The sequence below is a fragment of the Neobacillus drentensis genome (assembly GCF_036965245.1).
Lineage (GTDB): Bacteria > Bacillota > Bacilli > Bacillales > Cytobacillaceae > Neobacillus > Neobacillus drentensis_G.
Genome location: NZ_JBALPG010000016.1, coordinates 1 through 57,671 on the forward strand (window position 1 = coordinate 1; position 57,671 = coordinate 57,671).

Genomic DNA, 57,671 nt, shown 5'->3' on the forward strand with positions numbered 1-57,671 from the left:
GTGTAAAACTGCTTTCAGTTTTAGCACGCCATTTTAAATATTTATATGGATTAAATGACAATCAAATTAAGGTTTCTCCTTAGTTCAACTAAAGCCCCCGATCTTACAATAAGAAAAAACCGCTGATAATGGTAGCAAATCATTATATGGATTTGCCTTTTGATAGTCCGAATGTTGGGCTTATTCGGACAAGACTAGCAGGATATTGCCATAGGCTGTCCGAATGTGAGGCTTATTCGGACAAGACTAGCACGATTTTGCCTTTGGTTGTCCGAATGTGAGCCTTATTCGGACAGGACAAGTAAGAAATTGTCTTTGGTTGTCCGAATGCGAGGCTTATTCGGACAGGACTAGCAGGATATTGCTTTTAATAGTCCGATTGCATGGCTTATTCGGACAAGACAAGAGGAATTATTCCTTTGTTATAAAAAAAATAGCGTGAGTCAATTCACACGCTATTTTATGTATCTTTTTATACTTATGCACCCGAAAACGGAAGCCTTTAGCAAAATTGCAAGTGCTTCTTTCATGTGTTAGGCTTTTCGATTATAAATCTTAAATTCATAATCGTAAGGATTTTTCTCATTCTTAATCCCTTTTTCTGTAGATGTAAGCACCCATTGAATTTGGTCGAATTCTGGAAAGAAGGTATCCCCAGCAAATGTTTCATGTATGTAGGTAATGTATAGACGATCTACATAAGGAAATGTTTCTTTAAAAATTTCTGCACCGCCGATGACAAACACCTCGTCGTCCCGCTCACGGCAGTACTTTACAAACTGCTCCACTGAGTAAAAAACCGTACATTCTTCACATTTGTAGCCAGGCTGACGGGTAATGACGATATTTTCCCTTCCCGGTAGGACGCGGCCAATCGATTCATGAGTTTTTCTTCCCATAGCTATTGGGTGTCCCATTGTCACTCTTTTAAAAAACTTCAAATCCTCTGGCAAATGCCATGGCAATTGATTATCCTTGCCGATGGCACGATTTTCATCCATTGCAACGATAAATGAAATCATACACTGACAACTCCTTTGATGTGTGGATGTGGATCATATCCTTCTAATGTAAAATCTTCATATTCAAAGGAGTAAATATCCTTAACATTTGGATTAATTTTCAAGATTGGCAAGACCTTTAGCTCTCTTTCCATTTGCAGCGTTACTTGTTCAAGATGGTTTTGATATATATGAACATCTCCAAATGTATGAATAAATTCTCCAGGCTTCAAATCACAAACCTGAGCAATCATCAAGGTTAACAGTGCATAGGAAGCAATATTAAAAGGAACACCTAAAAACACATCAGCCGATCGCTGGTAGAGCTGGCAGGACAGCTTTCCGTTTGCCACATAAAATTGGAACATACAATGGCATGGAGGCAGCGCCATTTTGTCAATCTCGGCTACATTCCAGGCATTAACAAGCAATCTTCGTGAATTTGGATTTGATTTAATTTGTTTTACTAATTCGCTGATTTGATCAACTGTATTCCCATCGACACCAGTCCAAGAACGCCATTGATGTCCATAGACAGGCCCTAATTCCCCCTTCTCATCGGCCCATTCATTCCATATCCGCACCCCATTCTCTTGTAAGTAACGGACATTTGTATCCCCTTTTAAAAACCAAAGCAACTCATAAATAATCGATTTTAGATGCAACTTTTTCGTTGTTAAGAGCGGAAAGCCTTCTTCTAAGTTAAATCTCATTTGATAACCGAAGGTACTGAAGGTACCTGTGCCCGTCCGATCTCCCTTTACATTTCCATTTTTAAGCACATGCTCACATAATTCTAAATATTGCTTCACTTCTTACACTCCTTTATTACCATTCATATCTTTTAATTTTAGTGAAGCTGTTTAATAAATTCAAATGTTTTCGGTGCTTTTCTGTGTAATAGTTCTTTTGTATCATTATTTAAAAAGTACATCGCAAATGTCTCAGCAAAATATTCTTCAGGATATAGGAAGTAACTGTTTCCGGGAAACAATTGCTCATGCTCTTTTTCCCAAACAAGCTGGAATTTCTTCTTAGCGCTGATTTCCCCAAACACATAGCGGTCAATCGAATGTGCCAACTCATGTAGTTCTAAATTAACGGAGCCATGTCCTTTTCCTTTTTCACTTGAGCCAATTTTGGCGAGCACTACTCTGGAACCGCCGATGCCCGGAACATTATCCCACGTTATATTTGCTTGATACCCTCTTGGAACTTGTCCTGCTAATTGTTTAGCTGTAGGATTATCTGTAAGTTTACCAGTAAAAAGTTTTACGCTTATACCATTTTGGTTTATTTTTTCCAAAAGAGAGCTTGGTAAGGAAGCTATTCGTGTGATCATGGCGGCAGCTTCTTTTTGATCAAAAGATTGCTTTGGCAGGACAATAATATTATTTAACTGCTGTATCGACTTGTCATTTTTAATAGATTGGTAGAGAACTGAATTTAAAGGGTAATTTCCCAACATGATGCCACCAAAGGAAGCCTGTGATGTTGTAATGGATGATACAAACAAACTAGCCATTAAAAACGCAACGACCCATTTCCTCATAGAAATTCCCCATTTATTTATATATTTAATAGTATAATAACATGGAAGATATCCAGAAAGATTAGAGCATTTACGGTAATAATGGAAAATAATACATAAAAAAACAGAAGCCGCCGATACGGCAGCTTCTGAAAAAAATTATACTTCTAATCCAAAGTTCCGGCAAAGTGCAGCTAAGCCTCCTGCGAAACCGCTTCCGACAGCGTTGAATTTCCAATCACCATTATGGCGATAAAGCTCGCAAATGACGACAGCCGTCTCAACTGAAAAATCCTCGCCAAGGTCAAACCTTAAGACTTCACGATTCGTTTCTTCATCAACAAGACGAACAAATGCGTTGGAGACTTGACCAAAATTTTGATTTCTAGCTTCTGCATCATGTATCGTTACCGTAATTGCGATCCGATGTACATGGGATGGAACTTTGCTAAAGTCAATTTTGATTTGTTCGTCATCGCCGTCCCCTTCACCCGTCCGATTATCCCCAGTATGTTCGACCGCTCCTGAGGAGTGAACTAAATTGTTATAAAAGATAAAATCGGAATCCTGGATCACTCTGCTGTTTGCATCTGTTAAAAAAGCGGAAGCATCCAAGTCAAAGTCATGACCGCCGTGGTAACGGTTCGTATCCCAGCCGAGGCCTGCAATGACTTTTGTTAATCCGGGATTCGTTTTGGTTAAATCAATTCTTTGTCCTTTTGCTAAGTTAATTCCCAAATAGATCACCTCATTACGAGATTTTTTTATGTAATAAGAAATTGATTTCGACTTTTACAAATGTCCAGCTCCATAAGAATAAGCTTCGGAAACGTTACCTCGCACAAAGGAAAAGTGTTAGCTTTTTCGAGGTGGGCTGGTGTACTTCGTGTTTCTTTTTTAACTAAACGAACGAACCACTTCACTTAAGCTTGCTGAATTGGTACCGCTGCCGATCGCCGCAAACTTCCAATCATTACCATGGCGATAAATTTCACCTGTCACAAGGCATGTTAACCCGCTATAATTATCGGATAAGTTGTAATGGATTAACTCTTGATTGTTACTTGGATTCACAATTCTGATAAATGCATTTTGAATCATACCAAAGTGCTGTTTTCTTTTTATACAATCGTAGATATTAACAACGAAAACAAGCTTTTGGATATTGGACGGTACTCTATTTAAATCAACCATAATTTGCTCGTCATCGCCATCTCCATCACCAGTTAGGTTATCTCCTGAGTGCTGGACACTGCCGTCATTACTTCTTAAGTTTCCAAAATAAATCACATCTTTATTGTTTTGCAGTTTGTCATTAGCACCTAACATAATCACGGAAGCATCACAATCAATGTTAGCTGCACCGCCGCCGCCGAACATGCCGCCGAATAAACCGCCGCCCCCTCCGCTTTTCATTGGATCCCAGCCCAAACCTACCATGATTTTGGATAGTCCAGGGTTACTCTTCGTTAAATCAACTCTTTGTCCTTTTTGCAAATTAATCGCCATTCTAATCACTCCAATTAAGTAATTTTATTAGTATTTCAACTTTATTGTAACTATGATTGTTTCAATTTTTTAAAATTATCTTGCAGCTGTTCTAAACGTTTTGTGCCCTCAATGCGCATCCGTTTATTTTCTTCTTCAATCGCTCTCGTTTCCTGCATTCCTTTGATGATAATATTCCATGATTCTTCAATCGTCTCGATTTTAATGCTTGGACCTCCGGCAAGCCTAGCGATATCAGTGCTTTGCTGCGAGATGTTCTGCGCATTTTTTAACAGCATTTCATTTGTTCTTCGGTCAAGCTCGCTCATGGAATCAGCAACAAGCTTTTGTCTTTTTGCTGCAACTGCTTGAATTAAGCCATTTTTAAAAATTGGGATCGTGGTAACAAAAGCAGAATTGATTTTTCCAATAAGCTTTGTATTCCCTCTTTGCAATAAACGAATTTGCGGCGCTGTCTGCAAGGAAACCATTTTAGCCATTTCTAAATCATAAACTCTCTGCTCCAGCAGTTCAATCGCATTCTTTAACGAGTCCAACTGCATAGATGCAAGCTGATCACCTGAAGCCACACGTTTATCCAGCTGTGGCAGCTGATTATTCTTCAGGTCCTCCACCTTTAATTCACCAGCAACAATATATTTTTCAAGTGTCAAATAGTATTGATAGTTTTGTTCATACATTTGCTCAAGCATATTGGTCGAGTCTACCATTTCATGCTGATATTTTGAAATTTCTACATAAACTTTATCAATTTCGGACCCCATCGTCTGGTACTTTCCGAATAGCTTTTCTACCATTTTCTCGCCTTTTTTAAAGAGCTTTCCGAAAAGGCCCCCTGAAGTCTTTTGAAAGTCCTTCGCATCAAATTTATCCATGATACGGCCAAGATGTTTAAGCAGCTCTCCCGAATCTTCCACTTTCGTCGTCCGCATATTGCTTAATATTTGATCGGAAAAACGTGAAATTTGTACGGCTGGCTCTTTCCCAAACTCCAATATTTGAATTTGGTCTCGTTCATCAATCGTGCGGGCTAAATTTTGAATTTCCGGTTCTTTGCGCAGTGCAAGTTTTATATCTGATACTTTTGTTTCCGTAAGGACATCCTCAGCATTTGCAGGAGTTAAATCGCTGGATGGATTTGGTGTTAGATTCACTGGTTAATCTCCCCTTAAATTTTTTAAGATTCCTTGAAAAAGCCCTTTTTTGAAAAGTGATGGCTCTTTAAATTCTAGATCAAATACAACGTCATCAAGCCAATGTTTATCAAATAATCTTTCTTCAAGATAATTTTCGATATCATTATGTCCGGGAGGATTATAAAGGATGATATCAATTCCAAATTGATTAAGAAGCAGCAGCAATGCCGCATCAGACCTTGAAAGAGGTCCAGTTGCTTCGTTATTGTATATGATTAATTTCGGAACATCCTGGGAATAATCAAACCTCTCCATTAATTGAATGATATTTTTGGGCATAAACATTGCCTGTGTAAACAGAAATATTTTTACATCTTCAGGACCTTCCATCGGCAAAGGCTTTAAACCCGGTTTTTCACAGATTCTCCTAACAGCATTGGCGATGCCTTTTTGCAGGCCTGTTGCTAAAAAAGAATATGGCCAGTAGTGTGATTGCATAATTTTATCAGGAACAATTAAGCCATCCTTACCAATTGCGTTTCGGTAATGAAAGCGAAAATCACTGTTGATTGGAATTGTATATGGAAGCTTTCGTATCAATAAACTATGTTCCAATTGACTAAGATATTGCAGTCGATCCCAGTATTCTTTACGATTTTTACTTACGCCCTGTACTTTGGCGAAAATCGTAGGGATTTTAACTTGTCCGGCCCCGACCTCAAAATCCGGACGAATCATCGCAATTTCTTTACTTAGAATATATAGCTCATCATAGGTCGTTTTCAATGTAATCGAGGAAGGCGTATAATCCCTTAATTGCCATGGTTTATAGAGTCCGGAACCTTCCTGGTTTAAAATAGTCTCAATCTCTTTAGATGCCCGATAAGCAACTGTTGTTTTCCTGCTGCGCTTTTCTGTAGGAAACGGCTCAGCTGGCTGTTTATTTTGGAATTGATGAGTGAATATTGGTTCATCCATCAGTCCCGCTAACAGATCGTTGCCCTCTGGATGGAAAGTGACAATGTCACACCCAAGCTTTATTAAATAATATAAAAAATATTGGTGACTTTTCTTAAAGTCTCCGTACCACAAAAATTTCGGCATCGTTTTTTGCGGGTCGGCATACTCCAATTGTGGCTGTAAATGGTTGATAGACCACTTAACAAGATCCACAAGAATCCGCCTTAGTTCAGGATTTTTTAGCCCTGCAGGCTCAAGCTTTGAAAACAACTCAAGTGTGGCAATCATCGCCTCTCTTAGCTTTCGATGGATTACAGGCATGCTTGACTTCAACAAAAGCTGCTCTCCATCGAGAAATGCTGTGAACCGGTTGATGGACAACTTCTGTTCATTATTTATATTGATCACTCTTTGAATAGATTGGAAGTGAGCGTTATTGATGGTCTTATCAAGTGACTCCTCACTAAGAAGCTGTAGATTCCATTCCTTATTATTGACGTAGTCAAATAACTGGTTATAATATTCATCCGTGTCAATTGGTATTCCGAGAAACTTCCCTAGGATTTGCCCAATTTGAATAGCTCCATTTTCTACAGAATAATTCGGCCGTTCCGGCAGCATTTTTTTTAGCAAGCCGTGCCAATTTTCATATGAGAGCGAGCCTATAGGACGGACGTTCAACTGATTAAATGGTGGATACATTCATAATCCCTTCCCTCTAAAAGCGAAAGCTTTCTTTTACGTTTAGAAAATTATGTAAGGTTTCCTTATCATCATAACACAGTTAATTAATAGGTTCATTTGTTTATACGAAAGTCATGAAAAAATGTTTCAACATATTTGGCCGTTTCCTCATTTTTCACCTTTACCCTTGTCCTTACATACTATTGAATACGACATTAAAGTAGGTGACTCGAATGAGATTTTTATATAAGCGTCCAAAATTCGAACACGTTCGTGAGGAATTAAATACTCTTATAGAAGTGATGGTGTCAGATCTTTTTGTCTATTTGGATTTATTTTTGTTCAGCCTCATCTTTACGATGCTGCTTTCCCCTGCAATAAACTCATTAGTCTTGTCCATACTATTCTTTCTTGCTAGCTATAGTTTATTTTCATGCCTTTACTATTTTCTATTTAGTCGAATCAAGGAAAAAAGTTAGATTTTGAGTGGTATTAGTTTCAGAAACTGATTGAGAATCTCTTCTCCTGCGGTAACACTATTGTTTTTTGTAAGAATATGGTTTTCGGTACCTGACACCCTTGCAAGCTCTTTTGCAAGTTCACCGTGGTTTGGAACGAAACGATGTTGGCAGTTCTTCAGGAAGTCCCAATCGAGAACGGAGTCTCCTGCACCTGCAATCGCTTTTACCCCTTCATGGTTACAAATATATTCAAGTGCACTTCCTTTACTAATCGCCTGCGGTATAAAGTAAAGCTTTCTTCCTTGTAAGGAAATCCTCCAGCCATATTTTGCAGCAAAATCATTAATAGAGTCTTTTTCGGAAGCTGCTGGCAGGCAATTTAATATGTAATAGAAAAACAGATTCTCTGCCTGTTTCTTTACTCCATCAAGACGGAAACCTTCCCGATGCAAACTAGCTAACAATTCAGCTTGGGTAACCGACTCTGTGTGCAAACAATTATGAATATGACTCGACCATTCCTCCAGAGGTACTCCTCGATAGAGAATAGTAGCACCATTTGATGTAATCGCATATTTAATCGGAATCTCCTGCTCAAAAATAACGAATCGATTAAATTGTTCAGTTGTCCTCGTTGTTACCGGTACGAATAAGCTTTGAAGAGAAAGCTCTTTTAACGTAAGATAGGCAGCTTCTGTCATATAACCTACCCAGCGGCCATCCTTTTGTTCAACGGGTTTAAGTGTGGATTCCTTTGGTTCCCCGAGCTCTTCGATTGCTCTGCTGGAATACATCAATGTACGGTCAAGGTCTGAGGCAAAAATCATTTTTGCATCTCCTTCACCGATTTAATCAAGCCGCAGCATAAATACTTCAAATCAGGATAATTCACTACTTCAACACCTTTTTCTTCTGCAAGCATGAGGATATGTTTAACAAAGGGACTTGAAGGGTCACGCATTAAAATCTTCCAAGGAACCCTGCGAAGAAGAACCCTCGTAGTCTCACCCACTCCAGGCTTTATATAATTTGTACTTTCTATCTCATATATTCCTTGAATTTTCTTTACATCCGCCATCCCTAGAAAACCTGTTTCAATTTTCTCAAGTTTTTTTTGTGACGCAGTTGCCGCTGCTTCATCCCATATATTAGCAAACTCACTAGTAATTACATCAATAAATTCATTCGAAACATCCTCAGCAAGCAAATTTCGGTAATATTTAGCACCATGAAAATCATGTTTGCCAATATATGTATCATTTAAAACCGTCCGGCTCACGAGCCCAGAAACAGTAGAGTTTAAACAAGCACTAGGAATTAAAAAGTCCTCTCTTGTACCGAATAAGGTAGTACAGTAACCGGGGTCTGCAAGGACAGCAAGTGTGTCATCGAGCGGAATCCCGAATTTTTGTTCAAAGTCCTTACAGGCCTTTGTTAATTCAATTGAGATAGCCCCTTTGCCTGTCCAGCCATCAACAAATTGAAGGTTACCATCAGGATGCTCACTACAAATATATTGAATCGCATTCTCGTCAATCCCACGATCACGGATGATAGAAATACTATAATGCGGTAAAGAAACGTTGTAACGCATTTTAATATATCTTTTGATTAAAATCCCTACCGGTGTACCTGCTCGTGCTAGTGAAACAAGGATGGCGTTATTCCCTTTTAATTGGTAGATTTGTTCTGCGACAACCCCTACACACAAAGCCACTTTTTGTTTGTATTCGTGCAGTGTTTTCCAGAATAAATCCACATACTCTTTTGGCGGCTGGTACTCAATCGGCAAGGATTCACTATAATGTCCACCCGATTGGATCTTCGATTCCCGATTAATAGCTGAATCTTCCAGCGTTACCTCACTTAAATCCTTTAATAAAAAAAGCACATCGTCATCATGATAGCTTCCGATTATTGCCGGTTTGTTGGCTGCTTTTTGCATGTTATTCACCTCTGACCTTTGAAAAAAAGACAATCTTTATTGATTTTATTGCTGCTTTCCCTAGTTCTTTTAGCATTGGCTCCAGCTTCTCAAGTTCTACTTCTCTTTCGAAAAAGATAAATAATTCATCGTAATGACCTGGTGGAATATTATAAACAAAGTGAGAAACCACATAATCCTCGGGATTTGGAAAGTTCATCCCAAATCTTGCCCCATATCCCTGTTTGTTTTCGATATAGATTGGGCTTCTGGTGGTTGATTGATAAAAAACACCACTACCCATTTCTGAAGCGATTTTCATTGGCAGGTACATAAACTCACCGGTACCAAGACAGAGTGTTTTTTCCCCGCTTCTTTTTTCCTTTAAGAACGCACCAGAGGCAGAAACTCTTTTATGTAGAGAAAAATTTTCAATGCTCTGCAAGCCGAAACGACCAGTTCCTCCAATAAATCCTGCCTTGTTTTCAAGGTTAGCAGAAAAAAAACCGGTGGCGGTAAAAAAGGATGATAGCTGAACTATTTCTACTTCCGGCTCCCAAAGATCGTGCGATTCATTTTTTTCAGATTGTTTCTCAATTTCTTTTATTTGCCGCACCTGTACAGTACCAGATAACAGGCTGACTACATGTATTTTTATCCCGAGCAATTGCTCCAGCTGTGAAAATTTTTGTTTATGTTCGTGTGACCGCCAATCCAAAATACTGACTACTGTATATTCCCTCCTTGGAAATTTAGCATGAATAGATTGGATGATGTTTAAGGCCGTTTTTCCTGTTGTCATTTCATCGTCTACCAGAATGATTTCACGTTCATTTTGAATCATGTTTACTGGAATATAACATCGGTGCGATGTCGCATGGGAATGCTCTTCTTCGAAGGTTATTTCCGGATTTTCATTCATGAGTTCCTCCCTCGTTGTGTGGAAGTACTCAGCAGCTTGAAAACAATCAAAGAAGGCATGTCCGAGAGCAGTAGCCGTTTCAGCAAAACCAATTATTACCGGATTAATGTTAGTAGGAATAAAGGCATGGGCGGTAAAGGAACCACTTCCATGAAATGTGGACAACAGACTTTCCTTTTCTATACAGTCCAAGCCCTTAATAGTTTCTACATATCTAGCAGCTAAAAGGGCTGCTGTTAACAGCCCTTTATTTGGAAAAATTGGCAAATGCTTGCCTAACACTTTACTGACAAACAAAAACGAGCGCTTTTTATTAATACGTGCTGCCATTGTAAAAAGCTCTTCGATTGGTATATCAAAAGGATTTGCTGCTACCTCTATCTCCGTTTCAATGGAATCAAGGATATTAAACGTATACTTCTTTTTTAATAAGGTCAATGTTTGTGAATTGTTCATGTAACACCCCGTAAAGCTGTGATTTTAAAAGAATTTTCTTCGCCCAAAAATAATGGGGCTTAATTTCATTCATTTTATTCGCAAACTTACTCTTCATTACCCCTATTTCCCCAGTAGCCGCTTTTACGATATTGATGGCATCAATGTATTCCTCATAGGAAACTACATTAAGGGCTTGAACAATTTTAATATGTGAAGGATGGATAATTGTCTTTCCTGTTAAACCATTGGCAATATCCATCAGGATCTCACGGAACAATCCATCCATATTTTCGTCAATTAATTTTGCTCTCCATTTCAACCCTTCATCCCCATACCGTTCGCGAAATGGAGTTTGCCGAAGCTGCGGCTTTAACATCCTTTTTTTTGTAGAAAAATATTCCCAAACAGGGCCAGATACTACATATGGACTATCAAACCGTTGAAAGACATTGATAATGTCTGAGATACAATCTCTTAAAACAGCAATCTCATATACCGTTGTGTCCGCACTCCTACGGATCCCATATAAGCCGCAAAAGTCCGTCGCACCTATTCGAACATTCAGAATATGATCCTTATACAGATCGAGAAGCTGCTTAATTTTCATCAACTCTTCCATTCTGGTTTCTTTCTGGATCACACTTGCTGATTCTAAGATTGGCATCGCATAAAATGGATGCTCTTCTGAGTGAATCTTGCGAATCACTTCTAATAATTCTTCGCCATTTTCGGCACTAAACTTTGGCAGAACTACCCCTGTCAGGAGTTTAGTGGCGTCCTCTAATTGTTCAGTCACCCGTTTCAATTGCTCGAGGCTGCGAATCCGGATAAACATGAGCGGTAAATCGCCATAACTTAAAAATCCTTTGTTTACTTCTTCATATAATTTTAACAATTCCGAGATAAGAAGTGCTTCGGCTTTATAAACTTCATTATCGCCAACAGCATCTTCCAAATCAATGACAAGGGAGGTTAAACCTTCGTGTTTCTTAGAAAGAATATCCTGATGGATATTTGGCCGGGTAGCAGGCATATAGAGTGTAGCACCTAAACCATATGACAAAAGCTCACGGTTTGAATACTTCGTAAATGTTTGCGGTTTTTGAAAGAAATACCGCTCAATTTCATCTTTATAAAAATATGTAAAAAACTCCATAAACAGTTTCTCCTCTTTTAAAGTGGTAGGAAATGACTACCTATCGACTAAAAAATAGAGGAGACGGACTCTCGTCAGCTCCCCATTTTTTGTAAACTCTTATAAATTGGTTTCTTTGCTGCCTTCCTTCTTCTTATTCATATAGTGAACAATAAAGGTAGCTGCAAATGTCACTAATAGAATGATAAAGAATGTCACATGTCCCATTTCAATTCCACCTACAGCAAGAAGCATTTTTGCGGCAATGATTAGGATTAATATATAGGCAGTTGTTTCCAGCTCAGGCACACGATCGATTAAGGTCAGGAATACACCTGCGACACCACGCATCATTAACACGCCCAGCATACCGCCGATTAATAAAACCCAAATCTCTTCACTAACACCAAAGGCTGCAAGAACGCTGTCAACAGAGAACGCAACATCCATCAATTCGACGGCTACAACTGTACCCCAGAAGGTTCCAAATAACCGAATCAGCAATCCACTTTGGTTCATTCCTTTAGCTTCTTCTTCATCTTCCTCTTTTCCAGCTGCTTTACGTTTATCAATAAAGTACTTGATAGACAACCAAGCTAGGTATGCTGCACCTAGGATTTTTACCCACCAAAGTTTAATTAATAAAACACCAATTCCGATTGCAATGAAACGGAATACATATGCACCTAATAATCCATAGAATAGAGCTTTTTTCCGCTTTTCAGTCGGTAAGTGTTTAACCATAACCGCCAATACAAGTGCATTATCAGCAGAAAGCAAGCCTTCTAGAATAACCAGGGAACCAATCAGCCCCCAGCTTACCGGGTCTGTTAATACTTCAACCCACATTTCCCAATTGAAAAACTGGGCATAAGTATCCAAAATATGTTGTAAAACCGACATTAATAGTATTCCTCCTAGATTGTCTCCATTTTTTCAATAGGAAAGTATAACTTTCCTTCAGGCATAAGTGCGCTAAGAAAAGCTACGAAGCATTAGCACCACAGTCGAAAAGCTGTCTTTTCGACTAACCCTGCCACTATCTTCGCCATTTGGGGCTTGCCAATCGGCGTGTATTCTTATAAAAAGACCCATTCGAGTGGGTCTTAATATTTTCTATTTATTAAGCAATTGATAAACCAAAGTCCGTTGCTAATGCAGCTAACCCGCCTTGATAACCACTGCCAATCGCACTGAATTTCCATTCCCCATTATGACGATACAATTCGCCGACCACAATCGCTGTTTCAATTGAGAAGTCTTCACCTAGGTCGTAACGAATAAGTTCTTCACCTGTAGCTTCATTAAAGATCCTTGCGTATGCATTTGAAACTTGGCCAAAGTTTTGATTTCTACTATCAGCCTCATGGATGGTAATGGTAAAAGCAATCCGCTGAACGTTTGCTGGAACTGATGTTAGGTTAATTTTTACTTGTTCATCATCACCATCACCATCACCTGTGCGATTGTCTCCGGTATGTACGATAGCACCATTCGCTCCTTGGGGATTATTGTAAAAAACAAAGTCCGTTTCATTCGATACTTTTCCATTCTCCCCTAATAGAAATACGGATGAATCTAAGTCAAAATCATGTCCGCCATCATATTTATTTGTGTCCCAGCCAAGTCCAACAACAACATTTGTCAGCCCTGGATTTGTTTTTGTTAAATCAACTTTTTGACCTTTTGATAAACTAACTGCCATTTTTTCATTCCTCCAATTTTGTTAATAGTCTATTTACGAGCTTCTCGTAAAAAGGTTTCATTTTATTATAATAAATTTTTTCGTTGCCAATTCACAAATCATAACACTAACTCATCCATTTTGGCGGTGTATTTTTATCCCAATAAATCGATCCAAGATCATGATGGCTTTGGAAATTATCATAGCAGGTATGGTAATGAAAATTAAACCAGTATCCTTCTTTTGGTGGATTATCCCTTCTGACATGGAAACGTAAGATATCTTTTCCTGTTTCACGATTTTTTATATTAAATATTTTCTCGGAATGCCCAGCGCTAGGCTGTTCGGTGATCGTTAGATTTTTAACATCTTCCTCTGGAACCTGGGAAGCTGTTTCATCTAGTGCTTTTTCAATATTCGGCAGAATAATTTCACGAAATTCATTTTCAATCACAGGCTTAATTCTTGTGCCAAATTTTTGATAGGACTGAATTTCTGCCTGATTCATTAGCTCTTCCATAAACTGATCTCTGTTAAACTCTGATTCTTCTATAAATCTATTCTTTTGGGTGAAACTATTTTCTGCTGCAGTAGCTTCAAAGGCATCTCGATCTTGAAGATTCTCAGCATTTACCGAGTTCATTAATTGTGTAGGTGTCACAAGGCCGAATGTTAATATTGAAACCATAATAAACAACGATTTTCGAAGCCACTTGTTCATATCAAAATCACACCTTTATTCTATCGATATAATTTAAGTTTCTTACAAAATATTATACTTCTTTTTTAGAAAAAATGGAAAAATCAGTTTGAATTATTTTCAAAATTTTCTTTCACTAAATAATAGAAAATAAAAAAACTGAAAGCATAGCTATCAGTTTTTTTCTATAAAACCAAAATGAAATTTAGCTGTTTTTCGGCGATTGACTTGAAAACAAAATTTTTCGAATCGCTGGCTTTTATAATGATCTTTCATGATTACCCGAAATTTCGCCACCCTCATCGCTTCTTTTATTGTTTCCTCTGTTAAATCGTCATGAATGGCAAATTGGCCTAACCCCTTTATTCCGTTTGATTCAAGGACAGTTTCTTCAAACATCGGATCAAAATAAATGCAGTCTACAGTTTCATCCGGTTGACTTTTCAAGAAATCAAGGGCCGTGGTATGAATAACTGTAATTCTTTTCATTGCCTCATTCATACTAGGAAGTCCTGAATCCCATGCTTTAAGACCTTCCTGTACGACATATGCGAGGTATTTTTGTCCCTCGATTCCGGTTACTTGGCCTTCCTTACCAACAAGGTAGGTTGCGACAATCGCATCAGAAGCGAGGCCTAGGGTGCAATCAAGGAAAGTCATTCCGCTGGACAGCTGGGCTGCATCTACAAAAGGGTCGTGTTCCCTGTTTAATAGTCTTTTAATACGAAACATCGCTGAGTTGGGGTGAAAAAAGAATGGCAGTGGACTGCCTTTTTCAAAGAGCTCCAATCGTTCTTTTCCTACCACAAGACAGTCACTGTTTGTTTTTTCTTGCAGCTGATTAATTGATTTCTTTTTCCGGGGCAGATATGGTACCTCTAAATTTGCTGCTATTTCAACGGCCTTATTGATCATTTGTTGATTTGTTCGGCCGGCAGTTGTAACAAACATGCTATCATCCCATTATCTTTTTTAAAATAGAAAAGGACGTCTGATGACATCCTATTAGCAATGAGCTGCAATTGCTCCCATTAAATTTTGCATAACCGTTTCCATTGACATTCCTTCAATATCGTGGCGGGGAATGAAGTGGACGACTTTTTTATCCTTTAACAGTGCCATCGATGGTGACGATGGTTCAATACCTTCGAAATACTCGCGCATTTTGGCGGTCGCATCTTTATCCTGACCGGCAAAAACTGTTACTAGCTGGTTCGGCTTTTTCTCACTATTTAATACGGCTTGTGTGGCAGCAGGACGTGCAAGCCCGGCGGCACAGCCGCATACGGAATTCACAACGACAAGTGCAGTCCCGTTTGTCTGCTCCATAAAATTCTCAACGTCTTCTGCAGTTGTCAGCTCTACGAAGCCTGATCTTGTTAGCTCCTCGCGCATCGGTAACACCATTTGTTTCATATATTCTTCATAAGCATTTGACATCTTTAATCACTCCATTTCACAACTTTAGAATACTATACGTTTTTAATTTTACAAAATTACTGGTCTGACTTCCTAGCTTCGGTCATTTGCTTCCAAACAGAACCCTTGGCTTCCTCGCCACCTTCAATTCTTTCAATCGCCATTTTGATTTGCATGGACACTTCAAATTCAGGATCGTTTTCAGCTGCTTTTAAAGCAGGAAGTGCCTTTTCATCTCCCACTTCGTATAAAAACATCGCAGCCCGCCAGCGCACTAATTTACTTGAATCCTGTAATGCTTTTGCCATTTCATCAGCTGCTTCCGGAAAGCCTAAATCGGATAAGCAATCGCCTGCGGTTCTCCTGACAGTCACAGTTTTATCCTTTAGTGCCCGATATAAAAACGGCAGTACTTCCATCTCTGTTATCATTCCGAGATAGACAGTCGCCAATCTGCGAATGGAAGGCTTTTCATCTGATAAAGCTTTTTCAAGGACAGGTAAATCCTCTAGTTCCGGATCATCCATTTGCTCGAGAAGCTGGTAGCGTACCTGCCAATCTGAATTATGCAGGTCATCAATTGTAACTTTCTTACGTGTGCGTATCGGTTTTTGAGCGAAAGTAGACTCACTGGTTTGTGCTTTTGTGACTAGTTCTTCAAGGCGATCTTTTGGATAAGCGGCGATTAATTCCTCGACAACTTCCTGGCCAATTTGATCAAAATCACCATAACGGACACCTTTATTCTGCCATTTTCGCAAAAGAATATAATTGTCCTCAGGAAGCTGCGCCCGCTCTCTTGCCTTTAAAAAGTAATCCGGCATGCCAAACCTGCTTTCAGTCGAACTGTCTGTCAGCTTCACTTGGAGTGGAATCTCCCTAAACATTTGGATTTCAACCTTTATTTCACCAAAATGTTCATCCGCCTTATCAGATTGGGTGGCACTGTCAGCTTTTTCTCCAAAAGCCTGGCGGACTTGAGGTAATAATTCCTTCCAATCATATTTCGCGTTCCGTTCCACTGCGAGAAAATCCGCTACGTGGTACACGCCTTTAATCCCTTCAATTTGTAAAATTGACTGAATAATCGGAGGTGCATCAATGGCTGTTTCTTTTTTATAATTATGGCTTTTCCCCATTGGAAGCTCTTGATCTAAATTGATTTTCATAGTATTCGGACTTGGCGTTGGTTCTATATCCTTAATTTTCAACACAATCACCTTATTCTTATGTTTTCTTTTACAAGTTTATCATATAGGTAATGGTTTATTCATTGGATATGCTTTAAGAAAAAGGAGCAAGTTGATTATTCGTTTTCAGCTAGCTCTGCCAGATATGACCAACGCTCGATTAATTGCTCAAGCTTTTCATTTAATGCTGCTTCCTGTTTCATTAAATCCTGTGCCTTTGTAAAATCACTGCCCACTTTCGCCATTTCAGCAGCAACCTCTTCAAGACCAGCCTCAGTCTTGGCAATGACTTCGTCAATTTCGCTCCACTCTTTTTTCTCCATATAGGTCATCTTTTTCTTCTTTTCTTTTTCTAGAGCCTTAAATGGCTGGGACGAATTTGCGGCTGTCTTTTGAGCTTCAAGGACCATTTCTTTTTCAAGATACTCGCTGTAATTCCCATAGAAAGAGTCAATTACCCCTTCCCCTCGTAAAACTAATAGCTGCTCAGTTACTTTATCGAGAAAATATCGGTCATGGGAAACCGTAATAACAACACCAGGGAATTCTTCAAGATAATCCTCTAATACCGTTAATGTTTGAGTGTCAAGATCATTTGTCGGCTCATCAAGTAAGAGGACATTGGGCCCGGTCATCAAAAGCTTTAAAAGGTAGAGACGGCGCTTTTCTCCCCCAGATAGCTTACGAATGGGTGTCCCGTGCGTAAAGCTCGAAAATAGAAAACGTTCTAGCATTTGCGCCGCAGAAATTGTTTTCCCATCCGATGTTTCTACTATCTCAGCAGTCTCCTTAATGTATTCAATCATCCTCTTGTTTTCATCCATGTCTTCGCTTTCTTGGGTGTAATAAGCAATCTTTACTGTTTGGCCTAAGATGAACTCACCTTCATCAAGCGGAATTATCTTTGCTAAAATATTTAATAATGTCGATTTGCCCGCACCATTCCTCCCGATGATTCCAATTCGATCCCCAGGTTTGACGAGTAAATCAAAGCGGTTTAGAATCACTTTTTCAACATATCGCTTAGAAGCATTCTTTAGTTCAAAAACCTGTTTCCCAAGCCTGCTGCCGTTTAATGAAATATCCAATTTTTCGTTGGATGGCTTCCCGCCAGAAAGCTTATCATCAAGCTCTTCAAAGCGTTGAATCCTAGCCTTTTGCTTGGTAGTTCTTGCCTTGGCGCCGCGCCGCATCCATTCCAGCTCTCTTCGGAAAAGATTTTTTCTTTTTTCAAATGTAGCCGCCTCATTTTCCTCTCGAATCGCTTTTGCCTCTAAAAAGGCTGCATAATTTCCTTTGTAGCTGTAAAGATTGCCGCCGTCTAATTCAAACATGCGGTTTGCTACACGATCTAAAAAATAACGGTCATGTGTGACAAGCAAGATAGAGCCACTGTATCTGCTTAAGTAATCTTCCAGCCACTTTACTGAATCAAAATCAAGATGGTTGGTTGGCTCATCTAAGATCAGTAAATCAGGCTCAGCAATTAGTACCTGTGCTAATGCTACCCGCTTTTTTTGTCCCCCTGATAATTCACCAATTTTTTTGGTAAAATCCTCTATGCCTAATTTCATCAAAATCGACTTGGCATTTGTGCTCGCATCCCATGCATTCAAAGCATCCATTTGTTTCTGTAATTGAAAAAGCTCCTCCTGGACTTTCGCCGCATTAGGATTAGCATTAAGCTGCAATAGAGTTTTTTCGTATTCGCGCATCAGCTTCAAAATTGGCGCTTCGCCATGAAAAACTTGTTCCAGAACCGTTTTCAGAGAATCCAGCTCAGGCTGCTGATCCAAAAAAGCGATTGAATAGTCTTTACCTGTGATGATTTTTCCTTCGTCAGGTGCATCCATCCCAGCGATAATTTTCAATAAAGACGATTTGCCAGTTCCATTTATCCCAATTAAGCCAACACGCTCTTTTTCACTAATGGTAAAAGAAATTTCGTTAAAAAGCTGTTTCTCACCATATGTTTTCGAAACACTTTCCACTGTGAGCATTTTCATGAGTCTTGTCCATCCCATTCTTTATAAAATTGTTCTAAAAATACGACCATCATCTGCTGGCGGCTCTCCGCCATTTTTATCGCTGCACTTGTATTTAATAAATCTCTTAATTTCAACAGCTTTTCATAGAAATGATGGATACTTGTTGATTTCCCTTTACGATATTCTTCTACGCTCATTTCATCCCTGACTTTGATTGATGGGTCGTAGATAGGCTGCCCTTTTTTGCAGCCATATGCAAACGCTCTAGCTATTCCAATCGCGCCAATAGCATCTAAACGGTCTGCATCTTGGACAATTTTTGCCTCAATCGTTGCGAGCTCCGTATATTTTCCGCCTTTATATGAAATTGTTTCAATGATTTGAGTTATATGGTTTCTCGTATCATCAGGAAGAACGATTGTTTTGAAAAAGGAATCTAATTTTTCCTTGCCCTTTTCGGCACTTTCATTTAATTTTTCATCTGGTATGTCATGGAGGAGCGCCGCCATTTCAATGACAAACGGGTCGCCTGACATTTCTTCTTTGCAGATATGTAAGGCATTACTCCGGACACGGTCGACATGGAACCAATCATGTCCTGTTGCATCGTCACCTAATTCGTTACGGACAAACTTTTCTGTGTATTCTATGAATTGATTTTTCAATATTACACACCTACTTTCATCCTAGCTATTTTATCATAAAGTGAAACTTCATTCAGTGGGGATTTTTTCATCCCCTCTATATGTAAAATAACCAAACAGGCTTTTAAGTACAGTTGATCCCATACCTACCCTTTTTAGTCCAATCAAAATCTTATTGAATGAGGCTCTAACTGCCCGTTTATGCGAGGTAAAATAAAAAATCCGCGGAATTATTATCAAAATCCACGGAATTTTTATTCGTGTATTATTTCAGTCCATTAAACCAGCTAACTCCTAGTGTCTTTTCTCCTGCATGAACACCGATTACAGCTCCTAGTGGACAGCTTACAATCTTCACTTGCGGGAATAGTTCATTCAGCTGAATTCGCCAATTATCAGCTTGTTCTTCATGTAAACCATAGAGAATATATACTTCTTTAAATTGGTATTTTTCATAGGCTAATCGAAAGTAATCAAGAATTTTTTCTTTAGCCTTTTTCTCTCCTCTTACCTTCTCCTTCACTTCTAGAGCTCCCTTTACAATAGAAATAATCGGTTTCACATTTAACATACTGCCGAGAAAAAATTGCAAGCCGGACATTCTGCCACCTCGATGAAGCTGCTCTAGGCTTCCAACCAGAACGTATGTCTCATTCGTATCCCTTATTTGTTCCAGCTCTTTTATTACCGATTCAAGGCTGTATTCTGCTGCTAATAATTCCATACCCTTTTTTAGTAATGCAGACATTGGATAGGTAAGGATTTGTGAATCAAAGGTTGTTACTGGAATATCGACTAGCTTTGCCGCCTGTTCACTTGAGGATACCGTACCACTTAGTTTTCCTGAAATGAGAACAGTTACAATTTGGTCGTAATCTTTCGCAAGTTGCTCATATAAAGATTGAAATGCACCAACAGATGGCTGTGAAGTCATTGGAGGATTCTTTAACTGTTTTAATCTCTCAAACAATTGTTGAGGGGTTAAGTCAATCCCATCGGAATATTCCATACCATCTAGTAAAACTGTTAATGGAATCGTATATAAATCTGGATGATTTTGCAGTTCAATATCTAGATAGGCTGTACTATCGGTAACCCATGCCGTTTTTACCACTGTCATCTCCCCTTATTTTTAGTACGAGGTCATAATATCTAGTTAGTATAATCGTACCTTTAAATTTGAATATTGTAAATATTTTTACCCATAAATAAAACCAGCTAAATTTTATAGCTGGTTTCATATTAAATGCCTATATTTTTTCACTCAACTGCTTGAGGGTTGTCATCATAAACTCCGTCATTTCTACCAAATCTTCCAGTTGATCTTCTGTTATCAAGCGATCAAATTTTACCTTTAGGACTGTGGAAATTTTATTTTGCAAATCTAAAGGATGATTGACAACAGAAACCGTAATGACTCTAGTTGGTCCCCAAATATCCAAAAGGATATTTTTTGCCATTTGATAATCTATTTTCCTCTCATGTTGAAGGAAAAAGGAAAGTTTTACATAGCATCCTGCTAAATGTTCTGCCTGAAAACTTGGTAATAGCTCTGCTGCTAAATTATCAAGCCTTGATTCCATTTTTATTTGTGCTTCTACGGAACTATTGGGTAATCGAAAAATCACCTCAAACAGACGGGACATTTTAGCCATGTTTAGAAAATCATTTCGATCTGTGATGACAATTTCGCCACTAATGTCCTTATCATATAGGGCACCTTCAATAACCACTTTCATATTATCGAAGGCTGTTGGATCAAACATACATCACTACTCCTCTAGAAAAGTCCAAGCGCCTTTCCATTTTCATCCACATCCATATTTAAAGCGGCAGGTTTTTTAGGCAGGCCAGGCATGGTCATTACTTCGCCTGTTAACGCTACAATAAATCCGGCACCGATGGATGGTTTAAATTCTCTAATGGTAACGGTGAAATCCGTTGGTCTACCTAGCTTGGTCGGGTCATCGGACAAGGAATATTGTGATTTCGCCATACAGACAGCTAAATTAGACCAGCCGAACTTTTCAAAATCAATTAATTGTTTTTTTGCTTTTGATGAAAACTCAACATCCTTCCCACCATAAACTTTTTGGACAATGGTTTGAATCTTCTGCTCAATCGAATCGGATAGGTCGTATAACGGATGGAAATTATTTTCTTCTTTTTCGATGACTGTTAATAGCTTTTCAGCAAGCTCAATGCCGCCAAGGCCGCCCTTTTCCCAAACTTCCGTTAAGGCAACAGGAACATTCTCTCTATCACACCACTCTAATAATGTTTGAACCTCAAGATCCGTGTCGGTGATAAATTTATTAATAGCAACAACAACTGGTAAACCAAAGCTTTTGATTGTTTCAATATGCTTTTGGAGATTAGCAAATCCAAGTGTAAGTGATGGTATATTCTCTTTGGCTAATTCTGTTTTTGCTACCCCGCCATGCATTTTCAAAGCACGAATAGTGGCAACTACAACAACCGCTTCCGGTTTAATACCCGCACTTCTTGATTTAATATGTAAAAACTTCTCTGCCCCTAGGTCAGCTCCAAAGCCGCCTTCGGTGATGACATAGTCTGCTAATTTAGCTGCTGCCGTCGTGGCAATGACACTGTTGCATCCATGTGCAATATTAGCAAACGGCCCACCGTGAATAAGAGCCGGGGTATGTTCAATCGTTTGGACAAGGTTTGGTTTTACAGCCTCTTTTAACAATAGTGTTAATGCGCCTTCAACCCCTAAATCCCCTACTGTTACAGGTTCCTTATTTACATTATAGGCAATGACCATTCGCGATAGTCGTAATTTTAAATCCTTTAAATCGGTTGCCAAACATAAGACTGCCATTATTTCCGATGCTACCGTAATATCGAAGCCATCTTCCCTTGGTACACCTTGAAGCGGGCCGCCAAGACCAATAATCACCTTTCTTAATGCACGATCATTTAAATCAACAGCCCGTTTCCATACGATGCGGCGCTGGTCAATATTCAGTTCATTTCCTTGCTGAAGATGGTTATCGATTAATGCTGCGAGGGCATTGTTTGCAGTAGTAATCGCATGAAGGTCTCCAGTGAAATGCAAGTTAATGTCTTCCATAGGCAGCACTTGCGAATAGCCGCCGCCAGTCGCCCCACCTTTTATTCCCATAGTCGGGCCTAGTGAAGGCTCACGCATCGCAATCATTACTTTTTTACCAATGCGATTAAAGGCATCCCCAAGGCCAACGGTAACTGTTGATTTTCCTTCACCCGCAGGTGTAGGATTAATCGAGGTAACGAGAATAATTTTTCCACTTTCTTGTGTCTTTAATTTGATTAGCGCATCATTGGAGATTTTCGCTTTGTATTTCCCAAAAAGTTCAAGATCGTCCTCTTTTAAACCAATTTTTTTAGCAATTTCCACAATGGGTTTCATTGTTGATCCTTGTGCAATTTCAATGTCTGACTTTATTGATGTTTTCATAGCCACATAAATCCCCCGCATTCCGCATGTAAAATTTATACTACCACATTATTGTATCAAATAAGCGTTTTCATTCCGACTATTAATTTTGAACAAATTATTATCTTTTCTGAATTTATAATAATGTTTATAATGTAAATATCGAATTTTTATAATATTCATTGACTTTTAACCGTTTGCCATTGTATTAATGGATTTAGTATTCAGAAATCTGCTTTTAGCAGCTAAAAAAGGGGATGGTCACATGCCAATTAACATTCCAAAGCTTTTACCTGCCAGGGAGGTTCTTGAGCAGGAAAATATTTTCATTATGGACAATGAACGAGCAACCAGCCAGGATATCAGGCCTTTAAACATACTAATATTGAATTTAATGCCTGAAAAAGAAAAAGCGGAAACACAGCTTTTAAGATTGTTGGGAAACACACCCTTACAGGTAAATGTAAATTTTTTAAAAACCAACTCCTATGTATCTACCCATACTAGCAAACAGCATTTGGAGCAGTTTTACACCACTTTCCCGCAAATAAAAAATCAGAAATTTGACGGAATGATCATTACCGGTGCCCCAGTTGAACTATTGGAATTCGATCAAGTAAAATACTGGTCTGAATTAACCGAAATTATGGACTGGGCCAGTCAAAATGTAACTTCAACATTACATATTTGTTGGGGAGCACAAGCCGCACTTTACTATCATTATGGTATTGGTAAATTTGAGTTACAGCGAAAATGTTCTGGGATTTATGCTCACCATATTTTCGAGCAAAATGATATATTGCTACGGGGGTTTGATGATCTTTTTTATGCTCCCCATTCCCGCTACACTGATGTATCGATTGAGGCTATTTTAAAAAAGCCGGATTTAAAATTGCTGGCTGCGTCAGAAGATGCCGGAGCATTATTAATTGCTTCCAGAGATCGAAAGCATGTCATGATCACAGGACATTTGGAATATGAATCTGATTCACTTGCTCAGGAATACGAAAGAGATTTGAATAAAGGACTTAAAATCCATATGCCTGAAAATTATTTTCCAAACAATGACCCAACCCAGCCGCCAATCAATCGCTGGCGTTCACATGGACACCTATTCTTTTCAAATTGGCTCAATTATTATGTATATCAAGAAACGCCTTTTACATGGGGTTAATAATAAGCATCGGATAAACTCCGGTGCTTATTTTTTTATTTTTTATAAAATCTGATAATCCCTTTTTGGTTAATATTCGTACAATATAGAAATAATACAGGAAAAGGGGGAATTTAGTTGGAAACAATCGCTGCAGTACATCGCAATCATTTTGGAGAAATTATCAGTTTTGTTACTTCTGAGGGGCGGATTATTTCTTACCGTAAAGCTTTAAGGGAGGTTGAAAATGGCCTTATCCATGGTGTGCTTGCCACCCCGGATACAGACGGAAAAATGTCCTTAATTCCAGCGGCCGACCAATCTTTTGATCATTTCCCAAATTTATTTTAAAAGCACCTAGCAATTGCCGCTAGGTGCTTTCTTTTTATCATTCGTGTTCATTTTGATTTTGAATTTCTCTTAACAGTTCAACCCTTTTCTCGTCCTCATCAAAGAACTGAACGAGGTCACCTATTCGATCAATCGAATCCCAACTTAAATGATGTTCAATCCCCTCAACATCATTATAAATATTTTCTTCTTTAACACCGATTATTTTTAAAAACTGTTCTAACAACTCATGTCTAAAGACAAGGCGTTTGCCAATCTTTTTACCCTTAGATGTCAGCACAAGTCCTCTATATTTTTCATAGACCAAATATTCATCTTTATCCAGCTTTTGCACCATTTTCGTTACTGAGGAGGGATGGACTGACAACGCTTCGGCAATATCTGAGACCCGAGCGTATCCTTTTTCTTCAATTAAAATATAGATTTGTTCAATATAATCTTCCATACTAGGTGTTGGCATCCCGAAACCTCCAAAAAATTACTCACATAAAAGTTTACTATAGAAAAAAAAGAGTGACAAGGTTCTTTATCACATTTATGGTAACAGCAAAGAGTTATTTTACTGCTGGTTCTTCAAATAAAAATCTTACTCTTTTTTCCTTCTCATCAAAGAAAAGCCTTGCACTAAAGGTTTTGTCCTTGTTTGTAAATCCCTCAATCAATTCTGTTTTACCTTCTGAAAGAAGTAATTTCACGTTTTTCTGGGTAATATTTTTCCCAAGGATTTTTTTGGAAATGGTAAAATCGCATTGATTATTTTTATAATTACTGCAGCCATAAAAGCTGCCTTTATCAATTATAGCCCCTTCACATTTTTTACAAAACCCTAGTTTTATAACCGTTTTTCTCCTTGTCTTTTGTTTTCCGGGAGTAAAGTTTTGGGTAACTTCCTCAGAAAATGTCCAGTTCCGCGATTGATCGATACTAGAAGAGATTAAATGTAATACCATCTTTTTTGTTTGTTCCATAAAATGCATTGGTACAGCTGAACCCTCGGAAATTTCCTTCAGTTTTTGTTCCCATTTTGCGGTCATTTCCGGTGAAGCGAGGATTTCTTGTCCTATCGCTTCAATTAATATTTTTGCTTTTGAGGTAGCATAAACTAAATTCTTTTTCACTTCAATGTATAATCGATCCTTGAGCATTGTGATAATACCTGCTCTAGTGGCTTCCGTTCCAAGACCCTCTGTTCTTGTTAAAACTTTCTCAAGCTTTTTATCATCTATATGCTTACCTGCCGTTTTCATTAAGGTGATCAGCTGTCCTTCGGTATAGCGCTTTGGCGGCTGTGTCTGGCTTTCTTTTACGTTTACTTTAACAGTCTTTCCCTGCTCCCCCTTTGTCAATGCAGGAAGCTCAGGCTCATCCTCACGTTCCTTTTGGTTTAGGACTTTTCTCCATCCCTCTTCGAGTTGTACCTTTCCCTTCGAGATAAAGGCTGCCCGGCCATCTACTAATGTAGTAACGTTCGTATATTCGGCTACGGCCTTATTATAATGGGCTGCAATTAAACTAGTAACAATTAAATCATAGATTTGTCGTTCGTCAGGACTAATCCTTTCCACATTCGGGATTTGTTCAGTAGGAATAATAGCATAGTGATCAGTAACCTTCTTTTCATTAACATATCGTTTATTATCCGCTATTGAGGCAATTGGTAATGGGAAAAAGCTTGAATAGTCTTTTATATGACTTAATTTATTTAGAATTTCAGGGAAAATATTAGCCTCTTCTTTCGTTACGTATCGCGAATCGGAGCGGGGATAGGATACAAACCCTTTTTGATAGAGTTTTTGCAGGACATCCAGCGTCATTTTTGGCGGAAATTTATAACGTTTATTTGCCTCCGCTTGTAACGCTGATAAATTATATAGTAACGGCGGTAAAAATTCTTTTCTTTCGGATATTACTTCTGCCACTTCAGCCGGCTTTTCTCGACAAAATGCCGCAACTTTTTCTGCCATTTCCTTTGTCTTAACTCGGGTTTCCCCATTATTCTGCCACTTACCACTGTATTTCTTACCATTGATGGCAAAATGGGCAATTACCTCCCAAAATGGCTCGGCCTTAAAATTCTCGATTTCTAGTTCTCGTTTAACAATGAGTGCTAACGTTGGTGTCTGTACGCGTCCAACTGAAAAAACATCTGAAAACCCTTTTTTTTGCAGCAGCAAACTATAAAGCCTTGAACCATTCATTCCCACAACCCAATCGGCACAGGCACGGGTATAGGCCTCAAGGTACAAGCTCTTGGTTTCTTTTTCATCTAACAATTTATTAAATCCTTCACGAATCGCATTGGGCGTTAACGATGAGATCCAAAGTCGCTTCATTGGTATTTTACAGCTTGTTAACCTTAAAATATTGCGGATAATTAATTCTCCTTCTCGCCCCGCATCACCTGCATGGATAACTTCCGTAACCGCTGGGTTTGAAACAAGTTTCTTAATGACAGCAAATTGTTTTACTTTATCTTTCGTTACTTCGTATTTGAAATGTTCAGGTATAATGGGCAGATTGTCTAACGACCATTTTTTCCAGACTGACTCATACTTTTCCGGCGCAACGAGCTGACATAAATGGCCGATCGCCCATGTAACATAGGCCCCTTTTGTAAAGGTATCATTCGGAAAAATTTCGATAAAACCATTTTGTTTTTTATGTTTAAAAATAGAAGCTAATGTTGAACCTTGGTCGGGTTTTTCAGCAATAATTAATTTCATCTTATTTTGCTCCTTTGTAAAGCATCCCGGATTCATTTTCCCATTTTAAACCACATTCGTAAAGCCTCTAAATAGGTTGCTATAATTAGCTACCTTTTGAAAACGGCCGATCTAGTGCATAAAGATGGCGATACCTTGCCTCATTTTCCAGTAAATGTTGATGTGTTCCTTCCATAACAATTTTCCCATGGTCTAGAAAAAGGATCCGATCCATTTTTTCAACACCGATTAAATGATGTGTCACCCATATGATGGTTTTACCCTTAAGGGTTTCAAAGATGGTCGCCAGCAGCTTTGCTTCTGTAATTGGGTCTAGACCAACTGTAGGTTCATCTAATAAGACAATCGGAGTGTTTTGCAAAAGTATTCTAGCCAAGGCAATTCTATGCCGCTCTCCCCCGGAAAAACGCTGGCCAGTTTCCTGCATATTCGTTTCATATCCATTAGGCAATTTCTTAACCATCTCTTCCAATTGTACCATCCGTGCAGCATTAAACACTTCTTCATCAGTTGCTTCCGGATTGCCAAGGCGGATATTATTGAGGATAGATGTATTAAATAAGTATGCCTTTTGATTTAGAACGGCAATTATTTTTGACATTGAAGGTTCTAAGTGATGTGCTAATTGGCCATTGATTTCCACTTCGCCACTTGCTGGGACGAGCGCTCCATAAACGAGCTTTAGCAATGTTGACTTTCCTGAACCACTGCGGCCGATAATAGCTAGTTTCTCTCCTTGCTTGACATTTAAATTAAAATTGTCAAACAATCTCTTTTCTGAATATCTAAACGTTACATTATTTAATTCAAGCGAAATCGGCGATCTGGATGGTTGTATTTCCTTTAGCTTATCTTGTTGCGGTTCGGATGACTGAATGGAATCAAGGCGTTTAAATGAATCTTGATAAATGGTTGTATCACTGACTGCCCCTGCAATTGGTAAAAAGGATTCCAGTAACGATAACATCACGAGTCCGAAAGCGGCAATGAATGTTGGGGGGATTTCACCGTTTATCGTAAAATCATTTGCCCAGTAAATAACATAGACTACAATGACACCAAGTATTGTTTGATTTATAATATCTCGCCAATTAATAAAGGAAACCTTCTTTTTTTCCAGTTCTAACAGCTTCCGCTCCTGTTGTTCATAGCGCCCGATAAATCTACGATAATGACCGCTAAAGATCCAGTCACTTATTCCAAAAACGGCTTCAGTCATCTGTTGGTATAATCTATTTCTTCCTCTTTTTAATTGTTCGTTTTTCACCTTTACAAAAACAAGAGAAAAACTTGGCCCTACAAAAACTAACAAACTGATGAAAACGGCTAAAATTATCGCAAATGGAATCGAGAAAAGACCTGCACAAATAATAATCACGGTGTACATCATTAATGAAATAATCGCAGGAAACATGGTTTTTAAATAAAAATCCTGTAAATGTTCAATATCATCCGCAAGGACACCAAGCATATCACCTGTGCGAAACCGCGAACTGATGAATAATGCTTGTGGTTCAAGCATTTTATATAAGTTTACTCGCATCTTTGAAAGAATCTTTAAAATTAAATTATGTCCTGTTAATCTCTCGACATAGCTAAGGACTGCACGGCCAATACCAAATGTGCGAACACCAACAATTGGTACATAGACCATTAATATTGATTCTGGACGCGTCGCTGCTTTTGAAATAAGATAGCCAGATGTAAACATTAATGCTGCACCAAAAAGAATTGCAAGGGAACCTATAAGAATCGAAAAAATAAACAGTCTACGATATTGACGCAAATAAGGAAAAATCCATTTTAGCATGTTTATATGTTCCCCTCCATTGATTGGTACACGAGCTTATAGTATGTCCCTTTACTGGTAATTAATTGTTCATGCGTACCCACTTCAACTAGCCGACCTTGGTCAAGGACAAGAATTTGATCCATATCGAGCATCCAGTGTAAGCGATGTGTTGAAAAAAATACAAGTTTTTCATCAAACATCCTTAACATCGTTTCTTTTAATTCAGCTTCTGTTTCAATATCTAAATGGGCCGTTGGCTCATCCAGCATGATGACGGGACGATTCCCTAAAAATGCACGTGCAAGTGCGATTCGTTGTTCCTGCCCGCCGCTAAGCGTCCGTCCGCCATCACCAATGATGGTCTCAAGTCCTTCGGACAATTCGTGAATCACTTCCAATAAACCTGCTTTCTTGGCAGCAAACGCCACCTCCTCCTCAGTTGCCTCGGGATGATAAAAGCGAATATTGTTTAGAACTGTATCGTTAAACAAAAACGGGTGCTGAGGAATATAGGTTATTTGATTCTGCCAGTCTTCAGCAGAAAAGGAAGTTAGGGCTTTACCATTCAGCTGAAACTCTCCTGACGACGGTGTTAAAAACCCACTTAATATATCTATTAATGTTGATTTACCAGAACCACTTGCCCCGATAATACCAATCTTTTTTGCTCCTGTTACTGATAGATTTATATCTGCTAATGCCGCTTGACTATTATCCTCAAACTGTACATTCAAGCCTTTGATTGATAAGGTACTTGTTGATTTACACATTGGAACGTTGGCTAGTAATGGGACTTGTGATTCGATAGAAATAATTTCCATCATCTTATTACCCGCATTTTTACCATCAAGACTGGCATGATAATCAGCGCCTAACTCTCTAATAGGTAAAAAGTATTCCGGGGCTAAAATAAGAATAGTTAATGCCGGTTTCAGGTCGATTGTCCCATTAATTAACCCCAAGCCTAGAAAAACGGCAACTGTTGCAATTGAGAGCATCGTAAAAAAGTCCAAAGCAAAGGATGATAAAAATGCAACTTTCAATGTTGCCATCACAGCCCGTCTGTACTTTTCACTAACAAGGTTAATTTTGTTGATATGCTGCTTGCTTAATCCTAAGTATTTAAGTGTCTCTAATCCTCTTAATGAGTCTACAAAATGATTGGATAATAATTGATAGGATTTATATTGGTGGTCAGCTTTACTTTTTGCCGCCAATCCCAGCAGGATCATAAAGACGATAAGGATTGGCAGAGTGAGCATTAGGATGACTGCAGAACGGGTATTTACATAAAAGATAACAATTAAAATTGACGAAGGAATGAATGCCATGTTGATCATTTTTATAAAAATAAGCTCTAGATAACGGCGAAATTTTAACACGCCATCCATCACCAGGGTGACAGTTTGTCCAGAACCCTCTTTTCTTACAAACCTGGGGCCAAGCTGAAATAATTTTTGCAGCAGTTTTTCACGAAGATTTTCGCTAGTCAAGGCAGCAAACTTGAATGAAATGTTTTTTTTCAAGACCACGATCAACTGGCGGCCAATAAGGGCAAAAAGAAAAACGGCTAATTTTTTGTATACAGCACGAAACAAATCTCCCCCAAAAAGAGAGGAGATTGCATCTGCCAAGGCATAAGCCTGTATGATAATTAACGCACCTTGAAAAAGGGTCAAGATTGCAAGTTTTACTAATAGTAGTTTTACTCCTTTATAGGAGAACAAGGTTTTATCCATCAGTACGTTAAATGCTCCTTATCCGTCACCCGTTTCCGAAATACATAGTAACTCCAAATCGTATACCCTAATACAAACGGTAAAATGGTTATCGCTACAATAGTCATGATTTTCAAGGAGTATGCCCCGCTTGAAGCATTGTACACTGTTAAATCGAACGCCTTATTAATAGAGCTGATCATCACCCTTGGGAATAAGCCGACGAAAATAGCTGAAATCGTTGCCGCTAACCCTAATCCAGACATTGTAAAGGCTAAACCTTCCCTTTTTTTAGTGATAAAATACCAGGTCAGTCCGTATGAAAGGACAATTAATACCACAAGTGACAGCTCAGGAATTAGGCGGACCTCAAAAATATCTGTCATCTTCCAGGATAAAGCAACAAAAATGACTAAGGATCCCAAAACGGCTAATACTACTTTTTGTGCTAAAAGGGCCGAGCGTTTCCTAATATCGCCCTCAGTTTTTAATGTCAAAAAATTAAGGCCATGTAAAAAACATAGTAATGTGACGGTTACTCCTCCCCAAAGAGAATAAACGTTAATAAAATCTGTAAAACTAGCCCTCATGTTCATATCATCCTGGATTGGCATTCCCCTAAGCATGCTTGTAAATAGAACTCCGAGAAGGAACGGAGGCACGAGGCTGCCAAAGAAAATGACCCAATCCCAACAATTTGTCCATTTGAGATTGTCAACTTTACGGCGGAATTCAAATGAAACCCCGCGCCCGATTAAGCAAAGGAGTACAGCTAATAATGGTAAATAGTATCCGCTAAACATGGTAGCATACCAATGTGGAAATGCCGCAAAAATAGCACCCCCGCCCGTTAACAGCCAAACCTCATTAGCATCCCAAAACGGGCCGATTGTATTTACCATCACTGTTCGTTCAGTCTGATTACGGGCAAGAAACCGTGTAGACATGCCCACACCAAAATCAAAACCCTCAAGGAAAAAAAAGCCAATAAATACGACGGCGATTAAGACAAACCATAATTCACTTAATTCCATCTCAAGCACCTACCTTACTAAAAGGATCTGTTGATACCTTTGCATTAACATGTTCGTGAATTTCAGGACCCTTTTTAATTTCGCGGACAATTAAATAGATCATTACCCCTGCTAAAATAGTAAATATTAACATATACATAATGATCGAGAAAAGAATGGTTCCCGGCGAGACATTCGGTGAAATTGAGTCAGCGGTAGTCATCAAGCCGAATACGGTCCATGGCTGCCTTCCCACCTCGGTCATAATCCAGCCAAAAGTATTAGCCAAAAATGGAAATGAAATCGCCGGTAAAAGCAGCTTTAAGAAAAGACGACTGCGTTCTAGGGAATTTTTTTTCCATAGGTAAACACCAGCTAGTGATAATAAAATCATTCCCATTCCAAAGCCAATCATCAATCTAAAACTCCAATAGGTTGTCTTCACGGGAGGGATATAGTTTGTACCTTCACCGACAACTGAATCATATTTGTCGGAATACTCTTTTTGTAATGTTTCCATTCCTTTTAAGCTGCCTTCAAATTTTGAATAGGCTAAAAAGCTCATTGCATATGGAATGTTTATTTCAAAAGTGTTCTCTCTTTTCTCTGTATCAATCAACGCAAAAGCCGACCATGGGGCAGGATCTGCAGTATCTTTCCATATCCCTTCAGCCGCCGCCATTTTCATTGGCTGGGTTTTGACAAGATACTGCGCCTGGGTATGTCCGCTTAAAGCTGTACCAAAACTGCCGATTAACCCAATGCAAATGGCGACTTTCATTGACTTTTTATAAAATTCAACATGTTTCTTTTTTAATAAGTTAAATGCACTTACACCGGCAACAAAAAATGCACTTGTGCACAATGCACCGGTCAACACATGCGGAAATTCTACCCATAATTGACCGTTCGTGATCAGGGCAAGGAAATCATTCATTTCTGCCCGTCCATTGTTCATTTCAAATCCTACTGGTACTTGCATAAATGAGTTGGCTGAAAGAATCCAAAAACCGGATAACATTGTTCCTATAGACACGAGCCAAATACATGCCAAATGAACTTTTTTCGATAAACGCTCCCAGCCAAAAATCCACAGCCCAATAAACGTGGACTCCATAAAAAAAGCAAGCAGAGCTTCTATAGCAAGCGGTGCTCCAAAGACATCTCCAACGAATCTTGAATAATCTGACCAGTTCATCCCAAATTGAAACTCTTGAATGATCCCTGTTACAACACCTACTGCGAAGTTAATTAGAAACAAATGCCCCCAAAACTTCGCCATTTTCTTGTAAAGCTCTTGTTTTTTTACTACGTACAACGTTTCCATCAATGCCACCATAAACACAAGGCCTATTGAAAGCGGCACGAAGAAGAAATGGAAAATCGTCGTCACAGCAAATTGGATTCTTGCCAGCATAACCGGATCCATTTAATTCACTCCTCTGCTATTTTTGCTTCTAATTTGTTCAAACTTTCACATTATGTAATTATAAAACGCAATTGAAAATAAATAATAATTACTTTATTAGAATTTTTATCAAACTGAACCTCTCCTATATAATATCAAACTTACCGATGTCACCAACGTGGATATATGTCAATAGTGTGACAAATATCTCTCAGAGGATTTATCTACCATTTATCTAGAATAAAAAAAGGGGAGCCATATTGAATTCGGCCGCCCCTAAAAAAGACATCTATGCTTATATTCATTTATGATTACTTTTAATTGTTGATTCCTGAATATACCAATTCTCCTTGGGAACGATATTGGATACTGTTAATATTAAGGATGGTATTCTTTCTACATCGAAGACAATAGCACCAATTTTCTTTGCAAACATAATAAAAGCATCACCATGAGAAAAATTGGTTAAATCATCACCAATATGAAGCAGTGACAATAGGATTGCCTGCTTTTCATCTGCTTCAATGAAAACTTGTGGTGAAAATCTTAAAATCCAATCCTCCCCTTCCAGTGAAAATCGGAACATCGCTTCCCCACCTCTAACATGTAAATTTATTAATTTAACATATGAGGAAGAGCCATAATTATGTTAATTAGGGATTTAAATTCAGACTTTTTTATTAATTTATCGAAACTTGCATGTTTTCGGCAAAAAACCGCTTACCTTTCCTTGACTGTCCATTTTCATTATTGTATATTTAAAGCATCATGTAATCAAATAATAATATTAGCTGATTTGCTGCATGATAATATTTATCTTTGGCACCATTGGCGGTGTCTTGAAAGGCTTAGGAGGAAGAAGTACATGCAAAACGGTAAAGTAAAATGGTTTAACAACGAAAAAGGTTTTGGTTTTATCGAAGTTGAAGGCGGCGACGATGTATTCGTACATTTCAGTGCGATTCAAGGCGAAGGCTTCAAAGCATTAGAAGAAGGTCAAGAAGTTTCTTTCGAAATCGTTGAAGGAAACCGTGGACCACAAGCTGCTAACGTAGTAAAACTATAATCCTTAAATAAAAATAACCAATCAAAGGCTGACGTTTTCGTCAGCCTTTTTATTTTCCAATAGTATACCTTTTTACTTGAGTTTTTCCCCATACTCCTGCAGCCTTTCCCCAATGGTACATTCGGAAATACAGAATCGGTGTGCCCTTCTCCGCCCGCCTTCTCTTTTTAACTGCTGATGTAAAAAACAGCCTTCACAATATTGATTCATCAAGCTTTCTACTCGATTAAAAAGTTCTTTTCTGGCTGAAGGCTTCATTAGTAGTACACACCCTCTTCTTAAAGAATTAATGTTTTTGCGAAGATTTCTTTCCCTTCTAATGCTTGTGTAGCTAATTTATCTGCTTCCTTATTATCCTTTCTTGGAATGACTGTAAATTTAGGCTGAAGTCCGAGTTCTTTCATTTTTTCCTCAATCCGATTAAGCCACCGGTTAAGTGTTTCCTCATAACATGGCCATTCCCCTTCGAGCTGCTTTAATACACCCTGGGAATCCCCCTTAAATTCACAGGAAAGATGATGTACTCCTAAATCTTCTAATATATATAGTGCATAATGAAAAGCTGCATATTCTGCTTCATTGTTGGTTTCTATTTCTTCAAAACATTCATTGGCACGGATGCGGTATTTCTTTTTTCCTTGTTTAAAAAAAATAACTGCTCCAAGCCCTGCTTGATTAGTCTCTTTATTGAAGCCCCCGTCAAAATAAACAGTAATTTCATGGGGGTCATCTACGATTTCGGTTATCAGCTTTTTCACTTCTTTTAATATCCAAGATGTCCCTTTTTCATCATAAAAATACAAATCCACTACCTTTCCAGTTCCCTCTAACTCTTCACCCATTTGAACGGCTAATTCCCCTGATAACCATTCAGATGAACATTGGACTTTTTCATTCTTTTTTACTTTATAGTACCATTCAAGCCTAAATTTCATTGTTTTCAGCCTCTCAAGAAATGATTTTCACGTTCTTATCAACTAGCTTATTCATTTAGCTGATAAATATATATATTTATATCATATCCATTTGAACATTAGAAAATATTTTCCCGAACTACTGTGTTAAAATATGTTAAACTTTCATTATGACTAAACTGGAGGTATCAGCATTGATTGAAGTGTATATTGATGGAGCAAGTGCTGGTAATCCCGGGCAGAGCGGTGCAGGGGTTTTTATTAAAGCAAACGGCACAACAGAAAAATATTCGATACCGCTTGGCATTATGTCCAACCACGAAGCCGAATTTCATGCTTTTATTAGAGCGCTAAACATATGCATAACAAATGGATTCTCAAATTCGGTCGTATCATTTCGCACGGATTCCGAATTAGTTAATATGTCTGTCGAAAAAGAGTTTGTCAAAAATAAATTGTATGCTCCTTTACTTGAAGAAGCATTACATTTAACAAAAAAGATCGATTTATTTTTTATGAAATGGATCCCTAGTGCTGAAAACAAAGTTGCTGATGAACTGGCACGACTGGCGATACAAAAAAATTCAAAAGTGGAGCCTAATAAACATCATGAAAAAACCCATATTTGCTGATTTAAGCTTACTTCTTGTTACTTTAATCTGGGGCACAACCTTTCTGTTAGTTAAAAATGCGATTGATTTCCTGCCGCCATTAGCCTTTAACGGAATCCGTTTCTTCATTGCGGCGCTTTTACTCATTCTTTGCCTTCTGGTGTTTGGAAAAAAACAGCTTAAACAATTGAATATTAAATTAATTGCATCAGGTATGTTCATTGGGTTTTGGCTTTTTCTTGGCTATGTGACTCAAACCATCGGCCTTTTATATACAACTACTTCAAAGGCTGGATTTATCACAGGTCTAAGTGTAGTTTTAGTGCCCTTATTCTCCATGTTTTTACTTAAACAGTTTCCGAGTATGAATGGGATTTTTGGTGTTTTAACTGCAACGATAGGTTTATTTTTACTTACCATGACTGATGTATCATCATTAAATATCGGTGATGGATATGTGTTTATTTGTGCGATTTGTTTTGCTATGCACATTATTTTTACAGGCAAATTTAGTAGTAAATACCCGACACTTTTATTAACAGTTATTCAAATTACAACCGTTGTCCTACTATCGATGGGTTCCTCTTTTATTTTTGAAGATTGGAAAAAGTCACTAAGAATGGACATTCTATTTTCACAAGATGTCATCATTGGGATAGTTATTACTAGTGTGTTTGCAACCGCCATCGCCTTTTTTATTCAAACGAATTTTCAAAAATATACCTTGGCAACAAGGGTGGCGTTAATTTTTGCCATGGAGCCTGTTTTCGCGGCAATTGCCGGTTATTTTTGGGCTAATGAACGTTTATCTTTAAGTGCCCTTTTGGGTTGCGGCCTTATTTTTTTGGGAATGATTTTCGCTGAACTGCCAGCAAATAAAATACCTTTGCTTAGAAAAAATAAAGGCATCGAAAGTTAACTAAAAAACTCCCTACTATGGGAGTTTTATTTTATATTCCAAGCAATTCTTGTTCCTTAACAAAATTTATCGCTTCTTTTCTGGTATTGATCTTGTTCGAGATTAACGTTTCCAGCAATGACATATAAAAACTGCCATCGAATCTCCTCTGTGCTTTTAACGTCAGCTCGATAGCTGTATTAATCATTTCATCTGAAGCATTTGTATAGTGTTTTCCAAAGAAAATAAAGCCAATTGCATCTTCCTGAAATTGAAAGCCCTTTCCTTTCAAGTAGTGCAAATACTCTTCAACTGTTCGCACTGATAAACCAGCCCTCTCCCTCAAGCTTTAAAATATCCCTTTAAAATCTTAACCTAAAATTCGATGCTTTTCTATTCTTTTTTGTACATAAATGCCCAATTACTCCGACTGCTGTACCTAGTACTGCCCCGCCAACTTATTGTTCGAATGCCGGAGTTTTATTATTCGTAATGGAAAGACTAACGATTATGGGAGGTGAAGCATTAATGAGCAAAAAAGGGAATAACCGCGGTATGAAAGCACATGGAGTAAATCCACAAGGATATGGACAGGATACAGAATTTGCTGCAGAACCAAAAAGCAAACTAGAAAATGCAGCAAAGAAGAAAAACACAAAGTAACTATTTTTTCAAAAAGGTTGTCCCAAATCGAGACAACCTTTCACATTAGGAAATAATAGCTTCATCAAACGGAAGCAGCCGCTGTACTCCTCGAAGCTCAATTTCCAACAATTTATTTAATGCTTTTTCTTTTTCAATTCTAAGTCCTGCCTCTTCCAAGGCACAGCTAACTGGAACATCACATTTTATTTCAGCGAGCATTCTCGAAAGGTGGAGCATGTCTAAATCCTGCTCAATTTTTGTCTTATTGGATTTTGATAACCGATCTAAGTTAGAAATAATACCTTCAATATGTTCAAATTCCTGTAAAAGCTTTAATGCAGTCTTTTCGCCGATTCCTCTCACTCCTGGATAATTATCACTTGGGTCACCCATCAATGCTTTTAAGTCAATCATCTGCCTTGGGGTAATCCCTTTCTCTTCAAAGAAAGTTTGTGGAGTGTGAACAAGGTAATTCCCATAGCCTTTTTTCAATAAAATGACTGAGATTCTTTCGTCAAGAAGCTGAAGAATATCTTGGTCACCAGTTAAGATGGATACATGAGTATGATTCTTCATTTGATTGGCAATTGTTCCAATGCAATCATCCGCTTCATAGCCTTCTAGCCCAATATTTGGAATATCAAAAGAAGCGACTACTTCTTTTACTAAGTTAAATTGCGGGATCAGTTCGACCGGAGCCTCGCCTCGATTTCCTTTATAGTCTGCAAATAACTCTGTTCGAAAGGTTTTACTCCCCATATCCCAACAAACAGCCAGGTGTGTAGGTTTAAAGGAAGATACCGCTGTAAATAAATGTTTTACGAACCCATGGATTCCATTCGTCGGAATGCCTTTAGAATTTATCATATATTGTCCTGTCACAGCAGTAGCATAAAATGCACGGAATAACAGGGCCATTCCATCAACAAGCAAAAGTGAAGGCTTTTGATTTACCATTTCCTCAGTCCCCTCATTAAAAAACAACACGAGTTCCATTATAACATAAGATGGCCTCGAAAATTATTCGATTTTATTTTCCTTATAGGTGATCCAGTCGCTAAAGCTTCCAACATATAGCTTTACCTTTTCAAAACCTGCTTCTTTTAAAGCAAGGAAATTTGGTACAGCGGTTATCCCTGAACCGCAGTAAACAATGATTTGACCGTCAGGATCAATATCTGAAAACCTTAGTTTTTGTTCACCCGCTGGTAAATATTGATTTCCTCTTAATCCCTTCATCCATGGCTTATTTATCGCACCAGGGATATGGCCGGCTTTTTTATCAATTGGTTCTTCCAAACCAAGATAACGCTTTTCTTCGCGGGAATCGATTAGGATTTTGTTATGTTTTTCAACTGCTTCTTTAACTTCTTCAACGGATGCTAACAATTCAGATTTCAGATTGACACGAAAATCCGCTTTCTCGAAGGAAGGAATATCCTCCGTTACAGGATTATTTACTTCCAACCAACCTTTATATCCTCCGTCAAGCACGTACACCTCTTCATGGCCGAGGTATTGAAGGAGCCACCAAAATCGTGCGGCGTAAGACCCTTCACCATTATCGTAAGCAATGACCGTTGTATCAGAACTAATACCTGCCGCCTCTAATTTCATTACCAATTCAGCAACATTCGGCAATGGGTGCCGTCCCCCGTGCTCCCCAACTGGAGCTGACAAATCTTTTTCTAAATCAAAGAAAACTGCATAAGGAATATGATTGCTTAAATAGTCCCGTTTCCCTTTTTCGGGTTCTGCTAATGAAAATCGGCAATCGACAATTCTTACATTATTTTTATTTATATTTTTCAATAACCATTCCTTGTCTTTAACATATTTCATTCAAAAGGGCCCCCTCATTTAGCTATTTCTTCTGTAAGCTTTTCTTGTATGTCAGTTAAAAGTTCGATCGAAACTCCACCATCTAAGGCTGAAAGAAGGCTTAAATAAAAATCATCCGCCTGCTCGGTCATTTGATCTATTAGCCGATTAAATTCGTAATTCAATTCAGTTGAATAATGACTTTTTAATCGGCTAGATTCTTGCTTCAAATAGTTGTCTGCAAGTACATTTAGGATACTATTAAGTTCATCGCTCATGAGTTTCTTTTCGTTTTTTTCAAAAAAGGTCTTTGGATTTTTAAAATACGTCATTCCCTTCGCGAAGATCTGAAGGTCTAAATCTATAAAGGCAGTTGGAAAATCAATTTCTTCACTTTGGACTTTTTCAAATATAGAAAAGGAAAGGTCTTGGTTTATTTCTATAAGGTTCTTAATGAGCCCTGTTTGATACTCCGTAAGCAGTCTTTCAATAAAGCGGTCAGTTCTTACAGTTGTTGCTCTCATTTCTTGGGCAAAATCATAGCCAAGACTTTCGAGAAATTCATCAAGTGCTGCCTGCAGCGACTTTTTCAGATTGCGGCCGTCGTCACGAAGTGATGATGGGTTAAATGCCTCCTTAAAGAAATCACCAAAACGCAAGAATACTCTTTGCTTAATATAGTAAACTAATTCTTCTGTCTCCATGTGCAAACGGTTCTGTAACGGCTCGGCGGTTTGCTTTTGCATTAACGCATTGATCATCCCCTTTTGCTTTTCAATCTCGGATCGTTTTTGCTCCTTAACTGAATGGTCTTCCCTCGAGCTTTGAATAAGCCTGCAAATCAGTTCATGCACACGAGCTAATTCTTTTTCGGCTGACGAAATGGCCATTTCCGTTAAGTCCCTAGAAATAAAATGATAAAACGCTTGCTCGAATTTGCTCATTCCAGAATCTACGATAAGTTTTGAATTCGTTTTTTCATTTATGGCGAGCAAACTTGATAATGGATATAGATGAGGATTTCTGATTCCATATTTCATTAGCTGCTCTGCGACATATTCTGTCACTGTTTCCTGTTCTTCTTCACTTTCGGCAAGATCGATCGCATTAATTATGAAGAACATTTTATCCATTTGGAACGATTCTTTTACACGTCCTAGCTGAATTAAAAATTCTCGGTCGGCTTTTGAAAATGCATGGTTGTAATATGTGACAAAAAGGATTGCATCTGAGTTCTTAATGTAATCAAAGGCAACACCAGTATGGCGGGCGTTAATGGAATCAGCTCCCGGGGTATCAACGAGTGTTATTCCTTTTTGTGTTAACTCACAATCATAGTACAGCTCAATCCATTCGACGTAGCATGATTTTTCTTCTATTGCGACAAATTCATGAAATTCTTTTATCTCAGTTTCCTTTACGGTTCCAAGTAATTCTACAAAAGAAGTATATCCTTTCTTAAATGCCTGTAAAAAGGCAAAATGAGTTTTCTCTAGAACTCCTTCTTTCCCTTTCTCAAGCATAACTTGATCAATTATTTCTGCGCACGCATCGAAATCATTAGCATGTAAATCAAAAACCTTTAAGGCACGATTTACATCCTCAAGCATCGTGTCTCGCTCCTTAAACTTAACCAGAACTGTTCCATGTGGATGTACATCTGAAACCGGCTTAATCTTATTAATGGCAGCCGTAGTCGGATTAGGCGAAACAGGTAATACTTTTTCTCCTAATAGGGCATTAGCAAAAGAGGATTTTCCGGCACTAAAGGCACCAAATAGCGCAACCGTAAAGCCCTGATTTTCCAATCTTTCTGCTTTATCGTTTAATTCCTTTGCAAGCTTCTGAAAACCAGGCAGGGGTTTAATTAGTTCTGATACGTGATGCAGACTTTCAGTAGTATTCTTCAATCGAACTTCACCTTGAATGAAATCATTTTTCCTAGTATCCAGAATGAAAGGTACTTCACTTGTTTTATCAGATTTGTTCTTTTCTTGTTGTAAAGATTTCGTTTCTTTAGTGGAATTGACCACTTCATATTCTTCCTCTTCTTGAACAAAAAGCTCATACACATCTTCCTGAAAGACTGCAAATTGTATAAGAAGATCATCGATTGCTTTTTCTCGTAATAAACTGTTTTGTTCATGCTTTTTCAGAGCTGCTATTGCCTTTACATATCTCTCGATTTTGTATAATTCTTTTTCGTCCCGCTCTTTTTCCTTTGTCGTTTGATTTTTTAATGCTTCTAATAAGTTCTCTTTAAAATCAGCTAGTTGGTTTCTCGCGATTCTTTTGATCTCATTGGCAACATCATCTGTATAATGGATGACGTAATCTCCCGTTAGAAGTGCCCCTGATTTCACTGTATTGATTACCAAATCGATCGGGACAGGGATGGAAAAGGATTGCGCTAAACCTTGAAGTTCAACTTGATTAAGCTCCGTTTCCTTTAAGGTTCGAAGCAAAAATTCTCTTAAATGCCACTCGAGCTGTGATTTTGTTTTTTCAAGCAGATCCAGATAAAAACTGTCTAATCTTTTATTCTTCTCTTCTAAGGTCTTTTGCTTAGAAAATAGAAATCCTACTTTAAATTCTGTTTGTAAGGATTCTAGAAAGCTTTTCGCTAACTCCCTTGTTTGAAAAGGCATGAGATAAGCATTTTTCATGATTTGGGCTATATTGTTATCAAATTCCCTTTCCTTATCTAGAGTACCATCCTTTATTTTCTTTAGATTGGAGGTGCGACTTTGATAGGAGGTTACTAAATCTTGTTTTTCCTGCTCTGTTACTTCTTTTAAAATTTCAAGAGTGGGTATAAGCTCCTCTTCTTCCAGCCTATTTGCTTGGTTTACATGATCTTGGGCTATTTTTTTTAATGAATGAAAAATGGATGGAACGATCAATTGATCCTTTGCATCTAATTTTTCAGCAATAAAAGCCTGAAGCTGTTGGAATTCATTAAAAGGGTGTTCTTTATACTTCAATGATGTATAAAAAATCCTTGCTGGATTGACTCCCCATGAAGCAAAGGAATCAACAACACTCTTTTGAAAGTCTGAAAAACTTAATTCCTCATCTTTATGTTTATCAATTTGGTTAATAACTAGATAAACTTCTTTGCCGGCTTTCGTTAATTCCTTTGTAAATAAAAAATTCAATTCTGCTTGGACATGATTGTAATCCATTACGTAAAAGATTAAATCAGCTAGATGGATAGCGGATTCCGTTGCGATCCGGTGGGCATCATCGGCTGAATCGATTCCCGGTGTATCCATAATCACTGTATTCGATGGAAGACGGGAGTCGCTATGGCTAATCTCCAGTTCTTCGATACTGTCACCGTCTTTACAATAATTCTTAACTAATTCATAGTCATAAGGTGCTAAATAAAGCCTAGGTTTTTCATTTTTAAAAAATACTTTCGCATAATCCTCACCAGATTTAACTTTCACTAGGTTTGCACTAGTCGGAATCGGACTAGATGGCAATAATTTTTCCCCGACAACTTGATTGATCATCGTTGATTTTCCCGCGGAAAAATGACCGCAGAACGCGATAAGGAATTCTCGATTCTCTATCTTTTGGGCAAGCTGTTTTACTTTTTCGGCTTGAATTGGATCATGTTGATCGATTAAATACTCATATATCGAAACGATTTTTCGTTTTAATGTTTGAAAAGTTTCTTTCTGATTGGCTGTTTGCACCATTTTCATTATTCCCCTTAACAACTTAGTAATATTTTTATTTTATACGATAATTCAAACTTTTCCTATCTTGACACCCCTTATGCCAAAAACAATTTTTTAACAGCAAAAAGACCAAGGTTCAGTACCTTGGCCAATTAAATAAGCAATTCTTTATTGTGTAACATTTTTTAAGACGTGCTTCATGACAAATGCATATATAATAATCGTTGCACCAACAAAAGCAAAAGCCATATGTAACACCTTCCTTATCATACTCTCACCTGAGAATGATTTTCATTGTTAAGTTCATTTTAGCACGGCTGATAATCATTTTCAATACTCCTTGTATAACTGTCACATTTATTTAACAATCCTCGGAATGAAGCGATTACAATCTTGAAAGACTTCTTCATATTCTGTTAATGCTTTAAGTGCTTTTTCTTCCACAGGAATTCGAACCATCATCATAATAACGTTTAATACAGTAAACAGAAAAGCAGTATAGTAAGCGTTAAACAATAAAGGCACAACAATCAGTTCGATAGCGACTACAAAATAATTCGGATGCTTTAAAAATCGGTATGGCCCTTTCCTGACCAACTTCGTACCCTGTAAGACAATAATCTTCGTGTTCCAATACTTACCGAGAGATGTGATCGACCAGATTCTCATGAACTGGGCAAAACAAAATAGACCAAAAACAATTGGCCATACCTGAGAAAGCCCCCGTTCTAACAAAATTTTTTCTGTAGATAATACGACAAAAAACAGTACATGCATTATGACAATATACTTATAATGCTGTTCACCAAACTCGACTGCTCCCTGCTGTTTCATCCATTTCTCATTTCCTTTTGCAACAAAAAGTTCTACGGTACGCTGAAGGATGACAAAACTAATTACTATTATAAATAGAAGGAGATCAATCATTTATTCCCACCTCAGTAAGAGTAATTCGGAACTAAATCCTGGACCAAGTGCTGTTCCTAAACCAATGGAATTTTTAGGAATGTCCATTTCCATATATCGCCTTAACACATAAAATATCGTTGCTGAAGACATATTTCCATATTGCCTTAAAACCTTCAAAGAAACTTCATTCATAGAATGAGGAATATCTAAAGCCTTCACATATGCATCCAATACCTTTTTACCGCCAGGATGGGCAATGAAAAAGTCAATTTGCCCCAGGTTGGTTTTGTGCTCTGCTAAAAACCTCGTTACATTTGGCTTTAGCCAGTCTTCGATAATATGTGGGATATCACGGGAAAATATGACGTATAATCCCGAATTTCTTATTTCCCATCCCATCACATCCAAGGAATTTGGCATAAGTGTAGATTGCGTTGCGATAATCGTAGGTGATGCAGCCTTCTTGCTAAACTCCTCTTTATTTACTTCATCACCGCAAACTAAAGCGCAGGCAATTCCATCTGCAAAAAGTGATGTTCCAATTAGATTACTTTTTGAAAGGTCATTCTTCTGAAATGTTAAGCTGCATAGTTCAACGGATAGAACGATGACTTTGGCCTTCGGAAACGCTAAGCAATACTCAAATGCCCTTGATAATCCTGACGCTCCGCCGGCACAGCCAAGCCCCCATATCGGTACCCGTTTTGTATGTGGTTTAAAAGGCAATTGATTCATTATTCTTGCTTCAATACTTGGGGTTGAAATGCCAGTTGTTGAGATAAAAAAAATGGCGTCAATCTCTTCAAAAGAAATATTCTTCTTAAGGAAGATAGGATTAGATAAGCATTTTACAACCGCTTCTTTTCCATGGACCACAGCGGACTCAATGTAGGCATGGTTCTTCTCTTCAAACGAATGATTTTCTTTAAACCATTCAATATTTTTGACAAAATGCCTTTTTTCAATCTGCCCGTTCTGAAAGGCTTTTAACAGTCTTTCAATATCCCTAAATGAGTCAGCAAAAAGTTCTCTTGCAAACTCAGATGCATCGTTCTGGGAAATTTCAAATGGGGGAATAACCTCTGATACAGAAATAATGGCAGGCATCATCATTCTCCTTCCACGTATGTAAGGGTATTTTTTCCAGTATTCAAAAGATTTATGCGAGGGATTTACCATGATTTGATAAAAAAAACTTCCCTATACAGGGAAGCAAACGTTTTGAAGGGTGTTGTTGTGCAATTAAATTATAACGCTGATTAAGATTTCCTTCATTATATAAACATTTCCAATATCTTTATTGCTTTTCAGATTGCTTTTGAACCTCGATCTTTATTTTGTTGCTCGCCAATAATCCGCAAACTTTGCAATATTCTACTTTATTATATAAAAGTCGACATTTTTCGCAATAGAATTTCTCCAACAAAACCACTCACTTCCTATGATAATTAAGACATTTGAAAGGTTCTCTTTATTATATTTTTGATTTTTCACCAATGTGACTTTGATATTGCGCCTCAAACCCTCTTGTTTGTGAAATATTATTCAATTACTTTTATCACAGGGAAGGTTTGATAGTTCACATTTTCTTCACATTTACACCTAATTCATTGTGATAAAAATCACTGTTACATCAAGTTTTTAACATTAACATAGTAGATACCAAAGGTATGAACAATTTGTGAATTTCGAAATTTCATAGTTTACTTTCACGATTGTTTTGTATTATGAAAGAGAACTTATTTATTTAATTCAATTTTCTGAAGGGAGTGCAAGGGGATGGCGAAAGCGGAACTGAAAACAAAACAAAAAACAGAAGTAGAAGACAGCTCTTCTCTTAAAGGGACATTAGCGTCCGTTTTCTTATTGGGAGCGTTTCTTATTGTCACCTGGGCAGGCGTTTACTACCTATTTGTAGACCGTTTTTAATGATTGAAGGGGGAAAAAATTATGCACATGCATAAATTTGAAAAAATTTGGCTGACTTTTGGAATTAGCTGCCTTGTCATTTTTTTAGCAGTAATAGGTGTTAGCGCCTTCTATCTTGGCAACAAACCGCCAAGCTGTTTAACAACTGTTAATCCTGAAAAGGTAGATCAAACCAAACCTTTTGACAAACCAGGACTTCACAAAGTTGAAGGAAAAGATTGGGACTACGAATTAGTTTACGTAGCATCCGCTTTCTCTTATAATCCGGCTAAAGTCGAAGTACCGCTAGGTGCTAAAGTAAAAGTCATTGCCACAACAAAAGACGTCATCCATGGCTTCGAAATGGCTGGGACTAATATTAATATGATGCTTGAACCTGGTTATGTCAGCGAATATACAACAACATTTGACAAAGCAGGCGAATATTTAATTGTTTGTAATGAATATTGTGGTGCCGGGCACCATTTAATGAGTTCGATGATTGAGGTGGTAAAATAATGGTTAACAGTGCAGCTGCAAAAGTAAAAGTTGACCCTCGTGATGCAAAACTTTCAATGGCTCACTTCTTTGTTGCCTTTTCAGCACTTGCTCTTGGAGGATTAATGGGTCTCCTGCAAACCCTTGTCCGTTCCGGAAAATGGGAACTTCCATGGGGAATTGATTATTATCAAATCTTAACAGTTCATGGTGTCTTAATGGGTCTTGTGTTAACAACCTTCTTCATTATGGGATTCCAATATGCTGCTGTAAGCAGAACAACCGGCGGACATTCGAACGCCGCACGCCGCACTGGCTGGATTGGCTTTTGGGTTATGTTAATCGGTACTTTAATGGCAGCTACAATGGTTCTTCTTAAAGAGGCATCTGTTCTTTATACATTTTATGCACCACTTAAAGCTCACTGGATTTTTTACTTAGGTTTAACCTTCGTCGTTGTCGGAAGCTGGCTTGATGGTGCTGCTCAGATCATGACCTATGCAAGATGGCGCAAAAACAATCCTGGTCAGCCAAGTCCATTATTAAGCTTTATGGCAGTAATCAATACGGTTATGTGGATTGTCGCGACTTTGGGTGTAGCTGCAACTGTCCTATTCCAGTTACTTCCTTGGTCACTAGGTTTAGTTGACACTGTAGATGTTTTAGTCAGCCGGACGTTGTTCTGGTACTTTGGACACCCGCTTGTTTATTTCTGGTTACTACCAGCTTATATGTGCTGGTACGCGATTATTCCAAAAATTATTGGCGGAAAAATTTTCTCAGATTCTTTAGCACGATTGTCCTTTATTTTGTTCTTGCTGTTTTCCATTCCGGTTGGTTTTCACCACCAACTAACAGAGCCTGGAATTGATCCTGCTTGGAAGTTTTTCCAAGTAATTCTTACTTTCATGGTGGTTATTCCTTCCTTAATGACTGCTTTCTCTCTATTCGCATCATTTGAGAGATATGGACGGTCTAAGGGAGCGACAGGTCTTTTTGGCTGGTTTAAAGTGCTTCCATGGGGCGACGCCCGCTTTATTGTTCCATTTATCGGTATGGCAAGTTTTATTCCTGCTGGCGCTGGTGGACTTATCAATGCTTCTAACCAAATGGACCAAGTCGTGCATAACACCATTTGGGTAACTGGTCACTTCCATTTAACACTTGCAACATCCGTTGTGTTAACGTTTTTTGGAATTTCCTACTGGTTGGTTCCGCATTTAACTGGACGTAAATTAACGAAAGCCATGAATAAATTAGGCATTATTCAAGCGTGGGTTTGGTTCATTGGTATGACTTTCATGTCAGGTGCAATGCATTTCCAAGGTCTTCTTGGCGGACCAAGACGTTCTGCCTTCTCTACGTACGGCGGTGCAAAGCAAGCAGCTGAGTGGATTCCTTATCAAGTCGCTCAGGCAGTTGGCGGCTCGATATTATTCCTTGGAATTATTTTAGTGCTGATTATCTTTATTAACCTTGCATTCTTTGCTCCTAAAGGAGAACAGGAATTCCCAGTTGCTGAAGCAGAAAACCCGGAAGAAAAAGCACCAATGGTATTTGAAAACTGGAAATTGTGGCTTGGTATTACAGCGGCCCTTATTCTGTTCGCTTACACGATTCCGTTTATTGATATCATTCAAAATGCACCTCCAGGGTCAAAGGGGTTCCAAACCTGGAGTAAATGGTAACTCAATATTATTATTAAGTTAATTTAAAAGGCTTCAATCCTAGATTGAAGCCTTTTTATTATATATCTTCCATTTGCTTTTTTTAGAACGATTAATAAGGAGAACCGAAAAAAGAATTACAATTGATCCGATTGCTTGGATGACCCCAAAACCTTCCTTATAAAGAAAAACACTTAAAATAGTAGCAACAATTGGTTCTACGGTGGCAATGATGGCTGCTTTACTTCCTTCAACTTTTTCAAGCCCTTTTGTATAAAGTAAATAAGCGATTACCGTAGGAAAAAGGCCTAGACCAATCCCATATAAGAGAATATCATCACTCATTAGGAGGCTCCATTTATCCCAGAGATGTGTCAAGGGTAGTAATGCAAGCGATGCGGTGATAAAGGTATACAATGTTACCGTAAAGGTTGAATATTTTTTCAAGGCAAACTTACCAAATATCGTGTATAAGGCATAACCAAAGCCTGCCCCAAGCCCTGTTAGAATCCCGATCGGACGTATGACTGCTGCAGCATTTAGATTGACACCAGCAACCAATACGCAGCCAACAATGGTCGCTAATACGGATAGTATTTTAGTTGAATCCATATTTTCCTTTAAAAATAAATAGGATAATATAGTTACAAATGCTGGTGCTGTATATAATAAAATCACTGCAAGCGACAAATTCATTTGATTAATAGCGGAAAAATAGCACCAATTAAATAAAACAATGCTGCATATCCCCGTTCCAAAAAATAATCCGATATCTGGGAATTTGATTTTCATTTGGACTGGGAATTTTATTACTCCAATCAATCCGAGAAACATTGCAGCTGTAACAACCCTAATCGTAACAATTTCCATCGGGGTAAAACCTGCTTCAGTAAGTTTCCTTACAAATATTGCAATAATCCCCCATAATGATGCACTTATAGCAATAAATATAATGGGTATAGCCTTCTTCAATTTAACTGATAAACCTTTCCATATTTCTCAGAAAGATAATTAATCAAATATTTAGCATTTAGACCTTCTCCTGTGACATCCTGTAAGATTTCAAGCGGCTTCTTCATTTTTCCATATTGATGAATATTTTTTGTCAGCCATTCTTTAATAGGGAGTAGGTTACCTTCCTCTAATAAAAGATCAAAATTTGGAAGCTCCTCGATCATTTTATGCTTAAATTGTGCTGCATACATATACCCTAAGGCGTAGGATGGGAAATAACCAAAGCTGCCTCCAGCCCAGTGGACATCCTGAAGCACTCCCACTCCGTCATTTTCAGGACAAATGCCTAAGTACTCTTCGTACTTGTCATTCCAAATCTTTGGCAGGTCTTTCACTTCAATTTCATCATTAAATAACCCTTTTTCAATCTCATACCGGATCATCACATGAAGCGGGTAGGTTAATTCGTCTGCTTCAATTCTAATCAGTGATGGCTTAGATTCATTAATTGCACGATAGAATTCTTCTATTTCAACTTGATCAAACTGACCATTTGTATATGACTTCAATAAGTCGTAGTTATTTTTCCAAAATGAAAAACTTCGTCCTAGAATATTCTCATAGAAAAGAGACTGCGATTCGTGAATTCCCGTTGAGGTTCCAGTGCAAAGCGGTGTACCAATCAAGGATTTTGAAATATTTTGTTCGTATAAAGCATGACCGCCCTCGTGAATTGTACCAAAAACAGCTGTACGAAAGTCGTTTTCATCATACCTTGTGGTCACACGGACATCTCCGGGATTTAAACCGATTGCAAAAGGATGAACGGTTTCATCAAGTCTTCCTGCATTGAAGTTATAACCCATTTTTCCGAGGATGTTCAAACTAAATTCGCGCTGATTTTCCTTAGAAAATCTTTCAAATATGAAATCTGTTTTGGGCTTATTGGAGGACTCTGAAATCTGTTTGACCAAAGGGACAATTTTTTTCCTTAGTTCGCCAAATACTTGATCCAATACTTCCATGGTAATACCAGGTTCGTACATGTCTAATAAAACATCATACTTATTTTCTTCATAGCCCCAATAGCTGATGAACCGTTTTGTCATTGCAACTAGCTTTTCTAGATATGGACTAAACAATGCAAAATCAGCCTTTTCCTTGGCTTCCTCCCAGACACTTTCTGCCTTTGATTGGAGTATGACAAACTCTTTGTATTCTTCGGCTGGTATTTTTTTGTTTCGCTCATATTCCTTTTTGCACTCTTCGAGGATCTTTTTCGTTTTTTCGGAAATCGGCTGTTTTGATAAATTGGCTATGTAAGCTGCCATCTCCTCGGATGTGGACATTTTAAATACCTCAGAAGATAACATTCCGATCACTTCCGACCGTTGCTCCACCGCCTGCTTGGGAGCACCCGTTCTAAGATCCCAATAAATTAATCCTAGTGCTTCATTATAAGCAGACATTTTTTTTACATAATCCAAAAATTCTTTTTCTAATTGTACAAAACTCATTGGAAATCCCCCTCTCTTACTGACAGATAAATTTTACCATATTTTTCTGAAAAAAAGTTGTTGTACGGTTTTAACTGGATAAAAAACAACAGAATAGAAATTCTGTTGTAAAATAAAGATAAAGGGAAAAGAGGATGTAACCTAGAATTAAATTACTTACGTAAAATGATTAGAAAAGGTTAAGTGACTAGTCTTTTTCAAAGACACTTAAGACAAAAAATTACTTCATTTTCACTCCTTTTTAGATTGTTAACTTCTTTTTTATAATAAGTATACTTCAACATATGATTAGTGCTTCGTTACACACCTAAACCATGATTTTATTAATACTATTGATAAGTCTGGGGGCTAGAAAATTGAGAGAATTAGTAAGTTTATGTAAATGCTGTCAAAAAGGTGTTTATTGCATAGATGGTTTTTTTAACGGTGTCTATACAGAAGAAAAAGAAATTTACTGTTTTGAATGCTATGAAAAACTGATGAAAAAAAAACGAAAATCCGCAAAGCTAAGCTTTACGGATTTTTTCTATTATTCTTCATCCAATGCTAAATCTTTTACTGGAAGTCTCTCCCCTTCTTTATGCGTTGGTTTTCGCAAATTAAAGAGTGCTTTTACACAGAATAACATCAATACCACTACGCCAATAAGGAAAATGGTGTCAGGCACCGCTCGCCAGGTTAGTAATGTTTGGACAAGATCCTTTTGTAGGAAGGCTGCTGAACGGGACGCAGCGTATCCATGGTTGAATGCTTCTTTGATTTGAATGAAACCGACAGGAAGTAAGGATAAGAAGACCATACCTGCAAGACCTACGTTCAACATGATACAGCTGAATTTCAGCCATTTATCGTTCCAAGCCTCTGGTTTCACAATATTCCTTAATGAGTAAAGAAGTACCGCACAAGCAAACATACCGTATACACCCATCATAGACCCATGACCATGTGCTGGTGTTAAGAACTGTCCATGTTCGAAATAGCTTACGGCCGGTAAATTAATTAAGAATCCAAGCACACCTGCTCCAACTAGGTTCCAGATGGCAACAGAGATTAAAAACCAGAAAGTACCTTTGTAGGGGAAGTCAAAACCGCCAGCGCGCATCATTTTGTATTGTTCATATGCTTCAAGAATCAATAATGTTAATGGAATTACTTCCATAGCAGAGAACACGGCTCCAAGTCCGATCCAAATTTCAGCAGACCCATTATAGTAGTAGTGGTGTCCAATTCCGATTACTCCACTCCCAAGCAGTAAAATTAATTGAAAATACAACTGTCTTACTGTTGATTTTTTTGTTACTAGGCCTAACTGAACCAATAAGAAACCAATTACAACAACAGCGAATACTTCAAAAATACCTTCAACCCATAAGTGGATAATCCACCAGCGCCAGTAATCTGCAAATGTAAAACTTGTTCCTGGGTTGATAAACAAGGCAAAGATATAGAATGCAGGTACAGCAATCGCTGAGTAGAATAATAAGTGGACTAGGCCGCCCTTGTCGGTTTCTCGTTTAAGCCCCGCCCTAATTCCTCGATAAACAATAAACAGCCAGATGAGCATTCCGACAATCAGAATCAGCTGCCAAATTCGTCCTAACTCGATATATTCCCAGCCAGTGTGTCCGAATAGGAACCAATTGTTTCCTAAATAGCCATTGGCACCAAGCCATTCTCCAACCATACTGCCGACAACTAGGACAACCAATGCCCAGAATAAAATATCGACTAATAATCCTTGTTTCTTGGGTTCATATCCTCCTACTAGTGGAGCTATGTAAATACCCATTCCAAGCCAAGCAGTTGCAATCCAGAAAATAGTTAGCTGCAAATGATAACCCTTCGCAATATTAAATGGTAGAATATCGTGAATCCACTTCAATCCAAAGAAACTATCCGGCTCTATATAATAGTGGGCTAATAGTGCCCCAAACATACATTGAACAAAGAATAATGCGGAAACTATGACAAAATATTTTCCACTCTTTACCTGAGAGCTCGTCACTGGCATTTTGCGTAAATCAATTCGTGGAAAATTACCCTCTTTATACGCTTCTTGCATGCCAAATTGATAGCGGTAGAAGAAGAAAAGAATAACTCCAACCATTAAAACAAATAGCGTGATACTGGCACCGCTCCACCAGATAGCCGAAAAGGATAAATGGTTTCCGGCATCTTCGTAGTAAGGCCAGTTATTCGTATAGGTAATATTATCACCTTGACGAACAGTACTAGAGAGCCAAGCTGTCCAGAAGAAGAAATCAGATATTTGCGTAATTTGGTCGCCTTGTGCAACATAGGCACGATCTGTTTTTGGCACATCTCCTTCTTTAATTAGGCTTGCCTTTAATCCCCAGCCATCACCTTTTGAAAATACCTCTTGATAATGTGCTCTTACTTTCTCAAGTCCGAACTCTTGTGCATTAGTTAATACCATTGTATCCTTACTGCTGTCATAGCGATTCTTGCGCATTTCTTTAATGACATTATTTTTAATAACGGATTTTTCATCCTCATTTAACGAGACATAATCCTTACTATACTTTTTATTTGCTTTAAAATCTTGCATTCCTTCTGTATAAATTTTAAGGGCTTCAGCCGTATAGTCAGGACCCATGTAAGAACCGTGTCCTAAAACTGTACCGTAGTCCATTAAACCGTACTTTTGAAAAACTGCCTGACCTCCCATAATGGAGTCTTTTGTTAAAAGGACATCGCCTTTTTCATTCGTTACTTTTAATGGTCTGGGTGCTTGTTCCTTAAATATCCAATAGCCGCCAGCAAGCAAGACAGTGAAGCTAAGTAAAATGGTGACAACTAAAATAGATTTCAATAATCCATTTTTATTTGGCATTACTAAATTTTTTGTTATTGTCCCCCGTTGTATTTCCATGCTTTTCATCCTCTCATGTTTCATTACAATTGGTATTTTAACTTTGATACCTATCTTACAAAGTGAAGTACCTCATTTTATCCCTGTGATTTTTCTCACATCACTGAGAATAATTTTTACAAAAGGTGACAGCTATGACGGAGGTCACATATTCGATGTAATATCATTGCTACAATGTAACTAAATCGAATTAATAATATGAAGGTGATGTTAATGAAGCATGAGGATATAATAAAACGGTTGTCTGACGTCCCTATCTTCAAAGAATTATCTTTAGCAGAGCTTGATCCAATCATTAAGATTGCTCAAACGCGCTTTTATAGACATAAGATGTATGTTTTTATGCAGGATGATCTTCTTGACCGCGTGTTCTTTATACATAGCGGGAAAATCAAAATTTGTAAAACAGATCAATCAGGTAAAGAACAATTAATCTCCGTCCTTGAGCCTGGTGAAATGTTTCCCCATGCAGGATTTTTCAGAAAAGGGAATTTTCCGGCACATGCCGAGGTGATGGAAGATGCCTATCTCATTGTCATCCCGATTGACAAATTTGAAGAAATCCTTATTTCCTATCCAGAACTGTGCATTAAACTATTTAAAGTGTTAGGAGAAAAGATTGTTGATCTGCAAGGAAGACTAGAGGCACAAGTTCTCCATAATACGTTTGAACAAATTATTTTACTTCTTATTAGACTTTGTAAATCAAACGGTGAGATGGCCGGAGAACATTACAAGCTTACAACCCAGTTCACTAATCGAGAATTAGCCAATATGATAGGCACTTCTAGAGAAACAGTTAGTAGAACCATTAATCATGTGAAGAAAAAAGAATACGTTACCCTGGATGAAAATGGATTTTACCTAATCGACCGTGAGGCATTACAAAAAGAATTATTTTATTAATAATAAAATCAGGCTGTCGAATAACTCTCGGCAGCCTCTTATTTTATTCATTTACTCAATAATTCACCGCGTCAATTCGGTATAATATTATTGGTGTATAGGCTTTTAAACAGGTCTGTTGATTGGCGCTCCAAGCACTTCGCTTTCCGCGGGAGTACGGGGCAGGACATTGAATTGCATCCTTGAATCTGCCCACGCACGAAGGAAATGCGTTAGCATTTTCGAGGAGTCATCGTGCCTTCCGCGCCAATCAACAGAGTGCTTTCAATAAAGACCTTCAACTCAACAAATAAATTATAAAAATAAGTGATGAAATCAATGTTTAAGCCAAAAGAGTCTAGCCAAAGTGAATATGAATTTGTATCTATTGATGAATTGGTACCTGATGACCATCTTCTTCGTTTAAATATTTTTCAGGAGATTTTTGATGAAATTGTTCTTCTAACAATGAATCATAAGATGGTTGGCGAACGTGTTTTATTTACGGATTCTACATACTTAAAGGCAAATGCAAGTGAACAGGCTCTTCTTACTGCAGCCTGCCAAAATATAAAAAAGATTGTAACACACTTGGCAAGGTTAGAAAAAGTGTGTTGCAATACTTTAAATTGAATTGCCTCCCTGTTGATTGGAGCGGAGGACACTCGACTCCTGCGGGATAGAGAGGTCACTGGAGACCCCGCAGGCCGCCAAAGCGCCGAGGAGAAGGAAAAGCGGAAGCGCCTTGTCCAGCCCCGACAAGCGCTGGAGGGCCTGACGTTGAAGTCGTTCTTTGACTTCAGCGGCAGGACCGAAGCGACCTCAAGGGGCTAGGCGCTGCAGCTAGACGGGCTCCTGGACCTCCCCGCGGAAAGCGAGTGCCTGGAGTGGAAATCAACAGGCCCATTCGCAGGGACAATCAATAAATTTGGTATTTAGATTTTGACAGAATAAAAAATTGCCCAGAAAAATACCCTTTCTCGACAATCTGATTTTATTAATAATAAAATGTTTATCAATTAAAAAAGAGGGGCAGTTGATCGATCATATGGAACAAAGAATCATAGAATTGGACGTCCGTGAGGATTAAAAAAAATTGAGCCCTATCAAAATAATATGGAAGCCATAAAGGAATATAAAGAACATGATCTCTTTATCCTTCATGAACGTTGTTGATTTAGGCTTACTTTATCATGTTGACATTACTGAAGATGCCAATGCTAAGATTACAATGACACTGACAACACCAGGGTGCCCGCTTCATGACAGCATTACAAAAGGTGTACGCTTTTGTGTGGAAGGAATTGAGGAAACAAGAAATGTCGAGGTCAATCTTGTTTGGGAACCTGCATGGTCACCTGACAAAATGACAGACGCGGGAAAAAGTTATTTAGGAAGGTGATAAAAAACGGAAGCACTCTTTTTGAGGGCCTCCGTTTTTTTATTTAAGCTTCTTTTGGCTTGGTTGGAATGGCGTCTATAACACTCTGTAATACGTTAAAATCAGGATCTTCTTCTATCATGATATGAACCGTTCCCTGATCCTTTTCACTCCGAATTAATCGTCCTACACCCTGCCTTAGCCGGAGGAGCATATAGGGTAAATCCACCTCGAAGAATGGATTATCCACCCCATTTCTCTTTGCAGTAAAAACTGGGTCGTTAGGCGGGAAGGGAAGCGAAAAAATCAAGACATTTTCAAGTGATCTTCCCGGAATATCAAGACCCTCCCAGAGATGGATGGAACATAAAATCGCATGCTCCTCATTTTGAAACTTCGAAACGAGTGTGCTTATCTCCTCGTCACCTTCAAAATAAATTGGATAAGGAATTACTCCTGATAGCTGCTTTTTAATATGCGATAGTTCTTCTTTATTATTTAAAAGTATTAGAGCCCGACCCTCTGAGTGATAAATCATTTTTATAAGATAATTAATTTTATCTTCCATGCTTCCTTTTGGAAAGCCTGGTAGATAGACTTCCATCTTTTCATCATAGACAAATGGTGATGCAACAGAAAAGGATAAGTAATCCTTCACTCCAAGACTGTTTGCTATATAGTCAAACGATTTTTGGTTGGACAGTGTTGCAGACGAAAAAATAAACGGCTTTTTCTGTGAGAACACTTCTTCACGCATCACTTCTTCGACCATTTTTGGCATGATAACCAGCGTTCGTTCTCCCCCGCCTTCTTCAAACCAAGTGATTCCATTCAATTCTTGTAAGAAAAGCGATAAAGAATAGGTGATTTGCTCCAAATACTCCTCAACAATTTTTAAATCATACTCACTAATAACATATAGCTCGCTTTCAAATACAAGTTCTTCCTCTAAGGATTGAAGAGTTGAAAGCAGCTTCCTGCATGTTTTTAATACTAAAGGATGCTTAGTAATAATTTGTTTTTCAGAACCTTTTGTATGCTCGGTATATTTTGAAATGGCGTCAAAAAATGATTCATTATCTAAAAGCGCTTCTTCTATTGTGTACAATGTTTTCTCGCGCACTTCATTTTCCATTAACCTTGTAAGCAGCGTATCTAATGTATAATCTGTAAATCGGTAACTTAACGCTTTTTGCGCAGCATATTCAAGCAAGTGTCCTTCATCAAAAACAACAGAAGAATGCTCAGGCAGCAGTGGCAGCTGCCCTTCCCGCTTTCGTGATTCCTTTGTCCAAATATGCTCCATATAAAAATCATGGGAACAGATGATTAAATCCGTTGAATGCCGATAATATTCCCTGTGCAATGTCAACCCGCAGCGATGGCGTTTTTCACAGGAAAAACAATCCTGAAGAGTATCCCAATTAATATTGCTCCATTTTTCATCTGATAAATTAGGAAAATCCCGTCTGTCTCCGTACCTTTCAAAAGACTGCATCGAGCCGCCCATGTGGATAAAATCAGGCAGTTTTTGATAAATATCAGATATTTCATCTGATATTTCATTATTCCGAACCTGATCAAGCTTTTTTAAACACAGGTACTGACCTCGTGATTTTGCCAGCCGAACATCGATATTCAATCCGAGTACATTCTCAAGCTTGGCAATATCTCCTTCTTTTTTTACAAGCTGCTCAATTAGGGTCTCATCGGCACAGGCAATCACAGCAGGCCTATTTGTATACCTTGCATACATTATCGAGTATAGCAAATACACAATCGTCTTCCCTGTTCCAACTCCTGCTTCAGCAAACATTACTTTTTTATCCTTAAATGCTTTTTCTAATTGAAAAGCCATGTAAATTTGTTCATCCCTCAGTTCGAAGCCTGCCTCGGGCAAAATATCATAAAATATGTCGCCAATCCATTCTCCTAATTTGTCATAGAAGGATTCGGTTTTGGAAACATCAAACGGCATTCGGTTTTGCATAGTCTACCTCCAAAAAAAGAAGAGCGCTAGGATTAGCACTCGACATATAATTTTTTATATAAAATTGAAAGTTATTTCGGATCAACCTTCACGTGGTGGTCGTTTTCCCCAGTATTGATATAAGTCTGTTCGAATAAATCCATTAAATAGCTTCCGTTTCTTAGTTGCTGGTTTTCCATAATATTGCTCAAACTCTTCATTTGATGTCATGATATAAATCGACCACGTATCAAGCTTACTAAATGCCTGCCCCATTTCCTTATACATTTGCTCGACAGCCTTTTTATCCCCAAGTCTTTCACCGTATGGGGGATTTCCGACAATGACACCGTATTCCTTACTTGTTGAAATGTCTCTCACCTGCATCTGCTTAAAGTAAATTAAATCACCAAAGCCGGCCTCAAAGGCATTTTCCTGAGCAATTTTTACCATCCGATGGTCTATATCAGATCCTGTTATGTCCAAGAGCTGATCATAATTCGCCAAGTCTTCAGCTTCA

At 38.2% G+C, this 57,671-nt stretch carries 54 protein-coding genes (1 of these 54 running past the window's edge); 12 read left to right on the forward strand and 42 right to left on the reverse strand.

What is annotated here, in order from left to right; translation table 11 throughout:
* Positions 1–533: 533 nt before the first annotated feature.
* The 22 genes from V7150_RS03890 to V7150_RS03995 form a co-directional block, all read right to left on the reverse strand.
* Entirely contained in the window at positions 534–1,022 is a 489-nt protein-coding gene (locus V7150_RS03890; RefSeq protein WP_335513787.1) for a dihydrofolate reductase, read from the reverse strand.
* Positions 1,019–1,813: a thymidylate synthase gene (locus V7150_RS03895; protein WP_335513789.1), complete on the reverse strand. Its 795-nt coding sequence runs from the start codon at positions 1,811–1,813 to the stop codon at positions 1,019–1,021. The genes V7150_RS03890 and V7150_RS03895 overlap by 4 nt, the downstream gene beginning before the upstream one ends.
* Positions 1,814–1,851: 38 nt before the next feature.
* Complete coding sequence (locus V7150_RS03900; RefSeq protein ID WP_335513791.1) at positions 1,852–2,553, reverse strand: anthrax toxin lethal factor-related metalloendopeptidase; 702 nt, start codon at positions 2,551–2,553, stop codon at positions 1,852–1,854.
* Positions 2,554–2,691: 138 nt separating this feature from the next.
* Positions 2,692–3,270: a TerD family protein gene (locus V7150_RS03905; RefSeq protein WP_283919131.1), complete on the reverse strand. Its 579-nt coding sequence runs from the start codon at positions 3,268–3,270 to the stop codon at positions 2,692–2,694.
* 159 nt (positions 3,271–3,429) lie between these two features.
* Positions 3,430–4,041, reverse strand: a complete 612-nt coding sequence (locus V7150_RS03910; protein WP_335513794.1) for a TerD family protein — start codon at positions 4,039–4,041, stop codon at positions 3,430–3,432.
* A 50-nt stretch (positions 4,042–4,091) separates the two neighbouring features.
* Positions 4,092–5,195: a toxic anion resistance protein gene (locus V7150_RS03915; RefSeq protein WP_335513796.1), complete on the reverse strand. Its 1,104-nt coding sequence runs from the start codon at positions 5,193–5,195 to the stop codon at positions 4,092–4,094.
* A gap of 3 nt (positions 5,196–5,198) precedes the next feature.
* Positions 5,199–6,839: a YceG family protein gene (locus V7150_RS03920; protein ID WP_335513797.1), complete on the reverse strand. Its 1,641-nt coding sequence runs from the start codon at positions 6,837–6,839 to the stop codon at positions 5,199–5,201.
* A 457-nt stretch (positions 6,840–7,296) separates the two neighbouring features.
* Positions 7,297–8,109, reverse strand: a complete 813-nt coding sequence (locus tag V7150_RS03925; protein ID WP_335513799.1) for a hypothetical protein — start codon at positions 8,107–8,109, stop codon at positions 7,297–7,299.
* Positions 8,106–9,227: a cysteine protease StiP family protein gene (locus tag V7150_RS03930; RefSeq protein ID WP_335513801.1), complete on the reverse strand. Its 1,122-nt coding sequence runs from the start codon at positions 9,225–9,227 to the stop codon at positions 8,106–8,108. Before V7150_RS03930 ends, V7150_RS03925 begins: the two co-directional genes overlap by 4 nt.
* A gap of 1 nt (position 9,228) precedes the next feature.
* Positions 9,229–10,584, reverse strand: coding sequence for a phosphoribosyltransferase family protein (locus V7150_RS03935; RefSeq protein WP_335513803.1), 1,356 nt, complete (start codon positions 10,582–10,584; stop codon positions 9,229–9,231).
* The gene (locus tag V7150_RS03940) at positions 10,535–11,722 is read right to left on the reverse strand and encodes an HpcH/HpaI aldolase/citrate lyase family protein (RefSeq protein WP_335513805.1); all 1,188 of its coding nucleotides are present in this window, start codon (positions 11,720–11,722) and stop codon (positions 10,535–10,537) included. The genes V7150_RS03935 and V7150_RS03940 overlap by 50 nt, the downstream gene beginning before the upstream one ends.
* 99 nt (positions 11,723–11,821) lie before the next feature.
* Positions 11,822–12,604, reverse strand: a complete 783-nt coding sequence (locus V7150_RS03945; RefSeq protein WP_335513807.1) for a TerC family protein — start codon at positions 12,602–12,604, stop codon at positions 11,822–11,824.
* A 220-nt stretch (positions 12,605–12,824) separates the two neighbouring features.
* Positions 12,825–13,406, reverse strand: a complete 582-nt coding sequence (locus V7150_RS03950) for a TerD family protein (RefSeq protein ID WP_335513809.1) — start codon at positions 13,404–13,406, stop codon at positions 12,825–12,827.
* 106 nt (positions 13,407–13,512) lie between these two features.
* Entirely contained in the window at positions 13,513–14,106 is a 594-nt protein-coding gene (locus V7150_RS03955; RefSeq protein WP_335513811.1) for a YpjP family protein, read from the reverse strand.
* A gap of 153 nt (positions 14,107–14,259) precedes the next feature.
* Positions 14,260–15,036 carry a class I SAM-dependent methyltransferase gene (locus tag V7150_RS03960; protein WP_335513813.1) on the reverse strand — a complete coding sequence of 259 codons (777 nt, stop codon included), beginning with the start codon at positions 15,034–15,036 and terminating at the stop codon, positions 14,260–14,262.
* A 54-nt stretch (positions 15,037–15,090) separates the two neighbouring features.
* Positions 15,091–15,525, reverse strand: coding sequence for a BrxA/BrxB family bacilliredoxin (locus tag V7150_RS03965; protein WP_335513815.1), 435 nt, complete (start codon positions 15,523–15,525; stop codon positions 15,091–15,093).
* 56 nt (positions 15,526–15,581) lie between these two features.
* On the reverse strand, positions 15,582–16,715 hold the full coding sequence (locus tag V7150_RS03970; protein WP_335513882.1) for a conserved virulence factor C family protein: 1,134 nt from the start codon (positions 16,713–16,715) through the stop codon (positions 15,582–15,584).
* A 95-nt stretch (positions 16,716–16,810) separates the two neighbouring features.
* On the reverse strand, positions 16,811–18,700 hold the full coding sequence (locus tag V7150_RS03975) for an ABC-F family ATP-binding cassette domain-containing protein (RefSeq protein WP_335513817.1): 1,890 nt from the start codon (positions 18,698–18,700) through the stop codon (positions 16,811–16,813).
* A complete protein-coding gene (locus V7150_RS03980) occupies positions 18,697–19,347 on the reverse strand; it encodes an HD domain-containing protein (protein ID WP_420490249.1) in 651 nt (216 codons plus the stop codon). Before V7150_RS03980 ends, V7150_RS03975 begins: the two co-directional genes overlap by 4 nt.
* Positions 19,348–19,591: 244 nt before the next feature.
* A complete protein-coding gene (locus tag V7150_RS03985; protein ID WP_335513819.1) occupies positions 19,592–20,440 on the reverse strand; it encodes a DegV family protein in 849 nt (282 codons plus the stop codon).
* 136 nt (positions 20,441–20,576) lie between these two features.
* Positions 20,577–21,092, reverse strand: coding sequence for a hypothetical protein (locus V7150_RS03990; RefSeq protein WP_335513821.1), 516 nt, complete (start codon positions 21,090–21,092; stop codon positions 20,577–20,579).
* A gap of 14 nt (positions 21,093–21,106) precedes the next feature.
* Positions 21,107–22,789, reverse strand: a complete 1,683-nt coding sequence (locus tag V7150_RS03995) for a formate--tetrahydrofolate ligase (protein WP_420490250.1) — start codon at positions 22,787–22,789, stop codon at positions 21,107–21,109.
* Positions 22,790–23,033: 244 nt separating this feature from the next.
* Between V7150_RS03995 and metA the strand changes: the two genes are divergently transcribed.
* Both metA and V7150_RS04005 read left to right on the forward strand, forming a co-directional pair.
* Positions 23,034–23,942, forward strand: a complete 909-nt coding sequence (gene metA, locus V7150_RS04000) for a homoserine O-acetyltransferase MetA (protein WP_335513825.1) — start codon at positions 23,034–23,036, stop codon at positions 23,940–23,942.
* 117 nt (positions 23,943–24,059) lie between these two features.
* Positions 24,060–24,272 (forward strand): DUF3892 domain-containing protein, encoded by a 213-nt coding sequence (locus V7150_RS04005; protein WP_335513827.1) that lies wholly within the window; start codon positions 24,060–24,062, stop codon positions 24,270–24,272.
* 37 nt (positions 24,273–24,309) lie between these two features.
* Here the strand turns inward: V7150_RS04005 and mntR are convergent, their stop codons facing one another.
* The 7 genes from mntR to V7150_RS04040 all read right to left on the reverse strand — a co-directional run bounded on the left by mntR (position 24,310) and on the right by V7150_RS04040 (position 33,512).
* Positions 24,310–24,732: a transcriptional regulator MntR gene (gene mntR / locus V7150_RS04010; RefSeq protein WP_283919153.1), complete on the reverse strand. Its 423-nt coding sequence runs from the start codon at positions 24,730–24,732 to the stop codon at positions 24,310–24,312.
* A gap of 94 nt (positions 24,733–24,826) precedes the next feature.
* Positions 24,827–26,995: a DNA topoisomerase III gene (locus tag V7150_RS04015; RefSeq protein WP_335513829.1), complete on the reverse strand. Its 2,169-nt coding sequence runs from the start codon at positions 26,993–26,995 to the stop codon at positions 24,827–24,829.
* Between the two features lie 85 nt (positions 26,996–27,080).
* The gene (gene cydC / locus V7150_RS04020; RefSeq protein WP_420490251.1) at positions 27,081–28,811 is read right to left on the reverse strand and encodes a thiol reductant ABC exporter subunit CydC; all 1,731 of its coding nucleotides are present in this window, start codon (positions 28,809–28,811) and stop codon (positions 27,081–27,083) included.
* The gene (gene cydD / locus V7150_RS04025; RefSeq protein ID WP_335513832.1) at positions 28,808–30,526 is read right to left on the reverse strand and encodes a thiol reductant ABC exporter subunit CydD; all 1,719 of its coding nucleotides are present in this window, start codon (positions 30,524–30,526) and stop codon (positions 28,808–28,810) included. The genes cydC and cydD overlap by 4 nt, the downstream gene beginning before the upstream one ends.
* Positions 30,526–31,539, reverse strand: a complete 1,014-nt coding sequence (cydB, locus tag V7150_RS04030) for a cytochrome d ubiquinol oxidase subunit II (protein ID WP_335513834.1) — start codon at positions 31,537–31,539, stop codon at positions 30,526–30,528. Before cydB ends, cydD begins: the two co-directional genes overlap by 1 nt.
* 1 nt (position 31,540) lies before the next feature.
* On the reverse strand, positions 31,541–32,947 hold the full coding sequence (locus tag V7150_RS04035; protein WP_335513836.1) for a cytochrome ubiquinol oxidase subunit I: 1,407 nt from the start codon (positions 32,945–32,947) through the stop codon (positions 31,541–31,543).
* Positions 32,948–33,227: 280 nt separating this feature from the next.
* Positions 33,228–33,512, reverse strand: coding sequence for a hypothetical protein (locus V7150_RS04040; protein WP_335513838.1), 285 nt, complete (start codon positions 33,510–33,512; stop codon positions 33,228–33,230).
* 279 nt (positions 33,513–33,791) lie between these two features.
* On the opposite strand from V7150_RS04040, the gene cspD reads away from it, so the two are divergent.
* Positions 33,792–33,992, forward strand: coding sequence for a cold-shock protein CspD (cspD, locus tag V7150_RS04045; protein WP_071355562.1), 201 nt, complete (start codon positions 33,792–33,794; stop codon positions 33,990–33,992).
* 72 nt (positions 33,993–34,064) lie between these two features.
* Here the strand turns inward: cspD and V7150_RS04050 are convergent, their stop codons facing one another.
* Entirely contained in the window at positions 34,065–34,250 is a 186-nt protein-coding gene (locus tag V7150_RS04050) for a zinc-finger domain-containing protein (protein ID WP_335513842.1), read from the reverse strand.
* A 20-nt stretch (positions 34,251–34,270) separates the two neighbouring features.
* Entirely contained in the window at positions 34,271–34,927 is a 657-nt protein-coding gene (locus V7150_RS04055) for a reverse transcriptase-like protein (RefSeq protein ID WP_335513844.1), read from the reverse strand.
* A 173-nt stretch (positions 34,928–35,100) separates the two neighbouring features.
* On the opposite strand from V7150_RS04055, the gene V7150_RS04060 reads away from it, so the two are divergent.
* Both V7150_RS04060 and V7150_RS04065 read left to right on the forward strand, forming a co-directional pair.
* Positions 35,101–35,538, forward strand: coding sequence for a reverse transcriptase-like protein (locus tag V7150_RS04060; protein WP_335513846.1), 438 nt, complete (start codon positions 35,101–35,103; stop codon positions 35,536–35,538).
* Positions 35,516–36,436, forward strand: a complete 921-nt coding sequence (locus V7150_RS04065) for a DMT family transporter (protein ID WP_335513848.1) — start codon at positions 35,516–35,518, stop codon at positions 36,434–36,436. Before V7150_RS04060 ends, V7150_RS04065 begins: the two co-directional genes overlap by 23 nt.
* Positions 36,437–36,467: 31 nt before the next feature.
* Here V7150_RS04065 and V7150_RS04070 read toward each other — a convergent pair whose 3' ends face one another.
* Positions 36,468–36,737, reverse strand: coding sequence for a DUF6123 family protein (locus V7150_RS04070; protein WP_283919164.1), 270 nt, complete (start codon positions 36,735–36,737; stop codon positions 36,468–36,470).
* A gap of 206 nt (positions 36,738–36,943) precedes the next feature.
* Here V7150_RS04070 and sspL point away from each other — a divergent pair, with 206 nt between their 5' ends.
* Positions 36,944–37,078, forward strand: a complete 135-nt coding sequence (gene sspL, locus V7150_RS04075; protein WP_283919165.1) for a small, acid-soluble spore protein L — start codon at positions 36,944–36,946, stop codon at positions 37,076–37,078.
* Positions 37,079–37,123: 45 nt separating this feature from the next.
* Here the strand turns inward: sspL and V7150_RS04080 are convergent, their stop codons facing one another.
* The 5 genes from V7150_RS04080 to V7150_RS04100 all read right to left on the reverse strand — a co-directional run bounded on the left by V7150_RS04080 (position 37,124) and on the right by V7150_RS04100 (position 44,586).
* The gene (locus V7150_RS04080; protein ID WP_335513851.1) at positions 37,124–38,017 is read right to left on the reverse strand and encodes a 5'-3' exonuclease; all 894 of its coding nucleotides are present in this window, start codon (positions 38,015–38,017) and stop codon (positions 37,124–37,126) included.
* Between the two features lie 63 nt (positions 38,018–38,080).
* Positions 38,081–38,902 (reverse strand): sulfurtransferase, encoded by an 822-nt coding sequence (locus tag V7150_RS04085; RefSeq protein ID WP_335513853.1) that lies wholly within the window; start codon positions 38,900–38,902, stop codon positions 38,081–38,083.
* Positions 38,903–38,916: 14 nt separating this feature from the next.
* The gene (locus V7150_RS04090; protein ID WP_335513855.1) at positions 38,917–42,588 is read right to left on the reverse strand and encodes a dynamin family protein; all 3,672 of its coding nucleotides are present in this window, start codon (positions 42,586–42,588) and stop codon (positions 38,917–38,919) included.
* 339 nt (positions 42,589–42,927) lie between these two features.
* Positions 42,928–43,497 carry an isoprenylcysteine carboxyl methyltransferase family protein gene (locus tag V7150_RS04095; protein ID WP_335513858.1) on the reverse strand — a complete coding sequence of 190 codons (570 nt, stop codon included), beginning with the start codon at positions 43,495–43,497 and terminating at the stop codon, positions 42,928–42,930.
* Complete coding sequence (locus tag V7150_RS04100) at positions 43,498–44,586, reverse strand: type III polyketide synthase (RefSeq protein WP_335513887.1); 1,089 nt, start codon at positions 44,584–44,586, stop codon at positions 43,498–43,500.
* A gap of 672 nt (positions 44,587–45,258) precedes the next feature.
* Between V7150_RS04100 and V7150_RS04105 the strand changes: the two genes are divergently transcribed.
* Genes V7150_RS04105 through V7150_RS04115 form a run of 3 tightly spaced genes read left to right on the forward strand, consistent with a single transcriptional unit; the run spans position 45,259 to position 47,573 of the window.
* Complete coding sequence (locus V7150_RS04105) at positions 45,259–45,408, forward strand: cytochrome c oxidase subunit 2A (protein WP_335513860.1); 150 nt, start codon at positions 45,259–45,261, stop codon at positions 45,406–45,408.
* A gap of 21 nt (positions 45,409–45,429) precedes the next feature.
* Complete coding sequence (locus V7150_RS04110) at positions 45,430–45,906, forward strand: cytochrome c oxidase subunit II (protein ID WP_335513862.1); 477 nt, start codon at positions 45,430–45,432, stop codon at positions 45,904–45,906.
* On the forward strand, positions 45,906–47,573 hold the full coding sequence (locus tag V7150_RS04115) for a b(o/a)3-type cytochrome-c oxidase subunit 1 (protein ID WP_335513864.1): 1,668 nt from the start codon (positions 45,906–45,908) through the stop codon (positions 47,571–47,573). The genes V7150_RS04110 and V7150_RS04115 overlap by 1 nt, the downstream gene beginning before the upstream one ends.
* Before the next feature lie 39 nt (positions 47,574–47,612).
* Here V7150_RS04115 and V7150_RS04120 read toward each other — a convergent pair whose 3' ends face one another.
* From V7150_RS04120 to V7150_RS04130, 3 genes are all read right to left on the reverse strand, one after another.
* Positions 47,613–48,524, reverse strand: a complete 912-nt coding sequence (locus V7150_RS04120; RefSeq protein ID WP_335513866.1) for a DMT family transporter — start codon at positions 48,522–48,524, stop codon at positions 47,613–47,615.
* Positions 48,521–50,023 carry a carboxypeptidase M32 gene (locus V7150_RS04125; RefSeq protein WP_335513868.1) on the reverse strand — a complete coding sequence of 501 codons (1,503 nt, stop codon included), beginning with the start codon at positions 50,021–50,023 and terminating at the stop codon, positions 48,521–48,523. The genes V7150_RS04120 and V7150_RS04125 overlap by 4 nt, the downstream gene beginning before the upstream one ends.
* 529 nt (positions 50,024–50,552) lie before the next feature.
* Positions 50,553–52,916 (reverse strand): nitric-oxide reductase large subunit, encoded by a 2,364-nt coding sequence (locus V7150_RS04130; RefSeq protein ID WP_335513870.1) that lies wholly within the window; start codon positions 52,914–52,916, stop codon positions 50,553–50,555.
* Between the two features lie 213 nt (positions 52,917–53,129).
* Between V7150_RS04130 and V7150_RS04135 the strand changes: the two genes are divergently transcribed.
* The 3 genes from V7150_RS04135 (at position 53,130) to V7150_RS04145 (ending at position 55,203) form a co-directional block, all read left to right on the forward strand.
* Entirely contained in the window at positions 53,130–53,822 is a 693-nt protein-coding gene (locus V7150_RS04135) for a Crp/Fnr family transcriptional regulator (protein ID WP_335513872.1), read from the forward strand.
* A 309-nt stretch (positions 53,823–54,131) separates the two neighbouring features.
* Positions 54,132–54,434 (forward strand): hypothetical protein, encoded by a 303-nt coding sequence (locus V7150_RS04140; protein WP_335513890.1) that lies wholly within the window; start codon positions 54,132–54,134, stop codon positions 54,432–54,434.
* Between the two features lie 529 nt (positions 54,435–54,963).
* On the forward strand, positions 54,964–55,203 hold the full coding sequence (locus V7150_RS04145) for a metal-sulfur cluster assembly factor (protein ID WP_335513874.1): 240 nt from the start codon (positions 54,964–54,966) through the stop codon (positions 55,201–55,203).
* A gap of 43 nt (positions 55,204–55,246) precedes the next feature.
* Here V7150_RS04145 and V7150_RS04150 read toward each other — a convergent pair whose 3' ends face one another.
* Together V7150_RS04150 and V7150_RS04155 are read right to left on the reverse strand one after the other, a co-directional pair.
* The gene (locus V7150_RS04150; protein WP_335513875.1) at positions 55,247–57,172 is read right to left on the reverse strand and encodes an ATP-dependent DNA helicase; all 1,926 of its coding nucleotides are present in this window, start codon (positions 57,170–57,172) and stop codon (positions 55,247–55,249) included.
* Between the two features lie 81 nt (positions 57,173–57,253).
* Positions 57,254–57,671, reverse strand: the 3' end of a protein-coding gene (locus tag V7150_RS04155) for a THUMP domain-containing class I SAM-dependent RNA methyltransferase (protein ID WP_335513877.1). The gene runs 722 nt beyond the window's last position; 418 of the gene's 1,140 nt are visible here — the last part of the coding sequence; its start codon lies beyond the right edge, outside the window; the stop codon is at positions 57,254–57,256.

Coding starts and splice junctions, on each gene's coding strand:
- V7150_RS03890 (WP_335513787.1), bottom strand. CDS start 1,022: ATGATTTCATTTATCGTTGCAATGGATGAAAATCGTGCCATCGGCAAG.
- V7150_RS03900 (WP_335513791.1), bottom strand. CDS start 2,553: ATGAGGAAATGGGTCGTTGCGTTTTTAATGGCTAGTTTGTTTGTATCA.
- V7150_RS03910 (WP_335513794.1), bottom strand. CDS start 4,041: ATGGCGATTAATTTGCAAAAAGGACAAAGAGTTGATTTAACGAAGAGT.
- V7150_RS03920 (WP_335513797.1), bottom strand. CDS start 6,839: ATGTATCCACCATTTAATCAGTTGAACGTCCGTCCTATAGGCTCGCTC.
- V7150_RS03925 (WP_335513799.1), bottom strand. CDS start 8,109: ATGATTTTTGCCTCAGACCTTGACCGTACATTGATGTATTCCAGCAGA.
- V7150_RS03930 (WP_335513801.1), bottom strand. CDS start 9,227: ATGCAAAAAGCAGCCAACAAACCGGCAATAATCGGAAGCTATCATGAT.
- V7150_RS03935 (WP_335513803.1), bottom strand. CDS start 10,584: ATGAACAATTCACAAACATTGACCTTATTAAAAAAGAAGTATACGTTT.
- V7150_RS03940 (WP_335513805.1), bottom strand. CDS start 11,722: ATGGAGTTTTTTACATATTTTTATAAAGATGAAATTGAGCGGTATTTC.
- V7150_RS03945 (WP_335513807.1), bottom strand. CDS start 12,604: ATGTCGGTTTTACAACATATTTTGGATACTTATGCCCAGTTTTTCAAT.
- V7150_RS03950 (WP_335513809.1), bottom strand. CDS start 13,406: ATGGCAGTTAGTTTATCAAAAGGTCAAAAAGTTGATTTAACAAAAACA.
- V7150_RS03955 (WP_335513811.1), bottom strand. CDS start 14,106: ATGAACAAGTGGCTTCGAAAATCGTTGTTTATTATGGTTTCAATATTA.
- V7150_RS03960 (WP_335513813.1), bottom strand. CDS start 15,036: ATGTTTGTTACAACTGCCGGCCGAACAAATCAACAAATGATCAATAAG.
- V7150_RS03965 (WP_335513815.1), bottom strand. CDS start 15,525: ATGTCAAATGCTTATGAAGAATATATGAAACAAATGGTGTTACCGATG.
- V7150_RS03975 (WP_335513817.1), bottom strand. CDS start 18,700: ATGAAAATGCTCACAGTGGAAAGTGTTTCGAAAACATATGGTGAGAAA.
- V7150_RS03990 (WP_335513821.1), bottom strand. CDS start 21,092: ATGTTTGATCCAACAGCCTTCGATAATATGAAAGTGGTTATTGAAGGT.
- V7150_RS03995 (WP_420490250.1), bottom strand. CDS start 22,789: ATGAAAACATCAATAAAGTCAGACATTGAAATTGCACAAGGATCAACA.
- metA (WP_335513825.1), top strand. CDS start 23,034: ATGCCAATTAACATTCCAAAGCTTTTACCTGCCAGGGAGGTTCTTGAG.
- mntR (WP_283919153.1), bottom strand. CDS start 24,732: ATGCCAACACCTAGTATGGAAGATTATATTGAACAAATCTATATTTTA.
- V7150_RS04015 (WP_335513829.1), bottom strand. CDS start 26,995: ATGAAATTAATTATTGCTGAAAAACCCGACCAAGGTTCAACATTAGCT.
- cydD (WP_335513832.1), bottom strand. CDS start 30,526: ATGGATAAAACCTTGTTCTCCTATAAAGGAGTAAAACTACTATTAGTA.
- cydB (WP_335513834.1), bottom strand. CDS start 31,539: ATGGAATTAAGTGAATTATGGTTTGTCTTAATCGCCGTCGTATTTATT.
- V7150_RS04035 (WP_335513836.1), bottom strand. CDS start 32,947: ATGGATCCGGTTATGCTGGCAAGAATCCAATTTGCTGTGACGACGATT.
- V7150_RS04040 (WP_335513838.1), bottom strand. CDS start 33,512: ATGTTCCGATTTTCACTGGAAGGGGAGGATTGGATTTTAAGATTTTCA.
- cspD (WP_071355562.1), top strand. CDS start 33,792: ATGCAAAACGGTAAAGTAAAATGGTTTAACAACGAAAAAGGTTTTGGT.
- V7150_RS04050 (WP_335513842.1), bottom strand. CDS start 34,250: ATGAAGCCTTCAGCCAGAAAAGAACTTTTTAATCGAGTAGAAAGCTTG.
- V7150_RS04055 (WP_335513844.1), bottom strand. CDS start 34,927: ATGAAATTTAGGCTTGAATGGTACTATAAAGTAAAAAAGAATGAAAAA.
- V7150_RS04065 (WP_335513848.1), top strand. CDS start 35,516: ATGAAAAAACCCATATTTGCTGATTTAAGCTTACTTCTTGTTACTTTA.
- sspL (WP_283919165.1), top strand. CDS start 36,944: ATGAGCAAAAAAGGGAATAACCGCGGTATGAAAGCACATGGAGTAAAT.
- V7150_RS04080 (WP_335513851.1), bottom strand. CDS start 38,017: ATGGTAAATCAAAAGCCTTCACTTTTGCTTGTTGATGGAATGGCCCTG.
- V7150_RS04085 (WP_335513853.1), bottom strand. CDS start 38,902: ATGAAATATGTTAAAGACAAGGAATGGTTATTGAAAAATATAAATAAA.
- V7150_RS04090 (WP_335513855.1), bottom strand. CDS start 42,588: ATGGTGCAAACAGCCAATCAGAAAGAAACTTTTCAAACATTAAAACGA.
- V7150_RS04095 (WP_335513858.1), bottom strand. CDS start 43,497: ATGATTGATCTCCTTCTATTTATAATAGTAATTAGTTTTGTCATCCTT.
- V7150_RS04100 (WP_335513887.1), bottom strand. CDS start 44,586: ATGCCTGCCATTATTTCTGTATCAGAGGTTATTCCCCCATTTGAAATT.
- V7150_RS04105 (WP_335513860.1), top strand. CDS start 45,259: ATGGCGAAAGCGGAACTGAAAACAAAACAAAAAACAGAAGTAGAAGAC.
- V7150_RS04110 (WP_335513862.1), top strand. CDS start 45,430: ATGCACATGCATAAATTTGAAAAAATTTGGCTGACTTTTGGAATTAGC.
- V7150_RS04115 (WP_335513864.1), top strand. CDS start 45,906: ATGGTTAACAGTGCAGCTGCAAAAGTAAAAGTTGACCCTCGTGATGCA.
- V7150_RS04125 (WP_335513868.1), bottom strand. CDS start 50,023: ATGAGTTTTGTACAATTAGAAAAAGAATTTTTGGATTATGTAAAAAAA.
- V7150_RS04130 (WP_335513870.1), bottom strand. CDS start 52,916: ATGGAAATACAACGGGGGACAATAACAAAAAATTTAGTAATGCCAAAT.
- V7150_RS04135 (WP_335513872.1), top strand. CDS start 53,130: ATGAAGCATGAGGATATAATAAAACGGTTGTCTGACGTCCCTATCTTC.
- V7150_RS04140 (WP_335513890.1), top strand. CDS start 54,132: ATGAAATCAATGTTTAAGCCAAAAGAGTCTAGCCAAAGTGAATATGAA.
- V7150_RS04145 (WP_335513874.1), top strand. CDS start 54,964: ATGAACGTTGTTGATTTAGGCTTACTTTATCATGTTGACATTACTGAA.
- V7150_RS04150 (WP_335513875.1), bottom strand. CDS start 57,172: ATGCAAAACCGAATGCCGTTTGATGTTTCCAAAACCGAATCCTTCTAT.